Annotated in this window: 62 protein-coding genes and 2 pseudogenes (2 of these 64 only partly in view); 7 read left to right on the plus strand and 57 right to left on the minus strand. The window is 44.2% G+C overall.

All coding sequences use genetic code 11. The features are described from left to right. From FYJ57_RS01135 to FYJ57_RS01150, 4 genes are all read right to left on the minus strand, one after another. Positions 1-811: the 5' portion of a tyrosine-type recombinase/integrase gene (locus FYJ57_RS01135; protein WP_154431217.1), read on the minus strand. 254 nt of this gene lie to the left of the window's left edge; the window shows 811 of its 1065 coding nt (coding positions 1-811); the start codon lies at positions 809-811; its stop codon lies beyond the left edge, outside the window. A 128-nt stretch (positions 812-939) separates the two neighbouring features. Then, positions 940-1473 (minus strand): prolyl-tRNA synthetase associated domain-containing protein, encoded by a 534-nt coding sequence (locus FYJ57_RS01140; protein WP_154431321.1) that lies wholly within the window; start codon positions 1471-1473, stop codon positions 940-942. Positions 1474-1724: 251 nt separating this feature from the next. After that, complete coding sequence (locus FYJ57_RS01145) at positions 1725-3077, minus strand: uracil-xanthine permease family protein (protein ID WP_154431218.1); 1353 nt, start codon at positions 3075-3077, stop codon at positions 1725-1727. 151 nt (positions 3078-3228) lie between these two features. Continuing rightward, a complete protein-coding gene (locus FYJ57_RS01150) occupies positions 3229-3615 on the minus strand; it encodes a hypothetical protein (RefSeq protein ID WP_154431219.1) in 387 nt (128 codons plus the stop codon). A gap of 275 nt (positions 3616-3890) precedes the next feature. Between FYJ57_RS01150 and lexA the strand changes: the two genes are divergently transcribed. Continuing rightward, positions 3891-4511 (plus strand): transcriptional repressor LexA, encoded by a 621-nt coding sequence (gene lexA, locus FYJ57_RS01155; protein WP_022172502.1) that lies wholly within the window; start codon positions 3891-3893, stop codon positions 4509-4511. Positions 4512-4667: 156 nt separating this feature from the next. Here the strand turns inward: lexA and rsfS are convergent, their stop codons facing one another. The 27 genes from rsfS to FYJ57_RS01290 all read right to left on the minus strand — a co-directional run bounded on the left by rsfS (position 4668) and on the right by FYJ57_RS01290 (position 26831). Then, a complete protein-coding gene (rsfS, locus tag FYJ57_RS01160; RefSeq protein WP_022172501.1) occupies positions 4668-5030 on the minus strand; it encodes a ribosome silencing factor in 363 nt (120 codons plus the stop codon). Positions 5031-5042: 12 nt separating this feature from the next. Next, on the minus strand, positions 5043-5633 hold the full coding sequence (gene yqeK, locus FYJ57_RS01165) for a bis(5'-nucleosyl)-tetraphosphatase (symmetrical) YqeK (RefSeq protein WP_022172500.1): 591 nt from the start codon (positions 5631-5633) through the stop codon (positions 5043-5045). Positions 5634-5687: 54 nt separating this feature from the next. After that, a complete protein-coding gene (gene nadD, locus FYJ57_RS01170) occupies positions 5688-6299 on the minus strand; it encodes a nicotinate-nucleotide adenylyltransferase (RefSeq protein ID WP_118316548.1) in 612 nt (203 codons plus the stop codon). Between the two features lie 10 nt (positions 6300-6309). Further along, positions 6310-6600: a ribosome assembly RNA-binding protein YhbY gene (yhbY, locus tag FYJ57_RS01175; RefSeq protein WP_022172498.1), complete on the minus strand. Its 291-nt coding sequence runs from the start codon at positions 6598-6600 to the stop codon at positions 6310-6312. 10 nt (positions 6601-6610) lie between these two features. Next, positions 6611-7900, minus strand: coding sequence for a GTPase ObgE (gene obgE, locus FYJ57_RS01180; RefSeq protein WP_022172497.1), 1290 nt, complete (start codon positions 7898-7900; stop codon positions 6611-6613). Positions 7901-8026: 126 nt separating this feature from the next. After that, positions 8027-8311 (minus strand): 50S ribosomal protein L27, encoded by a 285-nt coding sequence (gene rpmA, locus FYJ57_RS01185; protein WP_022172496.1) that lies wholly within the window; start codon positions 8309-8311, stop codon positions 8027-8029. 5 nt (positions 8312-8316) lie between these two features. Next, a complete protein-coding gene (locus FYJ57_RS01190) occupies positions 8317-8646 on the minus strand; it encodes a ribosomal-processing cysteine protease Prp (protein WP_022172495.1) in 330 nt (109 codons plus the stop codon). 12 nt (positions 8647-8658) lie between these two features. Then, the gene (gene rplU, locus FYJ57_RS01195; protein WP_022172494.1) at positions 8659-8964 is read right to left on the minus strand and encodes a 50S ribosomal protein L21; all 306 of its coding nucleotides are present in this window, start codon (positions 8962-8964) and stop codon (positions 8659-8661) included. 161 nt (positions 8965-9125) lie between these two features. Further along, on the minus strand, positions 9126-10004 hold the full coding sequence (locus tag FYJ57_RS01200) for a DegV family protein (RefSeq protein WP_154431220.1): 879 nt from the start codon (positions 10002-10004) through the stop codon (positions 9126-9128). A 71-nt stretch (positions 10005-10075) separates the two neighbouring features. Next, complete coding sequence (locus FYJ57_RS01205) at positions 10076-11008, minus strand: CPBP family intramembrane glutamic endopeptidase (protein ID WP_154431221.1); 933 nt, start codon at positions 11006-11008, stop codon at positions 10076-10078. 3 nt (positions 11009-11011) lie between these two features. Beyond that, the gene (locus FYJ57_RS01210) at positions 11012-12223 is read right to left on the minus strand and encodes a ribonuclease E/G (RefSeq protein WP_154431222.1); all 1212 of its coding nucleotides are present in this window, start codon (positions 12221-12223) and stop codon (positions 11012-11014) included. 1 nt (position 12224) lies between these two features. After that, positions 12225-12941 (minus strand): TIGR03936 family radical SAM-associated protein, encoded by a 717-nt coding sequence (locus FYJ57_RS01215; RefSeq protein ID WP_022172490.1) that lies wholly within the window; start codon positions 12939-12941, stop codon positions 12225-12227. Further along, positions 12922-14787 carry a TIGR03960 family B12-binding radical SAM protein gene (locus FYJ57_RS01220; protein ID WP_154431223.1) on the minus strand — a complete coding sequence of 622 codons (1866 nt, stop codon included), beginning with the start codon at positions 14785-14787 and terminating at the stop codon, positions 12922-12924. Before FYJ57_RS01220 ends, FYJ57_RS01215 begins: the two co-directional genes overlap by 20 nt. A 460-nt stretch (positions 14788-15247) precedes the next feature. Next, positions 15248-15880 carry a methylated-DNA--[protein]-cysteine S-methyltransferase gene (locus FYJ57_RS01225; RefSeq protein WP_154431224.1) on the minus strand — a complete coding sequence of 211 codons (633 nt, stop codon included), beginning with the start codon at positions 15878-15880 and terminating at the stop codon, positions 15248-15250. A gap of 119 nt (positions 15881-15999) precedes the next feature. Continuing rightward, complete coding sequence (locus tag FYJ57_RS01230) at positions 16000-16785, minus strand: alkaline phosphatase family protein (protein WP_154431225.1); 786 nt, start codon at positions 16783-16785, stop codon at positions 16000-16002. A gap of 138 nt (positions 16786-16923) precedes the next feature. Beyond that, positions 16924-17853 (minus strand): M14 family zinc carboxypeptidase, encoded by a 930-nt coding sequence (locus FYJ57_RS01235; protein ID WP_154431226.1) that lies wholly within the window; start codon positions 17851-17853, stop codon positions 16924-16926. Positions 17854-18189: 336 nt separating this feature from the next. Then, positions 18190-19437: a glutamate-5-semialdehyde dehydrogenase gene (locus FYJ57_RS01240; RefSeq protein WP_154431227.1), complete on the minus strand. Its 1248-nt coding sequence runs from the start codon at positions 19435-19437 to the stop codon at positions 18190-18192. 38 nt (positions 19438-19475) lie between these two features. Then, positions 19476-20027: a 5-formyltetrahydrofolate cyclo-ligase gene (locus tag FYJ57_RS01245; protein ID WP_154431228.1), complete on the minus strand. Its 552-nt coding sequence runs from the start codon at positions 20025-20027 to the stop codon at positions 19476-19478. Then, positions 20005-20226 carry a DUF896 domain-containing protein gene (locus tag FYJ57_RS01250; RefSeq protein ID WP_154431229.1) on the minus strand — a complete coding sequence of 74 codons (222 nt, stop codon included), beginning with the start codon at positions 20224-20226 and terminating at the stop codon, positions 20005-20007. Before FYJ57_RS01250 ends, FYJ57_RS01245 begins: the two co-directional genes overlap by 23 nt. 15 nt (positions 20227-20241) lie before the next feature. Further along, positions 20242-21093 (minus strand): glutamate 5-kinase, encoded by an 852-nt coding sequence (proB, locus tag FYJ57_RS01255; protein WP_022172475.1) that lies wholly within the window; start codon positions 21091-21093, stop codon positions 20242-20244. 105 nt (positions 21094-21198) lie between these two features. Continuing rightward, the gene (locus tag FYJ57_RS01260; protein WP_154431230.1) at positions 21199-21528 is read right to left on the minus strand and encodes a hypothetical protein; all 330 of its coding nucleotides are present in this window, start codon (positions 21526-21528) and stop codon (positions 21199-21201) included. An 87-nt stretch (positions 21529-21615) separates the two neighbouring features. Further along, positions 21616-22830, minus strand: a complete 1215-nt coding sequence (locus FYJ57_RS01265) for a DUF3048 domain-containing protein (protein ID WP_235904318.1) — start codon at positions 22828-22830, stop codon at positions 21616-21618. A 96-nt stretch (positions 22831-22926) separates the two neighbouring features. Continuing rightward, positions 22927-23436: an rRNA maturation RNase YbeY gene (gene ybeY, locus FYJ57_RS01270; protein WP_154431231.1), complete on the minus strand. Its 510-nt coding sequence runs from the start codon at positions 23434-23436 to the stop codon at positions 22927-22929. Continuing rightward, entirely contained in the window at positions 23426-24448 is a 1023-nt protein-coding gene (locus tag FYJ57_RS01275; RefSeq protein WP_106493006.1) for a PhoH family protein, read from the minus strand. The genes ybeY and FYJ57_RS01275 overlap by 11 nt, the downstream gene beginning before the upstream one ends. 250 nt (positions 24449-24698) lie before the next feature. After that, positions 24699-25937 (minus strand): sporulation protein YqfD, encoded by a 1239-nt coding sequence (locus FYJ57_RS01280; RefSeq protein WP_205839883.1) that lies wholly within the window; start codon positions 25935-25937, stop codon positions 24699-24701. Between the two features lie 24 nt (positions 25938-25961). After that, entirely contained in the window at positions 25962-26243 is a 282-nt protein-coding gene (locus tag FYJ57_RS15225) for a YabP/YqfC family sporulation protein (RefSeq protein WP_022172469.1), read from the minus strand. A 48-nt stretch (positions 26244-26291) separates the two neighbouring features. After that, entirely contained in the window at positions 26292-26831 is a 540-nt protein-coding gene (locus tag FYJ57_RS01290) for a DUF2284 domain-containing protein (protein ID WP_022172468.1), read from the minus strand. 125 nt (positions 26832-26956) lie between these two features. Between FYJ57_RS01290 and FYJ57_RS01295 the strand changes: the two genes are divergently transcribed. After that, positions 26957-27820 carry a delta-lactam-biosynthetic de-N-acetylase gene (locus tag FYJ57_RS01295; RefSeq protein WP_154431233.1) on the plus strand — a complete coding sequence of 288 codons (864 nt, stop codon included), beginning with the start codon at positions 26957-26959 and terminating at the stop codon, positions 27818-27820. A 130-nt stretch (positions 27821-27950) separates the two neighbouring features. Here the strand turns inward: FYJ57_RS01295 and rlmH are convergent, their stop codons facing one another. The 15 genes from rlmH to FYJ57_RS01370 all read right to left on the minus strand — a co-directional run bounded on the left by rlmH (position 27951) and on the right by FYJ57_RS01370 (position 43851). Beyond that, positions 27951-28430 carry a 23S rRNA (pseudouridine(1915)-N(3))-methyltransferase RlmH gene (rlmH, locus tag FYJ57_RS01300; RefSeq protein WP_154431234.1) on the minus strand — a complete coding sequence of 160 codons (480 nt, stop codon included), beginning with the start codon at positions 28428-28430 and terminating at the stop codon, positions 27951-27953. Between the two features lie 18 nt (positions 28431-28448). After that, entirely contained in the window at positions 28449-29234 is a 786-nt protein-coding gene (locus tag FYJ57_RS01305; protein ID WP_235904320.1) for a DUF975 family protein, read from the minus strand. 266 nt (positions 29235-29500) lie between these two features. Then, positions 29501-30895, minus strand: coding sequence for an NADPH-dependent glutamate synthase (gltA, locus tag FYJ57_RS01310; protein WP_106492999.1), 1395 nt, complete (start codon positions 30893-30895; stop codon positions 29501-29503). Then, entirely contained in the window at positions 30895-31782 is an 888-nt protein-coding gene (locus tag FYJ57_RS01315; protein ID WP_022172463.1) for a sulfide/dihydroorotate dehydrogenase-like FAD/NAD-binding protein, read from the minus strand. The genes gltA and FYJ57_RS01315 overlap by 1 nt, the downstream gene beginning before the upstream one ends. Before the next feature lie 106 nt (positions 31783-31888). Further along, the gene (locus FYJ57_RS01320; RefSeq protein ID WP_154431235.1) at positions 31889-33037 is read right to left on the minus strand and encodes a chitobiase/beta-hexosaminidase C-terminal domain-containing protein; all 1149 of its coding nucleotides are present in this window, start codon (positions 33035-33037) and stop codon (positions 31889-31891) included. A 27-nt stretch (positions 33038-33064) separates the two neighbouring features. Continuing rightward, positions 33065-35611, minus strand: coding sequence for an FtsK/SpoIIIE family DNA translocase (locus FYJ57_RS01325; protein WP_154431236.1), 2547 nt, complete (start codon positions 35609-35611; stop codon positions 33065-33067). A 32-nt stretch (positions 35612-35643) separates the two neighbouring features. Continuing rightward, on the minus strand, positions 35644-36519 hold the full coding sequence (locus FYJ57_RS01330) for an undecaprenyl-diphosphate phosphatase (RefSeq protein ID WP_154431237.1): 876 nt from the start codon (positions 36517-36519) through the stop codon (positions 35644-35646). Positions 36520-36642: 123 nt separating this feature from the next. Next, on the minus strand, positions 36643-36825 hold the full coding sequence (locus tag FYJ57_RS01335) for a hypothetical protein (RefSeq protein ID WP_022172459.1): 183 nt from the start codon (positions 36823-36825) through the stop codon (positions 36643-36645). Between the two features lie 69 nt (positions 36826-36894). Continuing rightward, complete coding sequence (locus FYJ57_RS01340; protein WP_022172458.1) at positions 36895-37560, minus strand: ClpP family protease; 666 nt, start codon at positions 37558-37560, stop codon at positions 36895-36897. Positions 37561-37680: 120 nt separating this feature from the next. Then, entirely contained in the window at positions 37681-38409 is a 729-nt protein-coding gene (locus FYJ57_RS01345) for a YebC/PmpR family DNA-binding transcriptional regulator (protein WP_154431239.1), read from the minus strand. A 17-nt stretch (positions 38410-38426) separates the two neighbouring features. Continuing rightward, the gene (locus FYJ57_RS01350; protein ID WP_154431240.1) at positions 38427-39755 is read right to left on the minus strand and encodes a hemolysin family protein; all 1329 of its coding nucleotides are present in this window, start codon (positions 39753-39755) and stop codon (positions 38427-38429) included. A 107-nt stretch (positions 39756-39862) separates the two neighbouring features. Continuing rightward, on the minus strand, positions 39863-40210 hold the full coding sequence (locus FYJ57_RS01355) for a type II toxin-antitoxin system PemK/MazF family toxin (RefSeq protein WP_022172455.1): 348 nt from the start codon (positions 40208-40210) through the stop codon (positions 39863-39865). Positions 40211-40393: 183 nt separating this feature from the next. After that, positions 40394-41524, minus strand: coding sequence for an alanine racemase (gene alr, locus FYJ57_RS01360; RefSeq protein ID WP_022172454.1), 1131 nt, complete (start codon positions 41522-41524; stop codon positions 40394-40396). 21 nt (positions 41525-41545) lie between these two features. After that, on the minus strand, positions 41546-43042 hold the full coding sequence (locus FYJ57_RS01365) for an NAD(P)H-hydrate dehydratase (protein WP_154431242.1): 1497 nt from the start codon (positions 43040-43042) through the stop codon (positions 41546-41548). Positions 43043-43185: 143 nt separating this feature from the next. Next, on the minus strand, positions 43186-43851 hold the full coding sequence (locus tag FYJ57_RS01370) for a redox-sensing transcriptional repressor Rex (protein ID WP_022172452.1): 666 nt from the start codon (positions 43849-43851) through the stop codon (positions 43186-43188). 150 nt (positions 43852-44001) lie between these two features. On the opposite strand from FYJ57_RS01370, the gene abc-f reads away from it, so the two are divergent. Further along, positions 44002-45909 carry a ribosomal protection-like ABC-F family protein gene (abc-f, locus tag FYJ57_RS01375; protein WP_154431243.1) on the plus strand — a complete coding sequence of 636 codons (1908 nt, stop codon included), beginning with the start codon at positions 44002-44004 and terminating at the stop codon, positions 45907-45909. 147 nt (positions 45910-46056) lie between these two features. Here abc-f and FYJ57_RS01380 read toward each other — a convergent pair whose 3' ends face one another. Continuing rightward, positions 46057-46890, minus strand: a complete 834-nt coding sequence (locus tag FYJ57_RS01380) for a S8 family peptidase (protein ID WP_022172450.1) — start codon at positions 46888-46890, stop codon at positions 46057-46059. Between the two features lie 94 nt (positions 46891-46984). Here FYJ57_RS01380 and FYJ57_RS01385 point away from each other — a divergent pair, with 94 nt between their 5' ends. Beyond that, complete coding sequence (locus tag FYJ57_RS01385) at positions 46985-48685, plus strand: S8 family peptidase (protein WP_205839884.1); 1701 nt, start codon at positions 46985-46987, stop codon at positions 48683-48685. 80 nt (positions 48686-48765) lie between these two features. Here the strand turns inward: FYJ57_RS01385 and FYJ57_RS16475 are convergent. After that, a pseudogene (locus FYJ57_RS16475) lies at positions 48766-49077 on the minus strand (hypothetical protein); the annotation flags it as partial. Between FYJ57_RS16475 and FYJ57_RS16160 the strand changes: the two are divergent. Then, positions 49048-49186 (plus strand): annotated as a pseudogene (locus FYJ57_RS16160) (DUF6783 domain-containing protein). The pseudogenes FYJ57_RS16475 and FYJ57_RS16160 sit on opposite strands and share 30 nt — an antisense overlap. A 235-nt stretch (positions 49187-49421) precedes the next feature. Here FYJ57_RS16160 and FYJ57_RS01395 read toward each other — a convergent pair. The 3 genes from FYJ57_RS01395 to FYJ57_RS01405 are packed head-to-tail and all read right to left on the minus strand — an operon-like array spanning position 49422 to position 52309. Then, positions 49422-50738, minus strand: coding sequence for a M18 family aminopeptidase (locus FYJ57_RS01395; protein WP_154431325.1), 1317 nt, complete (start codon positions 50736-50738; stop codon positions 49422-49424). Continuing rightward, positions 50731-52137 carry a uracil-xanthine permease family protein gene (locus tag FYJ57_RS01400; RefSeq protein WP_154431245.1) on the minus strand — a complete coding sequence of 469 codons (1407 nt, stop codon included), beginning with the start codon at positions 52135-52137 and terminating at the stop codon, positions 50731-50733. The genes FYJ57_RS01395 and FYJ57_RS01400 overlap by 8 nt, the downstream gene beginning before the upstream one ends. Further along, a complete protein-coding gene (locus FYJ57_RS01405; protein WP_022172440.1) occupies positions 52118-52309 on the minus strand; it encodes a hypothetical protein in 192 nt (63 codons plus the stop codon). The genes FYJ57_RS01400 and FYJ57_RS01405 overlap by 20 nt, the downstream gene beginning before the upstream one ends. Positions 52310-52415: 106 nt before the next feature. On the opposite strand from FYJ57_RS01405, the gene FYJ57_RS01410 reads away from it, so the two are divergent. Beyond that, positions 52416-52769, plus strand: coding sequence for a hypothetical protein (locus FYJ57_RS01410; protein ID WP_154431246.1), 354 nt, complete (start codon positions 52416-52418; stop codon positions 52767-52769). 15 nt (positions 52770-52784) lie between these two features. Next, entirely contained in the window at positions 52785-53063 is a 279-nt protein-coding gene (locus FYJ57_RS01415; protein WP_117523707.1) for a hypothetical protein, read from the plus strand. A gap of 97 nt (positions 53064-53160) precedes the next feature. Here the strand turns inward: FYJ57_RS01415 and pgsA are convergent, their stop codons facing one another. The 6 genes from pgsA to FYJ57_RS01445 form a co-directional block, all read right to left on the minus strand. Further along, positions 53161-53697, minus strand: coding sequence for a CDP-diacylglycerol--glycerol-3-phosphate 3-phosphatidyltransferase (pgsA, locus tag FYJ57_RS01420; RefSeq protein WP_022172437.1), 537 nt, complete (start codon positions 53695-53697; stop codon positions 53161-53163). After that, positions 53681-55018 (minus strand): 30S ribosomal protein S12 methylthiotransferase RimO, encoded by a 1338-nt coding sequence (gene rimO, locus FYJ57_RS01425; RefSeq protein WP_154431247.1) that lies wholly within the window; start codon positions 55016-55018, stop codon positions 53681-53683. The genes pgsA and rimO overlap by 17 nt, the downstream gene beginning before the upstream one ends. 76 nt (positions 55019-55094) lie before the next feature. After that, the gene (gene rpoZ / locus FYJ57_RS01430; protein WP_154431248.1) at positions 55095-55400 is read right to left on the minus strand and encodes a DNA-directed RNA polymerase subunit omega; all 306 of its coding nucleotides are present in this window, start codon (positions 55398-55400) and stop codon (positions 55095-55097) included. A 3-nt stretch (positions 55401-55403) separates the two neighbouring features. Beyond that, entirely contained in the window at positions 55404-56033 is a 630-nt protein-coding gene (gene gmk / locus FYJ57_RS01435; protein WP_154431249.1) for a guanylate kinase, read from the minus strand. Next, on the minus strand, positions 56026-56298 hold the full coding sequence (locus FYJ57_RS01440) for a DUF370 domain-containing protein (protein WP_106492982.1): 273 nt from the start codon (positions 56296-56298) through the stop codon (positions 56026-56028). Before FYJ57_RS01440 ends, gmk begins: the two co-directional genes overlap by 8 nt. 21 nt (positions 56299-56319) lie before the next feature. Next, positions 56320-56644, minus strand: partial view of a YicC/YloC family endoribonuclease gene (locus FYJ57_RS01445; RefSeq protein ID WP_154431250.1) — the 3' end only. Its footprint extends 554 nt past the window's final position; the window shows 325 of its 879 coding nt (coding positions 555-879); its start codon lies beyond the right edge, outside the window — the gene reads right to left on this strand; the stop codon is at positions 56320-56322.

A 56644-nucleotide genomic window follows, 5' to 3' on the forward strand; every position in this document is an offset into this window, starting at 1 on the left:
TCATACGTTTTCTCTGAATGGAATAGAAGAGAGCGTGTTCGTGTCCGGCAATCGGCGTAATAGTCGCTCGTACTTCGAGATAGTCGAGAAGCGCTTTTTCTACCTCTTCACCAAAATACACAAACATTTCATTACCACCTTTTCGTGTAACTTTTATCGCATCATTTTTAAAATCCACATCCTCAACATCCAGCCCAACACATTCAGATACACGAATACCGGTTCCTAAAAGGAGTGTGATCAATGCAAGATCCCGGACTTTTGTTTTTTCATAGTAAGCTTTTCGCTGACCGGAAAGCTGATCCCCGGCATGTTCGATATAATCCAGCAGCATGGCAACTTCATCGACATCCAGGCGGATAATAGCCTTTTCATGAATTTTAGGAATGTCAATTAAAGCCGGAGGATTTGTCTTGATCAGTTCAAGACGAAAATAATAATTATAAAAGCTCCGTAGCGTTGAAATTTTGCGTTTTACGCCGGTTTCTCCATTGGTGATAAAAGTGTCCCGTTCATCCTTATAAACCTTTAAATATTCCTTATATTCCTCGATATCAAGAGCCTGAACCTGATCTAGTACATCAATTGTCAGATCCGTTAGCTTATAACCTTTAAATAAGGGGTTTTCCTGTACCAGAAACTGGAAAAAAATCCGTATATCGTATGCGTATGAAATCCTGGTTTTTGTCGTTGTAGTTGCATCAATCGCCCGAAAATAATCCCTGCAGAATTCCGGAAGAGTACGGAGAACTTCACGGAGTTTTAAAACATTCTGCATGTCGGTCTGATCATGATAAGTGACTCGATCCATAATAAAAAGTCCTTTCAGAATAAGTTGATATATGGATTGTATCATAGAAAAAGAGACCTGTCAATCTATACGACAAACCGCAGTTTTTCAAATAGATTAACGAGGGAAACGTAATTAGGTTTAGATATTTATAAATGAACTTCTGTCATATTGTGATCTACGGCATTCAGAAATGTGTTAAATATATCTTTTGTTTTTAAACGTAAACTGGATGTATTGATGCATGGATGACATCCCAGGTATTCTTCTTTCAGTACATCGCTGTCGACTAACAGACGAACCCGATGATCAGTGTCATTCATTAATCCTAGGATGCTCACAGAGCCGGGAGTCACATCCAGAAATTCTTCCATATAGTCCGCAGTTCCAAAGGATAACCGGGAACTACCAATCTGCGCAGATAAATCCTTTGTTTTGAATATTTTCTCTCTCGGAATCAATAACAGATAAAAATCGGTTTTTTGACGGTTGCATAAAAACAGGTTTTTACATGTTGCGGCTTTCAGGACCTTATCGATTTCTTCACACACATCCATATGCATCGCCGGTTCGTGATCCACTCGGTCATATTCGATATGTAATAGATCCAGTAATTCATATACTTTTTGCTCTTTTTTCAGACGTTCTGTCATATTTTCCGGACGTCCATGCTGCAATGTCAGACTCATAAACAGTATAAAATCTCCTTATCGTTTTTATCATCCGATATAAATCGTTCTAACAAATTGTACATTAGTTTGGAACAGCTAATATCAGATATATTTTTATTATAGAATCATATGTGTAGAAATACCAGAGATTTACCCAATCTAATCTATAGAAAAAACGCTGGTGTCAATTAAAAAAGATGTATAGAAATATAATTAGTATAACTTATTTTTTCCTATACATCTTTTCAAATATTAGTCTGTTTTTATTTTGTTTTCGGATCGAGCTGCTTTGGAAGAATCAAATTCAAGACAATCGCAGAAATTGTAGCAAGAACAACCGGGGATTTTCCGAAAATTGTAGTTACCCAGTCAGGGAACTGTGCAAGAGATGCGCTTGCCTGCGTAACACCCATACCAACAGCGATTGCCAGACCTACGATAGTGGTGTTTCGGAAATTCAGCTCTTCCGAAGCAATTAGTTTCATACCGGTCATGGCTATGGATGCAAATACAGAGATGGTTGCACCTCCAAGTACACAATAAGGTATGGTAGTAAGTAAAGATGAAAATTTCGGGATCAGACCGGCTGCAAGTAAGATGACTGCAGCTGTACCCATTACTCTCCTGCTTGTTACCTTTGTCGTGGAAACAATACCGACGTTCTGACTGTAGGTTGCGGTAGGCAGTCCACCGAAAAATGCACTGATAATATTGCTGATACCATATCCTACAATTCCACCGGTTAATTCTTTATCAGTAGGCATACGGTCCATAGCACCGGTTGTTGTGGCAGAAAAATCACCGATCGCCTGTACAGCATTGATTGCAAATAAAATGGCGATAGCTACACAGGATGAAGGTTCAAAGGTAATTCCAAAATGCATTGGCTTTGGAAGTTGGAAAAATGATGCATTGGATACAGAAGAAAAATCAATCATGCCAAAACAAAGTGCTACAATATAGCCTCCCATGATACCAATTAGAATAGATGCCAGTTTCCAGATTCCTTTACCATAATGATTCAGGAAAGTTACAATAATCAGCGTGATAACGGCCACCAGCCAGTTCTGCCAGGAACCGTAATTCTCACTGCTCGCACCGCCGGCCATGTAATTGATGGCAGTTGGATATAAAGATAATCCGATAGCAAAAACTACCGTTCCGGTAATCAATGGTGGGAAAAACTTGCGGATTCGCTTGATGTTTAATCCAACCAGTAAAGCAACAATACCGCCGACGATTTGTGCGCCGAGAATGGTGGCAATATCATACTCGCCTGCGATTGCCTGCATACTTGGCACGTAGGCAAAACTGATACCCATCATAACCGGAAGTCCGGCACCGATGGCGAACCACCTGGTTTTTATAAAGGGAAATAACTGTAATAACGTGGTAAGTGCTGACATTACCAGAGCAGCCTGGATCAGAATAACGGAATCCTTCTGGGAAAGTCCTGCTACACCGGCAACAATGATGGATGGGGTTACACATCCGACAATCATGGCAAGTACATGCTGGATCGCCAGTGGCATAACTTGTCCGAACGATGGCTTTCCGTAGAAATCAAATAACGCTTTGTCCATCTGTCTGGAATGACCTGTTTCTTTGGTACTCATACTATCTTTTTCCTCCTTGGTGTTATTTATTTATTATATATGGAGATAAGATATTTGAACACCCTTTTTTGTAATAAATAACAAACTAATTATTAATTTTTCTAATCAATAATTATTCCGGGACTTCACGAGTTAAAGTAAACTATATTTATTACCTGTATTCATCGGAGTAATACGGTACACAGATGGTAGTTCCATAGATCAGCTGATCATCCGGAAGATGGTTAATGCTTTTCACTTCTTCCATGTAAGCGCGGATATTTGTATATTCATCACTGATGTATTTCTGGGAAACACCCCACAAAGTGGTATCACGGTCTACATAAACGTTAGTATAGTATTTATAACGTTTCTGCACATCTGCATTTGCATCGACGCTGGTAAAACGGAGTATGGCAACTGTTGCCAGACAGATCAAAAACATACTGGCAAAAGGGAGATGTCTGCATTTTGTTTTTCTGGTACGACATTTTCCGGGGTGTACATTTCTGCGAGTGCTTCGTGTAACAGTTGTCTTTCCTTTGTATTCTTTCATCATAGTAAATTCCTCCCATACTTTTAAAACATATGTTTGCGAACATTTGTTCTTTAACTGTGAATTTATTATAGATCTCGAACATCCGTTTGTCAATATGATTTTGGAGAAAATCCGAACAGATTTTCGGAATATGTGTTTGCATTTTAAGTGTGTATATGTTATCATTATAATTAAATAATTACAGAATTTGTAATGAAGTCAGAAAAATACAATTACAGATGCAAATAGATATATAATAAAGAAAAAGAGAATCAGATGTTCGGGAGGATTCGGCTATGGCATACGGGAAAATTACAGATAAACAACGGGAAATTTTGGAATATATCAAAAACGAAATTCTGAACAGGGGATTTCCACCTGCGGTACGTGAAATTTGTGAAGCGGTAAACCTGAAGTCCACGTCTTCTGTTCATGCACACCTGGAGAGTCTGGAAAAGAATGGCTATATCCGACGTGATCCTACCAAACCGAGAGCAATTGAAATCGTGGATGACAACTTTAACCTGGTGCGCAGAGAGATGGTGAATGTTCCGGTATTAGGCCGTGTGGCAGCCGGTGAACCACTGCTGGCGATCGAGAATGTGGAAAGTTATTTTCCTATTCCGGCGGAATTTATGCCGAACGCACAGACCTTTATTCTGAATGTTGTTGGGGAAAGTATGATCAATGCAGGGATTCTTGATGGTGATAAAGTAATTGTAGAGCAGACTGCAGATGCACAGAATGGTGATATTGTAGTAGCTCTGGTAGATGATTCTGCTACAGTAAAAAGATTTTACAAAGAAAAAGACTGTTATCGTCTCCAGCCGGAAAACGATTACATGGATCCGATCATCGTATATGATCAGTTGCAAATTCTTGGCAAGGTCATCGGTGTATATCGGTTTATGGAATAATCTCTTTAAAATAAATGTAAAATGAGATTCGATGGTCTGTTATGAGTAATCGAAAAAAAGAGTACAGAAAATCCTAATCAGTTTCTGTACTCTTTTTCTTTATCTGCGATATATCGTAACTGTTCAGTACCTTCACAGTTACGAGCAAAAATGCATTTACTGTTCTTCTTTCAGCTCTTTCGCATCCATCACTTTTCCGTCTCGCCAGATACGTTCAAGATCATAGAACAGTCTGTTCTCTTCGTCGAAAAGATGAATTACGATGTCACCGTAGTCCAGCAGGATCCAGTTCGCACTGGAATAGCCTTCCGTCTGTTTGAGCTGATAACCGGCTTTTCCCAGTACTTCGTCTACATTATCCGCCATTGCCTGTACCTGGTTACGATTACTTCCGCTTGCGATGATAAAATAATCAGCCAGAGTGGTAATCTGTTCGATATCAATTACTTTAATATCAGAAGCTTTTTTATCTTCCAAAGCTTCACATGCCAGCAGTGCCATTTTTTTTGCATCTGTCATTTTATGTTCTCCTTATTTTGTATTAATCAAGTCGCTATAGTAATTATAGGCCTGTATTGTTGCCTGATCGATGTCCTGTGGGTCATCGTCCAGATACTCCAGGGTGTCATGCAGAATCTCATACATGCAGAGATCCAGATTCTCAAAAGCAATCTTACGAATCTCAGCAAGTCTTGGAGCTTTATTCCTTGCCGGCTCGATATAGTCCGCAATATATACAATCTTTTCCAGAAGTGTCATGTTTTCTTTTCCGGTAGTATGCCAGGTGATTGCACTTAAGATTTCAGGATCTGTTACACCATATTTTTCCCGGGCTACCCAGGCACCTACTTTGGCATGGAGTAAAAAGGTATGCTCTCTCTCAAAGTCTGTGACCGGAATCTTATTATCTTTACAGATTTTCAGCTTTTTCTTTGCCGGAATACATTTGGCACAGTCATGAAGAAGACCTGCCAGCTGTGCGCGTTCCATAGGATAATCATAGCGGATTGCCAGGGATGCACTCATCTGCATCACACCGAGAGTATGCCAGAGACGGTCTTCGTCCAGATATTTTTTCAGCTTTCCGGCAATCTTCATCAGATTGAACTTCTGTTCTTCCATAACATTCCTCCTGCATTCTTCATCTTTTGTAATTTCCAAGAGAGGAATCCGGGACTATGCCCGGTAGATTCCTTCTTCGCGAATATAAGTATATACCTCATCCACAAGATAATACCGTACGCTTTTTCCCTGACGGATCCAGTCACGGAGTGTCTGTGAGGAAATTTCTAGGTTGGGAGTGTGCAGCTGGATAAAATTCCCCTTGTATTTTTCTTCCAGATATAACATTTGTTCTTTCAGGGATTCTTCCGGAACAGCATTTCTTGTAGCTACCAGCAGACTGGCTGCCTTACAGATCCGATCCGGTCTGCACCACGTGTCAAAATCATACAGAGAATCTGCACCGATGATAAAATAATACGTTTGATCCGGATATTTCTTATGCAGCCGCTCCAGTGTCTCATAAGTATACGTATATCCGTCCGGATGCATCTCTTCTGTGGAAAGACGGAAATGTGGATTGTCAGCGATAGATTTTCGCACCATCTCCACCCGCTGCTGATCACTTGCACGTCCCTCACGGTTCTGTTTGTGGGGAGGATTTCCGGAAGGCATAAACCAGACCTCATCGAGAGCCAGTTCCTCATAAGCCTTTTCTGCCAGAATCAGATGTCCTATATGAATCGGATCAAAGGTTCCCCCCATAATTCCAATTCGTTTTTTCATGATGTTCTCCTTACGGAAGCTGAATCTTTTTCTTCTCTTTTTTTCCTTCTTTATAAAGAACGATTTTCTTACCGATAACCTGAACAACCTGGGAACCGGTCCGTTCAGCCAGAACACGGGCGATTTCTTTTGGATCGTCCATACAGTTCTGTAATACGCTGATCTTAATCAGTTCTCTTGCTTCCAGGGCTTCCTTTGCGGACTGGGTAAATTCCGGCGTCAGACTGGATTTGCCGATCTGCAGGATTGGTTCTGTTGTCATGGCAATACTTTTCAGATATGCTCTTTGTTTGCTTGTCATAAACTCTCCTTTATTTGTAATAATCAAATTCAAATCCGTACATACGGACAGTGTCTCCCTCTTCAATACCTGCCTGTTCCAGTTCTTCAAGAATACCGCCGTCTTTCAGGAACTTCTGGAAGAAAGCGAATCCTTTTTCAGAATCCAGGTTGGTATATCCAAGCATCTTCTCAATCTTTGGTCCTTCTACCACATAAGTATGACCATCGTCGAGTTTTTCTACGGTATATGGCAGATTTTCCGCAATAAGAACGTCTTCCGGGAAGAATTCCTGCTCGAAAATAATCTGTTTTTTCTCAATGGAATCCAAAAGAGATTTTACATGGTATAAAAGTTCTTTCACACCTTTGCCGGTAACGGCAGAAATAGGAAATACTTTTACGCCCTGTGGCTCAAATTCGTCCTTCAGACGCTGAATCGGATCTTCTCCGTCAGGATAGATCACATCCACTTTATTGGCTGCGATTACCTGTGGTCTGGAAGCAATATCGGCGTTATATGCCTTTAATTCTGCATTGATCTTATAGACATCATCTACCGGATCTCTGCCCTCCGTGGAAGCGGCATCCACAATATGGATCATGACACGGGTTCTCTCGATGTGACGCAGGAACTGATGTCCCAGTCCCACACCTTCCGATGCACCTTCGATGAGTCCCGGAATATCCGCGATAACAAAACCGTCAGCACCATCGAGATCTACCACACCAAGATTTGGTGTAAGGGTAGTAAAATGATAGTTGGCGATCTTTGGCTGTGCATTAGTTACACGGGAAAGAAATGTAGATTTTCCTACATTTGGATATCCAACCAGTCCCACATCTGCGATGACTTTCAGTTCCAGACGTACTTCCAGCTCCTGGGCCGGCTGGCCTGGCTGCGCGTACTTCGGAACCTGCATGGTGGCAGTTGCATAGTGCATGTTTCCTTTACCGCCGCGACCGCCTTTTAAGATCACCTGCCGGCGATTTTCACCGGACATATCTGCGATTACTTTACCGCTTTCTGCTTCGTAGACAACGGTTCCTTCCGGAACACGCAGTGTGATATCTTTTCCATCGGCTCCATGGCATCGTTTTTTTCCGCCCTGTTCGCCATTTTGTGCTGCATATTTTCTTTTGTGACGAAATTCATTCAACGTATTCAGACCTTCGTCCACTTCAAAAATCACATCACCTCCGCGACCGCCATCACCGCCATCCGGACCACCGTTTGGCACAAACAACTCTCTACGGAAGCTTACATGCCCGTCCCCGCCTTTACCGGAACGGATCACGATCTTTGCTCTGTCTGCAAACATATTTTTCTCCTATCTGTCAATATTAGATGGAAACAGTGAACTAAAATTATGATGTCGCTGTTCCTGTTATCGAATATATAAAAAGAAGGCTCCAAACCATTCTGATTTGAAGCCCGCTGCATATGCTTATTCAGCTACCGGAACGATAGAAACCTGTTTCTTATCTCTTCCTTTTCTTTCAAAACGAACAACACCGTCTACTAATGCAAACAGAGTATCGTCTTTACCACGTCCAACGTTTACACCCGGATGAATCTTGGTTCCACGCTGTCTGTAAAGGATATTACCAGCTTTTACAAACTGTCCGTCAGCTCTTTTTGCTCCCAATCTTTTGGATTCGGAATCTCTACCGTTCTTAGTAGAACCAACTCCTTTTTTATGAGCAAAAAATTGAAGGTTCATATTTAACATGGTTTTTACACCTCCTCGAAGATTATATCAATAAATTCTGTGTACTGTTCATCTTCCATTCTCTGTAATCCGAGAATCAACGAATTCAGCAGCAGGAGACTTTCTTTGGAAGGCTTGTTCTTTATCATAAAATGAATACGTGCAGATGATTCATCCACATCAATCGTAAACTCATCTTCTGTAAAGGCCTCAATAGAATTCACCGTATTGATCACCAGTGCAGAGATACCGGCGCAGACAATATCTTCACCTTCCTGAGCATATCCTGCATGATCCTCACTGGTAAAGCCTACACACTGATTTTCTGAATTCTGATAAAACGTAACTTTTGTCATCAGACCACCTGATTAAGCGTTGATCTTTTCGATTTTCACTTTTGTGAACTGCTGTCTATGTCCGTTTTTCTTGTGATAACCAGTTTTTCTCTTATACTTGTAAACGATTACTTTTTTAGCTTTTCCGTTTTCAACTACAGATGCAGTAACGCTGGCATTAGCTACGTCAGCTCCTACTTTTAAACCGTCGTTGTTTACAGCAAGTACCTGGTCAAATGTAACAGTCTCTCCAGCTTCTACACCAAGCTTTTCTACTCTAATGATATCGCCTTCGGCTACTTTGTACTGTTTACCACCTGTTGCAATAATTGCGTACATATGGCACACCTCCTATTATCATTACTCGCCAAATATGGTGGCTCTTTCGAGCTCTTCTACCTCTTTGTGCGGCATACTTCGTAATATTACCATGCTTTTTTGGATTCGTCAACTGCTTTTTGAAAATTTTCTTGAAATATTATTATAATAGAATACGACAGTTATTCAACACCATCCAGTCCATGTGATGCCGCAATTGCTAGTACACCCGGACCGGTATGGCAGGTGACACTGAAAGATAATGGATCCATTCGTGAGATGGTAATATCCGGGAACACGCTCTGCACTTCTTCCTTCCATTGTCTTGCAGTTTCTTCATCGGTGGTATAGGCTACATGAAGTTTTAACTGTCCTTTTGTGACATAATCGGAAAAACGGCCTTCCACATCTTTTTTCATGGCTTCCAGCATGTTCTTTTTGGCAGCTTTGACACCACGGACTTTTTTGTAGGCATCGAGTTTGTCTCCCTGAATCTGCAAAATCGGTTTCAGGTTCAAAGCAGAGCCAAGAAGTGCTGCTGACGGTGTAATACGACCACCTTTTTTCAGATATTTTAAGGTGTCTACCATCAGATAAATGCTGGATTCCAGTGCCTCTTTTTCCAGAATTTCTTTAATCTGTGCAGCCGACTTTCCGGCAGCAACAAGATGTTTCGCATCCATTACAGACTGCTGCATGGTAACGGAGATCCTCTGGTTATCGACTACCTGTACCTTCCCATCATAATCCCGGGCAAGTCCCATAGCGGTAGAGCAGGATGCACTAAGTCCGCTGGACATCGGAATGTGCACGATTTCATCATATTCTTTTAAAAGTTTATCCCACAGATCCATCACATCACCGGGTGACGGCTGAGAAGTAGATAAGTCTGCATCGTTTTCAAGAAAATGATAGAACTGTTCTTTGTTCATATCCACATCTTCAAAATATAATTTTCCATCTACTAAGAAAGGCATCGGGATCACATAGATTCCAAGTTCTTTTCCTTCTGCCTGTGAGATACCACTGTTACTGTCGGTGACGATGGCAACATTGCCCATACTTTTGTTCCTCCTTTTACACTGCTGTAACGGTTTTCAATAATATACGTCATTTTAGCTCAATAATATAATTATAACATGGACTCAAAATAAATTCCACATCCAAAACAAATGATTCCTGCAATGAAGAAAACTGCGGATGGAATTGCAATTTTGAGTACTGTGCGATTCATCTGTTCTTTCGGGAAAAACGGTTGTTTTACATTATCTCGTCTGTGTAACAGATAATTGCCCAGGTACATTCCGAAAGGAACAGCTGCTCCAAGGATCAGATAAACACCGATGGAAATCAGAGGAACCGTCATGGTTCCATCAGTACCGGTAAGCTGATTTTGCGCCTGCTGTAGCTGAGACGTTTTCAGAAGAAATTCCTGCAGCACCATGGGAACCAGATTATTTATCATATGAAATGCGGAGGAATATACCATATTTTCTGTCTCCAACATAATATAGGACATAACTGCTCCCAGGATCGCAGTAGGCAGGAAACGAAGTGGGTTTGCATGAAAGAGACCAAAATAGATACCCATGATCAGAACGACCAGCCATTCTTTTCGGATACGATACATGGTATGAATGATTACACCGCGGTGAACCGCTTCCTCACAGATTGCCGGAAGCAGCGCAACTACGATCACAGATACCCAGAAAGGTACGCTGTAGATCACATCATTCAGTCCCTCGTTGATTGTCTCCATTTCTCCGGGAAATAAGCGATACTGGATCAGTGATACGACCATTGCAAGGATATAGGACGAAATCCACATCAGAATAGTTCCTAACATTGGCAGTCCTTCCGGAGAATGCACCGGAAACAGAGAGCGCAGGGAATACCCCATCACTTTTGCAAATAGCAGTGCCAGAATTAATAAAATAATTTCCGTAGCGGCCACACCATACAGTCCGAAATGAGACTGCAGCGGTACACAGACTACAAAAAACACAATCATAATTAACAGAAAAAATGCGGCTCCGTGCCACGGTTTTAAAGTTTTCTCTCGCATAGTTTATTCTCCCTTCTTCAGCTGGAGCAGCTGTTCTGCAAGGGTTTTGGCGGACTTTTTCCGGGTGATCTCCATGATGCCGAGAGCGGTTACATCCACAACTACAGTCTGCATCGGGTCTGATCTGACCAGTGAACCCATGTATTGGAGCAATTCAGACTGATCATTGGTATTTTTCATATTAATAAAGTCAACCAGAATCATACCAGACAGATTACGAAGCCGGAGCTGCCTTGCAATTTCCAGGGCCGCTTCCCGGTTGATCTGTTTATAATTTTCTTCTGCATCTTTTTTACTGCTATGTTTACCGGTGTTGACATCGATGGCAACAAAGGCTTCTGTCTGCTGAATTATCAGAAATCCACCGGATTTTAACCAGATTTTCTCCTGAAGTGCCTGATCGAGCTCCCGTTCAAGATTATAGAGCCTTGCAAGCGGCAACAGGGAATCTTCGTAATATTCAATTGCACACATCGATGCAACCGGAATATCCTGACGGGAAACACATAGTTCTTCATACAGCGTCTTCTGGTCCGTGATGATTTTTTCTGTTTCTTTCCAGTGCACATCTTTCAGAATGGATGCGGTGATCGATTCTCCTTTGGAAAGCTTCGTATAGCAGGGTGTGTGCAGTGCTTTCTGATACAGCTGTGTAAACTGCGTTTCCAGTGACCGCAGTTCTTCCTTCAACTCTTCCGCGGAAGCCAGCGCACCATTTGTTCGAAGAATGATGCCGTACGAGCAGTCTTCCGGCATCAGCTCTTCGAGAAACTCTTTTAACTTTTCCCGCTTTCCGGATGGAATCTTCGCGGAAATACCGATTGTGCGGTTTCCGGTCGTGAGCACCAGATATTTTCCGGTAAAATTCAGGTTCGAAGACACGCAGGGGGCTTTGGTTTTTATCGCTTCTCGGGTAACCTGCACCAGAAGTTCGTCGCCGGCTCGTAATTCTGATGCTTTCTTCGGCATTGTGTAGAGAAAATTAGATTCCTTCGTATAAGGGAAATAACAGCTGGTGCGGTTTTCAATTTCCACAAAAGCTCCTTTGATATCCGGGAGAATTTTCTGGACTTTTCCCACATGGATACTTCCGAGCAGACGTTCTCCCCTGGGGTCTTCCAGACAGATTCGGCTGATTTTTCCGTTTGACTGCCAGGCAGCTACCCGGCAGTCTGTTCCGTGATAACAGAGAGTGGTAATGATAACACGTTCCATTTTATACAATCACATCTCCCAACGCTTCCAGGGATACCAGCTGTGGGATCTCCTCTTCACCGCGGTCGGCATAGACTTCTTCCCGGTGGATCATCAGTGCAAATGGTTCCAGTTCGATTCCGAGGAATTTTGCGAATGCTTCCATCACTAATTCCGGTTTCAGGTTGTGAACACTTCCCTGGGAAAGCTGCATCCAGACTTTGTCACCGCGCAGTTCCAGTTTGTAGATCCACGGTTTGATATCGGTGATTTTCTCGCTTCGTTTTGTCTTTCTGAGGATCTCGATGCTATCCTGTGCAAAAAATGCTTCCAGCTGTCCTTTTTTCCACTCGACAGAGGGTTCTTTTCCCTCGCGGAATGCTACGGTATAATCAGCTGCTGCCACCAATGACATGCAGGCACTTGCTTTTCCGTCCGGGATCTGGCGGACACTGATCACTTTCATTCCCTCTGCCATTGTTGCATTTAACCGGTTCTCCATCTCTTTGGAAGACAGGGAATCGTCCGTCAGTTCCATATCAAAGTATTCCCCGGCACTGGTGACACCAACGCCGAGAGGGGCCGCAAACGACATGATCATATGTGGAGAAAATCCGCCTGAGAAAGCGATCGGAATATTGGCTCTTCGGATGGCTTTCTGAAAATAACGCATGATATCCAGATGTCCGATGAATTTCATGGCACCTTCTTTGGAAAATTTAACTCTTACTTTCAACACATACACCTCCCTGATATTTTGCTGCACCACAGCCGGAACACTGCATACGGCAGTTCGGCGTTACGGTTTCTTCATGGGCACGTTTCCATTCACGTAACAGGAATTTCTTTGTGACACCGATATGAATGAAATCCCATGGGAAGATCTCATCATCACTTCGTTCTCTGATGGTATAAAAATCAGTATCGATACCACACTCGGCAAATGCCTCTTTCCAGTATTCCGGATGGTAATACTCTGACCAGGCATCAAAGAGCGCACCGTGTTCGTAAGCTTTCAGTATCGCATCCCCGACCTTACGGTCACCACGAGCCAGGATACCCTCCAGAACAGTAACATCGGCTTCGTGCCAGTTGTAGCGGATACTTTTCTGATTCAGCTGTGCATGGATCTCTTCACGGACGATTCTTGCACGATCAAGGAATTCTTCTTCCCGGCACATTGGAGCCCACTGGAATGGGGTAAATGGCTTTGGAACAAAGAAAGAAGTACTTGCTGTGATCTGACATTTTCCGTTTCGCTGATCTTTTGGGATCTCGTAGTAACGTTCCGCGATTTCTTCACAAAGATGAGCGATACCTTTCATATCATCCTCGGTTTCGGTAGGAAGTCCGAGCATAAAATACAGTTTCACTTTATTCCAGCCGCCCTCAAAAGCTTTTCCGGCACCTTCCAGAATCACTTCCCGGGTCAGACCTTTGTTGATCACATCACGCAGTCTCTGGGAACCGGCTTCCGGTGCAAATGTCAGGCTGCTCTTTTTGATATCCTGTACTTTCTTCATAACATCCAGGGAGAACGCATCAATTCGAAGAGATGGAAGGGAAATATTTACGCCTCGTCTGTCACATTCTTCCATCAGGAAATTCACCAGTTCCGGGAGCTGTGAATAGTCACTGGAACTTAAAGAACTCAGAGAAATCTCTTCGTGTCCGGTGGCATCCAGCATCTCAACGGCTTTCTGTTTTAAGAAATCCACATCACGCTCTCTGGTCGGACGGTAGAGCATACCTGCCTGACAGAAACGGCATCCGCGGATACAGCCACGCTGGATCTCCAGAACCACACGATCCTGTGTGGCCTTGATAAATGGAACAACCGGAGCTTTTGGATAATACGTGTCTGTAATATCCATAACAATCTGTTTTTCAACAGATGCAGGAACGGATGCATCTGTTGGGGTGAAAGAAGCGATGGTTCCGTCTTCTTTATAACAGACCTCATACAATGCCGGTACATACAGTCCCGGAATCTGTGCCGCTTTCTTTAAAAATTCCATACGGCTGCTGCCTTTCGCCCGTTCTTCTTTATACAGATCCATCAGCTGGAAATATACCGTCTCACCTTCTCCGATATAGAAAATATCAAAGAACTGCGCCAGCGGCTCCGGATTGTAGGTACAAGGACCGCCACCGATCACGATCGGATCATCCCAGGTCCTCTTTTCGGCCAGCAGGGGAATTCCGGACAGATCCAGAATCTGTAAAATATTGGTATAACACATCTCATACTGGATCGTGATACCAAGGAAATCAAAATCCTTCACCGGATCCTGAGATTCCAGTGCGAACAACGGGATTTTTTTGTCGCGCATCACTTTGTCCATATCCGGCCACGGGGAATACACTCTTTCACACCAGATATCGTCACGCTGGTTAAACATATCATATAAGATCTGTATTCCGAGATGGGACATCCCTATTTCGTAGACATCCGGGAAACACATGGCAAACCGGACCGCAACTTCCGATTTGTCTTTCATCACTGCATTGATCTCATTGCCGATATATCGGGCCGGCTTCTCGATGGTCAGCAGGATTTCATCGTCTAAAGCTAATTTTCTCATATCTATTTGCTTTTCCTCTTTTCAATATAAATAGAATTTTCTGTATGCCATCACCGAAGGTGATTTTAAACGCATTTTGCCTCGTAACTATGAAGGTACGGAATAGTTACGTTTTTGTAACATAAGAACGACACGGCATAAAAACCGCATCATAAATAAAGATATACTATCCGGGAGGAGTTTGCAAGAGAAATGTTTGAATATTTTATGATTACGACCCCAAAGTACTGCTCACTCTGTTCTCAGTAACTAAAAAAGGTCCACCGGACCTTTTTGTCGTATGCTTGGCAACGCAAAAAGCAGAACATCGTGTTCGGACATTCTGCTTCCGGCATATCTTCATATTGCATGGTATATTTATATTTGGCTGCTCCGGCAACAGACTTCCCATGGTTCTGTATCGAAAATATACCTTTGCTATTTCATATATTCTTTTTTTATATAAACTTTAATATGATCTTCAAGGATTGATCTGTATTCCATATTTATCCAGATCGACCTTCCTGTCAACCACTTCCACCCCATCTTCTTCCAGAAGCTGAGCCTGTACCTGCTCACCGCCAAAAGCGAATGCTCCGGCGAGTTCTCCTTTGGCGTTGACGACACGGAAACAGGGAATGTGTTCCGGATCCGGGTTCTTGTGCAGGGCATTTCCCACAGCTCTTGCCATCTTCGGTTCACCTGCCATGGCTGCAACCTGACCATAGGTTGCCACATGACCTTTCGGAATCTGCTTAACCGCTTCGTAGATTCGTTTGGTCGGACTGTCTGTGATCAGATCATAACTTTCGGCGATCATCCGGCGGATCTCTTTTTCCGGGATCGTTCCGTCCAGAATGATCGTGTTCCAGTGCTCTTTGTTCTGATGATAGCCGGCGATTACCGAATCATAGGCAGAGCGCCAGAAATCTCTCCATTCAGGCGCAACCTTCACATTCAGATTGATAAAACCATTGCGCTCATAGATCCAGAGAAATGCTTTTTTACTTCCACGAACCCGGACAAGCTGCCAGTTGGGATCGTGAAAAGGTTTTTCTTCGTACACGTTGTCAAATGATAAACCGTATGCAAGTGCTTCTTCTCGTGTTGTCATAGTATCTGTTCTCCTAATATTTTTATAAGATATCAAAAGTAATATCGGACAGGAAATGCAAAATTCTTTACACTTCTATTACTTCTTTACCGCACATAAGTAAATTTTCAGGGTATATATCAACCCAATTTTTCCAATACCGATGTTCCTTCCCACTCTCTCACCTTCGGAATATCCATAAGATCTGCAATCGTCGGGGCGAGGTCAAGCAGGGTAAGTCCGTGCAGCTGTACAGCTTTCGGGAATTCTTTTCCGATGAAAAACATCGGGATCGTCATATCTTCCGGGATATTTTCGCCGTGTCCCCGGTCGTGGCCACCGTGGTCAGCGGTGATCACGATGGTGTATCGGTCATGGACAGCTTCGTAGACCTGCTGGACGCAGGAAAATGCATTATTTACCCGGTGCATATATTCCGATGTCATCCAGCCGTGGTCGTGACCGCCTTTGTCGTCCGTTTCCACCAGATATAGATATACAAAATCCGGCTCTTTCCGTTCAATCAGGGAAAGGGCTTCCTGCGTGAGCAGCAGATCTGAATTATCCTCTTCGTATTCATTGACAAAGAGAGAGTATTTCATATTTCCGGATGTCCATACATGACGCATTGGTTCCCAGCCATAGAAAGCAGCGCAGGTTTTATCCGCACGCTCCAGCTGTTCTGCCAGTCCGCGGATCGGTCGTACCGGCGGCATGTAGTCGTTGGTGATAATCCCGTGGCGGGTGGGCGGGACACTGTAAAAGATCGAGGTGTGCGCCGGAAGGGTAACCGGTGGCACAACAGAACTTGCATCCGGAGAATAGCATCCGTTTTCTCTCAGTGTGTTTACAAAAGGATGTCCGCAGGTTTCCACGGCATCCGGTCTGAGTCCGTCGATGGAGATCAGAATTACTTTTTTATCCATATGTGAAATTCCCCCGTATATACAAAGATTTTGATACCGGCTGATTCTGTACTAGAGCCTTTTTCAGACACGCTCTAGAAAGCCGGATATCATCATATACTCAGTATAGAATTCCATTCACATCATGTAAAGAGATTATTATCTGATTTTCTGTGGATTTTTCAACGGTTCGGAATTACCGGCTGATTGCGCGATGATCTCAAGCGGCAGCATACGGATTTCCTCGTATGTCCTTTCCTGGCAGGACGGATCCATGGGGAAATCTGCATTTTCTTCTACAGTCTCTACGGTGATCGCAGGCTTATGCAGCAGTTCGGAATAATAATTGACTGGACTTCCGCCGTTTAAGCGGGACAGGTATTCCTCTTCCTGTTTACCAAGAGAATAATTGGATAATTTCTGCATATAACGCGCCAGCTTGTGGTTACGCTGATTATAGGAAAATGGCATTGCCTGCCTGTAATAATAGATAATGCGCCCTCTGGAATGAAAATCGAGGTAGCCGATGGTATCCCACTGTTCGAAGACACGGATCAACGTTTGCGTTTCCTGCTCGCTGGCGGGATATTCGCCGAACTGCTGCTGGATATAGGATTTACATGGAAAATTCCGGTTAATATCGACTGCTCTGGCATTGTATTTCCAGTAGGGCCAGTCCACACCGCGCATCTTACATGCCTGACGGAGAATGGGATTGCGGATGGCACTGAAACTTTCGGTGGCAATGACATAACCGTCCGGGTTGACAACGGGAAGAAAACAGATGGAACAGTGGTTGAGCAATTCCCGCACCGGATAATTCCCCATATATGAGTTATCCTGATATGCCTGACAATATTCCTGTGCCATCCGGGTCAGAAGTACCGGATTGATGGATTCTTTTCCATGGATACCGGCTGTCAGGATCAGTGTATCCAGTCCCGATCCGACACGGAGCATCGGAATTGGTCGTTCATCATGGCTCTCCCCTACTTTTTTGTAAATCGTGGATTCCGGGTACTGCGTTCCGGATTCCTGCAGATTGCGGAGGAGTTCTTCATAAGTATAGGATTGATTTAACGTAATCATACAGACCTCCCTGTGTCAATAATAAAGCAGCTAATCAGTAGGTAGTATTCCGCGAGGTGTTTTGGCATGTTTTTGACAAAATCCCGAGACGTACAAGGCAAAAATCCATTACCGAAGGTGATTAGAAATGCATTTTGACTCGTAACTGTGAGGGTACTGAATAGTTGCATGATACATAAGAACTTCGGGAAATATAGTCCCTTTTATGTATATATGCGGAAGATCGTATTTTAGAACCAGAGAGAAAAACAGATAAGACAAAAAATGCACAAATAAAGCTGTCGTTCAAAAAAGCAAATTTGAACGACAGCTTTATTTGTGCTTTACGTGGAATTCTTATGGACGAACCTGACCGTTTCCATAGATAATATATTTTGTGGTTGTCAGGGCAAGCAGACCCATCGGCCCTCTTGCATGAAGTTTTTGTGTGCTGATTCCGATTTCCGCACCGAAACCAAATTCAAATCCATCTGTGAATCTGGTGGATGCGTTAACGTATACACAGGCGGCGTCTACTTCATCGAGAAATTTCTGTGAGTTCGTGTAGCTTTCTGTGATAATTGCTTCTGAATGACCTGTGTTGTAACGGTTGATATGGGCGATTGCCTCGTCCACGGAATCTACGGTTTTCATGGAAATCACATAATCCAGATATTCTTTTCCCCAATCCTCTTCTGTTGCGGTGACAGCATCGGGAACCAGTTCGCAGACTTCCTGATCGCCGCGGATCTCCACGTGTTTTTCCTGTAAGCGTGCAGCAAGAACCGGAAGCAGTTTATCCTTTACCTCTCTGTGGATCAGAAGAGACTCACAGGCGTTACATACACCTACCCTCTGCGTTTTGGCGTTGATAATGATATCCACAGCCATAGACAGATCTGCGGAGGCATCGACAAAGATATGGCAGTTGCCTGTACCGGTTTCAATGACCGGGATCGTGCTGTTTTCCACAACGGCGCGGATCAGACCGGCGCCTCCTCGCGGGATCAGAACATCCACATACTGGTTCAGTTTCATGAATGCAGCGGTAGTCTCTCTGGAGGTATCTTCGATGAGAAGCAGAGCATCCGGGTTCACGTTTGCTTCCGACAGTGTGCGGCGGATGCAGGTTACGATCGCCTGGATAGAATGAAACGCATCACTTCCACCCTTTAAGATCACAACATTGCCGGTCTTAAAACAAAGACCGAATGCATCGGCAGTCACATTTGGACGGGCCTCATAGATAATACCGACAACACCGAGGGGTACACGTTTCTGACCGATACGAAGACCGTTGGGACGCTGTTTCATGCCGAGCACTTCGCCGATGGGATCATCGAGAGCGGCAATCTGATACAGACCTTCTGCGATCTGTGCGATGCGATCTTCCGTTAATAAAAGCCGGTCCAGAAGTCCCTGGGACATGCCATTTATCCGGCCTTTTTCCATATCCTTTTCATTGGCAGCCAGGATCTCAGCTGCATGGAGCTTCAGATCGTCGGCAGATTTTCTTAGAATCTGATTTTTTTCTTCACTTTTGAGATGTTGCAGATCCGGTTTTGCGGCCTGCGCCCGTTTCCCGATATTATCCAGGTATTCCATATGTATTCTCCCTTCTGTAAGTTCCTGCCTGGCAGTACTTACCGGTAAATTGTTTTCTCTGTGATTACCACATCCGGCAGCAGATCAGTCGGTTCGGTGGGAACTTCCTCCATCATCTGGAATTCGAATGCCAGTGCTGCGGTAAAATGACTGGTGTGTTTGCTCAGATACCGGTCATAAAAGCCGCCGCCGTATCCTACCCGGTGGCGCTGATTGTCGAAGGCGACTCCTGGCATTATCATCAGTCCATCCTCTCCGTCTGCAACCGGAAGACTTGTTTTCGGTTCGCGGATACCAAAATACCCCGGTTCCAGATCCTCTGGCTGTGAGATCTGATAAAAGATCATATCTTCTCCGACAACTTTCGGAGCAGCCACTTTTTTCCCAAGACGGAACGCTTCTTTGATAATTCCGTCTGTCATAACTTCGTTTTTACAGTCTATGTACAGATAGATCCAGTCGCTTTCCTGGAAAGCAGGAAGTGAGAAAAGTTTCTGCCAGATCTTTGCACTGTTTTTACAGATAGATGCCGGATCCGTTTCTTTTCTGCGTCGGAAAATTTCTTTTCTAATGGTTTTCTTTGCTTCCATATTTTTCTCCCAGATTGGTGATGCTTCCGTCTTTTTCCTGGATGTTGATGTTATCCAGCTGAGAACGGAGGTTCATACGTACGCTTGCGATGAATTCTTTTCGAAGTTTATGCTGTTCTTTTTTTTCTTCCGGTGTCAGTTCCTGTGTTTTTGCCTTTCTGGCAAGTTCGTTGATACGGTCAATTCCTTTTTGATCCATGTTTCTGTTCTCCTTTTACAGTATCCGTTCCAGAAAATCCAGAACGTAAAAATCATTTTTCTTATGGGACAGGAATAGGGTTCCATAAGGGCGTCCCTGTATGATCTTATGGATGACATGAAAGTCGGCACCGTTGGCGATGATCATATCAGTTCCGGCGGCACTCGCGATTTCGGCAGCAGTCAGTTTGGTCGCCATTCCACCGGTTCCTACGTTGCTTCCGGTACTTCCCTTTCCCATGGACAGCAGATGCTCATCCAGTTCTTCTACCACATCGATGAAAGTTGCTTCTGGATTTTTATGTGGATCATCGGTAAACAGCCCGTCAATATCTGAGAGAAGAATCAGAAGATCGGCACCTACCATAGCGGAAACCACTGCTGATAACGTGTCATTATCACCGAATTCAATTTCATAGGTAGATATGGTATCATTTTCATTTACGATGGGGATCGCTCCCATACGTAAGAGTTCTTCGAATGTATTTTTTGCATTTAATCGGTTCAGATTATTCAGAATCGTATGTTTGGTCATCAGAATCTGGCTGGCAACCTGGTTATATTCTGCGAATAATTTCTGATAGATCATCATGAGCTTTGCCTGCCCGATGGCTGCACATGCCTGCTTTTGTGCCATGCGCGATGGTTTTCTGTCATAACCCATAGTTTTACTTCCTACCATGATGGCACCGGAAGAAACCAGGATTACGTCTTTTCCCTGATTCCTCAGATCGCTGATTTCCCGAACCAGAACTTCCAGTTTGATCAGATCCAGATAGCCGGTATCCGGGTGAGTCAGGGAAGAAGAACCGATCTTGATGACGATACGTTTTTTATTTTTCAGTTTTTCACGAAATGTTGTGTTCATTCGTTTTTATCTCCTGCCTGTTTTACTGACATATTGGGATTGCTGGTGCAACCGCAATAATCTATATCATTGTACCGCACCAACGGAGAAAGTTCCAGTATTTTTTTAGCTGGAATAATTTTCGAGAAAACTGTAGAGTTCCTGACGTGAGTTCAGCCGATATTCCTTCTGGATTTTTTCACGGACAGACATCGGAAGACTCTCTTCGGAAATCTCCGTGGCCTCGTAGACAGAACCGTCCGGATGCTGGATAACAACCTTTCCGTCTACGATACGAACCAGATAAGATGGCTGCAGGATCTGTTCTGTTTCCCGCAGCTGAGATGGCTGTATCTCTGAGGTACCGGAGCTTCCAAGCTGGTAGCTGAAATAGTATCCTGCAGTCAAAAGAAAAAGACAGGAACAGACGATTAATACGTAAGAGAATCGGCGCATATAGAACACTCCTTTTTCTTACAGTATCAGCGAATGATTCCTGTCTTATTCATAAATTTCAGCGTTTATTCAGTAAAAATAATCATTTTAATATTCAGTATCCGATGCTGCAGCTTCTTCTGCTGCTGCCTGTGCTTCACTGTCTTGTGTATCTGTGGAGGAAGCAGAGCTGTCATCGGAACCAAGAATCTCCACACGGTCTGCGTAAGTATCCTGAATAATACATACCCAGGTCTTGCCGGTATCCATAGTGATCTGATTACCGTTGGTATCATAGTAGAAGGTAGCTCCCCATGGAGTGTGTTTTTTCCAGGTGATATCGATGGCCTTTCCGTTTACAATATATTTTCCTACATTTGGTTCATCAACGTCGATGTTCAGATAACCGTGTTCATCGTATTTTCTCCAGGAAGAATATTGCAGAATGATGTTTTTATAGGCGATCTGTTCTCCGGTCAGCTGATCAATCTGTTTGTCACCGTACTGGAAACGATAGTACAGTTTGTCTTCCGGATTGTATTCAAACCATGGCTCATTCAGAAAATATCCCGGTTTTACGACATTTGCTTCTGTCTCACCCGGAAGTTCCACTTCATCATCTACGCCGCAGAATGCATAACCAGGCTGGAAGTCCTCAGCGTATTCCTGACTGTAGCCGTTGATCTCGATACCTTTCTGGATACCTTCAAAACTTGTATAAGCGTTGTGCGGAGATTTTCTGTCAGTGGTACGATAAAATACCTGATCACCGTATCCGGCCAGTCCACTGATATTATTTACCTCCGGTAATTCCAGGAAAGGAAGGGCATAAGCAGACTGTCCATAATGCGTATAGATCGCATCAAATCCTGAAGCGTAGAAAATATAATAATCACGACAGCTTCGTACGGAACCGATCTTTTCCAGATTATCATAATCTTCAAAGACACCCATCAGACGGGTGATTCCACCTTCCACAGGTGCTTCGTATACTACCCCGGCATTGGCAATACCGGCCTGTGGGCAGGCAGGTCTCAGGTTGTTGAGCATAACAGCAACCGGGCGACGTCTTCCGATGGCTTCCGGTACATATTCTCCGGTCAGATAACTTACAACATAGCCATCCGGAATCGGATCTTCTGTGGGTTCCGGTTCTTCAGCAGCCATGGCAGTTGGTTCCGGTGTTACTTCTTCTGTTGCTTCTTCTGCTGGTTCCGGCGTTGCAGTCGGTTCGGCGGAACCAGACTCGTTTTTCTGGCATCCGGTCAGCATGATGCCACCTGCCAGCCCAAGGGCTATGATCAGTTTTGCATATTTTTTCATATGTGATCTCCTTTTCGTTGATAAAATGTAGCCATTCAGCAGGTAATATCCCGTGAGGGTACTGAACAGCTGTTATAAAACTATAATGATACATCCTCACGAGATACATGAATCTCTTCCAATCTGCAGGTGCTGCAGTGCTTTCTCCTGTTTCTGTTCCATGACAATGCGTTCCTCATCAACCATATGGTCATACCCCAGAAGATGCAGCATACTGTGAGCAACTAAAAATGCGTATTCTCTTTTTACACTGTGTCCGTATGCTTCTGCCTGTTCCACCGCCTTCGGTATGGAGATCATGATGTCTCCCAGAAGAAGCTCCCCACTTTCCGGATCAAAGCAGCTGTCATCGTCTTCCAGCACAGAATAATCTGCAGGTGCCGGAAAATCAATCATAGGGAAAGACAGCACATCCGTTGCCCGGTCGATCTGACGATATTCCAGATTGGTTTTATGAATCGTTTCGTTATCTGTGAGAACCAGGCAGACCTGTGATTCATAGGGACATCCTTCCTGATCCAGAACGGTTTCCATGACATCTTCTGCGACCTTCAGAAAATCAAAATCAAAGGTCTGTTCCTGTTCATTGGAAAAATCAATACTCATAACTGTTTCCCCTCCGTCGTTGATTTTTCGGTGATGCCGGTTTTTCCGGGTGTTTCTTTTCGTAGGCTTCATAGGCCTGTACAATCTTTTGTACCAGCGGGTGACGGACAACGTCTTTGCTGGTCAGCTGACAGATGGAGATCCCTTCTACTTTCTTCAGCACCTGAAGAGCCATCTCCAGACCGGATTTCTGACCGGAAGGAAGATCTTTCTGAGAAGAATCTCCGGTAATGATCACTTTGGATCCGAATCCGATACGGGTCAGGAACATCTTCATCTGTGCCGGAGTTGTATTCTGCGCCTCATCCAGAATAATAAATGCATTGTCCAGTGTACGACCGCGCATATAAGCGAGGGGGGCAACCTCAATCAGCCCTTTCTCCATATTTTTTGCAAAGCTTTCCGGTCCCATGATCTGATACAGTGCATCATAGAGTGGGCGCAGGTAGGGATCCACCTTACTTTGCAGGTCGCCGGGAAGAAATCCCAGTTTTTCTCCTGCTTCGATGGCAGGACGGGTCAGGATGATTCTTCCCACTTCGTCATTTCGGAATGCTGTGATCGCCATTGCCATGGCAAGGTAGGTTTTACCGGTACCGGCAGGCCCTACGCCGAAAACGATCATATCTTCCCGGATCTTATCCACATATGCTTTCTGTCCCAGCGTTTTTGGCTTGACCGGTCTTCCGTTGATCGTGTGACAGATACAGTCTTTATCCATCTCCACAAGCGGAGCTTCTTTCTCTTCCATGGTCAGTGACAGTGCATAATCCACATTCTGACTCTGAATGGTATTTCCTCTGACAGAAAGCCCCAGCAATTCCCGGATGATCTTTTCCGCTTTCTGCACATTTGGTGCAGGCCCTACGATCTTTAATATGCCGTCACGGGAAATCAGTGTTACCTGTAAGGTGCGTTCGATCTTTTTTATATGTTCGTCAAACTGTCCGAAGATATTTCTTTCATGTTCTGCCGGAATTTCTATCAGCTGTTCGATGATTCTTGCCGCCATTCATCTTGTCCTTTCGTAACTGTTTTTCTTTTAAAATGTCAATATGGACATCCTATCCTTTTATTTTACCACCTTTTTAGTGGAATTGAAGCCCTTTTTATGATTTTTCTGTATTTTCTGTATGTATATTGTTAATGTTCAATGGTAATATCCCGCGAAGCGTGTTACCGGGAACGGAGTGAACAGTAACTGTATATCGCTCCTGTACCGTGAAATATCTCACCGAACACAGCGTGGACAACAGGAAAAATCAGTTTGTTTCGGAAACAGAAGACGTGGAATCCGGAAGTGCTTTCCGGACTATCGGAGTTTTTTCGCTTCCGGGAATCTGTATGATCACATAGCCCTGTGAACGGCATCTGTTTGCAGTGAGTCTGGTACGGATATTCCGGGAAAGAATCAAGGCATCTTCGCGTACGAGATTTTTCAAGAAATTTTGCAGATGTTTTTGTGAAAGTTCCAGAGATTCTTTCGGTGTATAGCAGTAGGATTTTTTTTCATAGGGAACGGTTATGATTTTTCCCACGGTGACTGGCAGGTAAAAACTTGGGGTAAGGGTCAGCCGGCGTTCGATGCGATAAATTTCAGAATTATTTTTTGGGGCATGATACCAGGAGATATCGGTTCCGAAGAATGTAAAAAAAGGATAGCTTTCTTGCTCTCCGGGATAAGATTTTACAGTGACCGTCCGGGAAAATTCATCATAATAAGGAAATTGAGTTTTTATAACGATATCTGCATCCGCACGCACATATTCGTAACGTTGTATCTGACTGTCATTATCCAGGATTGCAACCGAACCAGATACAAGAATATCTCCTTTTTTACAGACATCTCCCGGCTTTACCTGTGGCATTCCCATACGGGTGATGATACTTACTACGGTGCCATTCCACGGAGCGGTAAGATCCCAGCTGGTGAGGGTGTCCGCTAAGGCATCCGTTGGCTGCGGGATTTCGTCATTTTCTCTGATATCAATAATCAGACAGGTTCCCTCAAGCTTTGCAGATACCCAGACAACACCGGGAAAGGCCTGCCGGATTTTCTGCATCAGCTTCTGGCAGTCTACATTTCTCTTTGCCATACCACAGCGGATATCCCATTCGGATAATGTGTCCAGGAGAACAGGTGTGGTATAATAACGGTTTCCTGTGATCTGAATATCCCAGATACGAAGGGAACACACAAATAACAAAATAAAGCCAAGAAATATTCCGAGAAAAAAAGCCTTTCTTTTTCGTGCATGAAGTAAAAAGAAAGGCAGACCGTTTTTAGATAAGATATGGATCCGGGCATCTGTTTTCCGGCGAAACCGGCCAAGACGCAGGAAATCTCTGGCAGAGAGTTCCATTTCATAGAAGGAAGCTTCCTGGGTAAGATTTCGAAGTGGAATCCGATTATGTACACAGAGACTGAAAAACCGATCCGGTGCAGGGCTTTCCAGACGAATGCGAACGTAGCCGCGGATATATTTTTTTATAGAATCCAAGAACGTACCTCCCGATCGTCGCAGTCAGATTTCATACAAAACAGATGTGATCTGTCCTGTTACTTTCATCTCAAGTTCTGTGTAGTAAAGAACGCTGAGGGAAACTCCCTGAATGCGTATTCTTCCATTTGCGGTCAGTACTAAAAGATGATCGGAACGGTATTCCAGGATACTTCGGTAATTTTCCAGAAGAATCTCCCGTTCACCAATCAGTGTGATGATACATCCATGATATGCCAGATCGCCGGGAAGTTCCAGCAGATCAGCCAGACACTCTCTCACTGTTGTTATTTTTATTTTTTTCACAGAATGCTCCCGGTGTTTATTATTCAGTTTATGAGAATTCGCCGATCTTTATGCTTCCCGGAGAAAAATCAGTGAGAACCAGAGAACCATCTGTTCTCCCATATAATAATCCATGTGATTTTCTTCGATATTTTTGGTCAACAGGATCCCATGACTTTCAATACAAGGATGCATCAGATCCGGGTGGTTACAGGATTTTTTTGGATATGTGCATTTCTCACAGATGGAACAGGAATCCGTGGACAGTGTATAGCATCGCCAGGCATCCTGTTTTAAAAATGCTTCAATTTTTGCAGTGATCTCCTCATGCTCCTGTTTGGTAGCAAGCAGAGCATCCATATTGGAATAATCCGGCACTTCTGCCACAGAAGAAAATAAAAGGGCATGTGTGTACTGCTGGCATCGTTCTCTGCATTTGTCCACAGTTCCTACTGCCGGTGGACATGACCAGGATTTTCCATATCTTGGACATTCCCTCTTACAGATGGTGCGTACTTTGTCATTGAATTCAATATCATCAATGGAAAGAAAGGTATACTGATAAATGGGAAATTGTGTAATATAGTTTTCTATTGATTGAAAGTTCATAAATACTCCTTTTTTACTTAAATCATTACGTTCTATTATACCGTCTGTACCGCCAGAATACAAGTGGTGAATACCGGACCGCTCTCTGGCATATACAGTAAAGACAGAAAAAGAAAAGAGTACCTATGAAATATTTAAATTGTATCAAACAATGGCTGCACACAGGAAAAATAATCCGGGAAACAGACTTTCTTACCTGTTGTGTGGTACTGATTGCCTGTTTTTTTGTCGGCGCGGCGATACACTGTCACACAGAACAGGAGCATCTGGAGACTTCCGGACAGATTCTGCATCCTGAGACAGAGAACTGGGGACTTGGTTTTGGGCAGACCGGAGAAAAACCGACAGGAAATGTATCAGCAGAAGAATTGAAAAAGTATCATGCCGCCTATATGGATCCAACGGATGAAAAAGTCATCTATCTTACTTTTGATGCCGGATATGAAAATGGTAATACACCGGCGATTCTCGAGGCATTGAAAAAGCATGATGTAAGCGCAACTTTTTTTGTGGTGGGAAATTATCTCGAAACCAGTCCGGAACTCGTTAAGCAAATGGTGGCTGAAGGCCACACTGTAGGAAATCATACCTTCCACCATCCGGAAATGTCAAAAATTTCTGATGCAGCTTCTTTTGAAAAAGAACTGAAGGACGTGGAAACACTCTATCAGAAAATTACAGGAGAAGAACTTACCCGCTTCTACCGTCCACCGCAGGGGAAATATAACACACAAAATCTGCAGATGGCCGACGATCTTGGATATAAGACATTTTTCTGGAGCCTTGCCTATGTGGACTGGATCCAGGATCAGCAGCCCACAAAAGAAGCTGCCTTTGATAAATTATTAAAACGGATCCATCCGGGAGCGGTCGTACTGCTTCACAGTACTTCTTCTACGAACGCGCAGATTCTGGATGAACTTCTGACAAAATGGGAAGAAATGGGCTATCATTTTGCACCACTGTCGGAACTGGCAGAGAAGATTTAAAGGAAACTGCAAAGATGTTTCAGAGACGGAAGAAGTTGACAGGAGGTATTTTCCCGAACGGAAAAAAGATCAGCCGGTTGCTGTCTGCAAAACAACCGGCTGATCTTAGAACTACCCGTTAGATTTCGGTTTACTTGTGATAAGGCTGATTGGTCATGATCCGGTAAGAACGATAGATCTGTTCTAACAGAATTACCCGCATCAGCTGGTGGGGAAAAGTCATTTTTGAAAAACTCAGGGCATAATCGGAACGTTTCACAAGTGCATCACCAAGTCCGATCGAACCACCGATTACAAAACAGATATGGCTCTGTCCCCGGATACCCAGATTTTCCAGCTGACGGGAAAATGCAACAGAATCCAGCATCTTTCCGCCTATTTCAAGGGTGATCACATAATCATCATCCCGGATATATCGCATCAGACGTTCCCCTTCTTTATCCCGGATACTTTTTTCCACTACTTCACTGGCATGGTCCGGTGTTTTTTCATCAGACACTTCGATAATCTCCAGTTTGCAGTACTTGCTGAGACGTTTCGAGTATTCGGCAATGGCATCGCGGAGAAATTTTTCTTTGATCTTTCCTACAGTCAACAATGTAATTTTCATAGATGAATTATATTTCCTTTACATACTCGGATACGCATTCTGACGGCTTGCAAAATATTCACGTTTCAGTTCCAGAAACAGCTCTGCATTTGTCGCCTGAACATATGGGTTGACATAGAAAATTGCCAGCAGTCCACAGGTACACAGGGACAGCAGGGACCATCCGAGAAACGAAAGATCCAGCACAAAGGTATTCCACTTCTGTCCATACATCAGTTCTTTGCTGAGACGGAATGCATCCTGTCTTGTCATGTTCGGGTCGTCTGCCAGAAGGTAGGGAACCATACGGTATTCGTAAGATTTTACGATGCCCGGTACAATCAGAAGCAAAGACCACAGGCCAATAAAAAGTTTCCGTAAAAATAAAGTCAGTACGGTTTTTCCGTACATGCCCTTCTGAAAAGCAAATCCCAGTCGTCCGACCGTTGGCTGATATTCAGAATTTTCCATAAAGAAACGGCAGCCACCGACTTCGAGAGGATTTAGAAGGAAAATCCCAAGTAAGGCACCGACAATCATTGCACTTCCTACGACAACTGCAATGATTCCTTTAATCAGCATACCAGGAATAGAAGTACCGGAGTTGTAATAAAAGTGTCCGATGTCTCCTTCATCAAAGTATTCTGTATAATAAGAATCATCGGAAGTGTCGAAAGAAGTTACCTGATCCCAGCTGTTGGCTACAGCACTTCCGCCACCGCTGACAAATAACATCAGAATAAATGCAACAAGTACGCTGCGCCAGTAGTTTCTCTGAAAGGCTGCTTTGCCTCTCTCTTTCAATTCAAATCTTGTCCACATCATGTTGTTCTCCTTTTTCATGCAAAAGTATCTGTGTTTTGGTTTCATTATAACATGGAATCTATTGACTCACAAGCAGACTGGAAAATATTAAGAGAAAAGAAAGAGTTTACATAATAATATTATGGTAACTTAAAACGTGTTTTGGGAAACGTATCTGGCTGTGAGGATACTGAACAGTTGCAAGCGCATTTTCCTGTAAACTAAAACTGCCGGAAGACTTCTGTATAGAAAATTCTTCCGGCAGTTAAAATCAATCCTGCTTGATTTTATTTTGCTTTGTTTTTGATGAACTCATCGATTCCTTTTGCGGCTGCTTTACCGGCACCCATAGCCAGGATAACAGTAGCTGCACCGGTAACTGCATCACCACCGGCATATACACCTGCTTTGGATGTAGCACCTGTCTCGTCATCAGCAATGATACATTTTCTCTTGTTAATGTCCAGACCAATGGTAGTAGAAGAAATCAGCGGGTTCGGAGAAGTTCCAAGGGACATAATAACAGTATCTACGTCCATCTCAAACTCGGAACCTTCGATGACAACCGGACGTCTTCTTCCGGAAGCATCCGGCTCACCCAGTTCCATACGAACACATTTGATTGCTTTTACCCAGCCTTTTTCGTCTGCAACGATTTCTGTCGGGTTGGTCAGCAGATCGAAAATAACGCCTTCTTCTTTTGCGTGATGTACTTCTTCACGTCTTGCAGGCAGTTCTTCTTCACTTCTTCTGTATACGATATGTACCTCAGCACCAAGACGAAGAGCAGTTCTTGCAGCATCCATAGCTACGTTACCACCGCCGACAACAACAACTTTCTTTCCGGTTACGATCGGTGTGTCGTGGTCATCGCGGAAAGCTTTCATCAGGTTACTTCTTGTCAGGTATTCATTTGCGGAGAAGACACCGTTGGATACTTCACCCGGGATACCCATGAACATCGGCAGACCCGCACCGGATCCGATAAATACTGCTTCGAATCCTTCATTTTCCATCAGTTCATCTACAGTAGTGGATTTACCGATGATAACGTTGGTGTTGATCTTAACACCGAGAGATTTTACATTTTCAACTTCTGCTTTTACAACTTTATCTTTTGGCAGACGGAATTCCGGAATACCATAAACCAGAACACCACCAGCCTGATGCAGTGCTTCAAAGATAGTTACATCGTAACCAAGTTTTGCCAGATCTCCTGCACAGGTCAGACCGGAAGGACCGGAACCGATAACTGCAACTTTATGACCGTTTTTCTCTGCCGGAGCTTCCGGTTTGATACCGTTTTCTTTGGCCCAGTCAGCTACGAAACGCTCCAGTTTACCGATGGATACCGCTTCGCCTTTGATACCACGGATACATTTTCCTTCACACTGTGTTTCCTGTGGACATACACGACCACAGACTGCAGGCAATGCACTGGACTGTCCGATTACTTTGTATGCTTCTGCAAAGTTACCTTCCTTTACTTCTTTAATGAACGCAGGAATATTGATACTTACCGGACATCCCTGAACACATTTGGCATTTTTACAGGTCAGACATCTGGAAGCCTCTTCCATAGCTTCTTCTTTGTTATATCCAAGACATACTTCATCAAAGTTTGTTGCTCTTACTTTCGGTGCCTGCTCTCTTACAGGTACTTTTTTTAATACGTCACCCATTATTTGTCACCTCCGCACTGTCCGCATCCGCCGTGATGAGTATCACCCTCACGCAGTTTTAATAACGCTCTTCCTTCTTCTGTTTTGTACATCTGCTGTCTCTGCATAGCAAGATTCCAGTCAACCAGATGTCCGTCAAATTCAGGACCGTCTACGCATGCGAATTTTACTTCGTCACCAACGATGACACGACAGGCACCGCACATACCGGTACCGTCTACCATGATCGGGTTCATGGAAACGATAGTAGGAATATTATATTTCTGAGTGGTCAGGCAGCAGAATTTCATCATGATCATCGGTCCGATAGCTACACATTTTGTATAAGTTTTTCCTTCGGCGATCAGATCATCGATTACTTTTGTTACCATGCCACTTCTTCCATAAGATCCGTCATCTGTTGTAATATACAGGTTGCCTGCTACAGCTTCCATCTCTTTTTCCAGAATGATCAGGTCTTTGGTCTTTGCACCAACGATAACATCGGCATCAATACCATGTTCATGCAGCCATTTTACCTGTGGGTAAACCGGCGCAGTACCAACTCCACCTGCTACAAACAAGATTTTTTCCTTTTTCAGTTCTTCTGGATCTTCGTTCACGAATTCGGACGGACATCCCAGAGGTCCTACAAAATCTTCAAATGAATCTCCTGCCTGGAGTTTTGCAAATTTCTCTGTAGATGCTCCGATTGGCTGGAATACAATTGTTACAGTACCAGCTTCTCTGTCGTAATCACAGATTGTCAGAGGAATACGCTCTCCTGCATCGTCCTCTTTTACAATGATAAACTGACCTGGCTGACAGTGTTTTGCTACCATCGGTGCTTCTACAACCATGAGATATACAATCTCATTCAGTTTTTCCGCTTTGATAATTTTGTACATAACATCCTCCTAGTTATTTTTATTTTAACACGGCACAATTTCATAGGGTAACGTGTTATAATCCTCTGTCTATTTTGCCATAAAAATGTAGAAAAATCAATAGCTTCTATTTGGCTTCTGTAAGTTTGTAGATTGCGCTGCCCGGACTGCTGACTTTATTGTGTTCGTCGACAAGAATCGCATAGAAAGTATGTGTTCCTTTTAACATCTTTACAGGCTGATCTTCCTGATACAGTTCGTCGGCAATCGTTGGTTTTTTGTCAAATGCATAATATGCTCTGCATCCTTTTGGAACAATGATATAGATATTGGTATCCATGTCCGTGGTAAAGCTTCCTGATGACGGAGAAATTTGTGGCGGGTCAGGAGCTTCGTAAGCAATCGTGTATGTTTTGCTGACAATATCGCTTGTAATTCCCTTTTTGTTCACTGTAACCGCTTTGATAATGGTCTGACCTTCTTTGAGTGCAATACTGTCGGTATACAGATTACTTGAGGAAGTCGGATCTGTTCCGTCGGTGGTATAATAAATCTGATCTTCGTCCTCTTTGGAATATAAAGAAAGAGTTTTCGGCTCGTCATAGCTGCCCTCTGGAAGGCTGAATACCGGATTCTTACTGATATAAGCAGAAAATTTATTCAGTATGTCATCATTATCACAGCTGTCCAGCAGATTTTTCACTTCATCGGGCTGATCATTTTCCATATATATTTTGATGAGCTGATTATAAGCGGATTGGTTATCCGGTTCCAGACGAATAGCATCCTGAAGCGTTTTGATTGCCTGATCCGTCTTTTCCAGCTTAACCTGTACCTGTGCCAGAAGAAGTTTTGCATCAACGTCCGAATCATCCAGACTGACAGCACGCTCTACAAATTTATAGCTTTCTTCGTATTTGTGATTGGAAAATGCAGTATCTGCCATGCGGATCTGGTAATCAAAATCGTTGTAATTTTTTTTGTCCATACCAAGTTTGAAAAACAGACCGGCAGCAACCAGAACAAGAACACCGGCGACAGATACCAGGATCATCCGTTTCTTCTTCGCTTTTTTTCGACGGCGGTTCTCAGCTGCGATCGCTGCACGCTTTCTGGCAGCGGCGGCTTCTGCCTGTTCTTTTTCTTTTTTCAGTTTTTCCTGAACCATATAATCGCCAAAGGAATCATAATCAGGAACCCATTGTACTTCCTGACCGCAATTCAAACAGAAAAGTCGTCCTTCTTCAATCGGCTCTCCACAATTTGAACATCTCATTTTTATTCTCCTTTAAAAAAATATATGTTATAAACATTCTTCAATATAAGTATCAAATTCTTCCATCGACATCAGAACCTTTCGTGGCTTCGTCCCCTCTTCCGGACCTACGACACCGGCTTCACATAACTGATCCATTATGCGGGCAGCCCGGTTAAAGCCGATCTTGAACATACGCTGTAACATTCCAATAGAAGCTTTGTCTTTATCAATGATAAATTTTCCTGCATCTACGAAATAAGCATCCAGATCCTGTCCGGAACCTGATCCGGAAGTGCTGCTTTGAGAAGCATTCATCATATCAGTGATCTTACTGTCATATACCTGATCCGTCTGATGATTGTCTGTGAGAAATTCCACAACTTTTCCCACTTCTTTATCTGATACAAAAGCTCCCTGCAATCGTACCGGCTTCTGATATCCCTGTGGATAATAAAGCATATCTCCTTTTCCCAGAAGTTTTTCTGCTCCATTCATATCCAAAATCGTTCTCGAATCCACACCCGAAGATACAGAAAAAGCAATACGGGATGGCATGTTTGCCTTGATCAGTCCTGTGATGACATTGACGGATGGTCGCTGTGTAGCAATGATCAGATGAATACCGGCTGCTCTGGCCAGCTGAGCCAGACGGCAGATCGCATCTTCTACTTCGCCAGGAGCTACCATCATAAGATCTGCCAGCTCGTCTACAATGATCACGATCTTTGGAAGTTTCTGAGGTTTGTTTTCGTCTTCTATATCAGCCAGCTGCTCCACTTTCGCATTATATCCTTTCAGGTCACGAACGTTGTATTCTGCGAATTTGTTATAGCGGTCAGTCATTTCTGCCACAGCCCAGTTCAATGCGCCGGCAGCTTTTTTCGGGTCAGTGACTACCGGAATGAACAGATGTGGAATACCATTATAGACACTTAACTCCACTACTTTCGGGTCAATCATGATCAGCTTTACTTCATCGGGTCTGGCTTTATAGATGATGCTCATGATCAGAGTATTGATACACACGGATTTACCGGATCCGGTAGCACCGGCAATCAGCAGATGGGGCATCTTACCTATATCTGCGACAACTGTTTTTCCTCCAATATCTTTACCGACGGCAAATGCAAGTTCAGATGAAAATTCTCGGAATTCCTTTGTCTCTAACAGATCCCGAAGCATAACCGGACTGTTGGTAGCGTTTGGAACTTCTATTCCGACAGCTGCTTTTCCGGGGATCGGTGCTTCGATTCGAATATCGGCAGCTGCAAGATTCAACTTGATATCATCTGCCAGTCCTACAATTCTACTGACTTTGACACCCTGTTCCGGTTGCAATTCATATCGGGTCACAGTTGGCCCGCAGCTTACATTGGTGATGGTTACGTTTACACCAAAATTGTGCAAAGTTGTCTGCAATTTCATGGCAGTTTCACGCAGATGGTCGTCAGAATCTCCGGATGCATTTCGATCGCCTCGTTTCAGAAAATCAACCGACGGAAAAACATATTCTTTTTTTGCAGGTTCTCTGGCGATTTCCTGCTGAATATTTTCTATCCCATTTGCTATCTCTTCCTGCGAGGAACGCGGCTTTCTGTTACGGGTGGCTTTTTCCGTATGAGATTCTGTAACAGTATCCTGCTCTTTTGATATATCCGGGTCTGCCTGTACTTCGTCGCTTGTAACAGGTTTTAATTCCTGTACATCAAACGGAAGCTCCTGCCGGATGGCATTGACAGGTTCTTCAGGGACAGGGGCAGGTGCAGGACGTTCGATATGAATCTCCGGCATGGCGGGAGAAGTCGCGTTTGCTTTTGCGGCTTCACGGGCCAGTCTGCGTTCTTCCCGTTGCTTTTGTTTTTCTTTTTTTATATTTTCTTTCGCGTTTTCTTTTTCCGGAACAGTATTGTTTTCTTTTGGCAGCTTCGTCTCTTCCAGTGCAAACACCCCACGTTCTTCTACTCGACGGGCGTGATTTTCAAGTGCTTCCTGATATACCTTTTCACCGGTTTTCTTTAATGGCGCAAGAACCGTATGCTGCGTGATAATGATCACAGAGATGATCAGAAAAATAAACATCAGCACATAAGCACCTGCAGTACCAAAGGAAACACATAAAAACTTTGCTGTTGCACCACCGATGATTCCACCGCCGGTTTTGTGCTGTGAACAATAAGTATAATATCCGCTTACCGTATCTCCCTTCAGACAGCCGAGAGTAAACAGGTGAATCAGTGTAGTAAGACACCAGAATGCCAGTGCGACACCCCAGAGTTTCCGAGACATCAGGTCATTGTCATAATTTGCGATAGCAAATGCAGTTCCCATAAACAGAACTACCGGAAACAGATAGGCCATCCAGCCGAACAGTCCGAAAAAAAACTGACTGATAACAGTTCCTACTTTTCCACCGATATCAAAATTGCTGATCACCAGCAGTACGGAAACAGCCAGTGTGATCAAGATCGTGATTTCTGTAACCAGCTCCCGGTTATACGCCTGTTTCTGGCGCTTTTTAGCGGAAGGTGTTTTTTTACGGGTTGTTTTCCTTCCGGCAGTACTCTTTTTTTTTCGTGTCCCCGTTGACGGCATAGATGTTATCTCCTCCCCTTATCTGATATGCTCTACACAAAATAACAGACGATCGCAAGAATCCCCATGATAAAACAATAGATGGAAAAAATGCGAAGTTTTTTCTTCTTTATAAAAGCCAGCATAAATCGAATGGAAAAATATCCGACGACAGCTGCGGTGAGCATACCTGCTGTATAACTGAATCCAAGAGACCAGGTGACAGATTTTGATTCCAGTTTTCCACATTCAAGAATCATAGCACCCAGGATTGCCGGAATCGATACAAGATAAGAATATCGAATGGCGAAACCGCGGCGGAAACCGCATAAAAATCCGGCGATTATAGTGATACCGGAACGGGAAATTCCGGGAATCACACTGATTCCCTGACATACGCCGATAGCGAGAGCCTGAGGAACTGTAATATGTTTTGGCAGCTTATTCCCCAATTGCCAGTTGTCAACTACGAGCAGTACAACTGCAGTGATAAGCAGACCAAGTCCGGTGACCGAAAGGGAAGAACTACACCGGTCAACAAGATTCTGCAGCAGATATCCAAGAATACCGGTTGGTATTGTAGAAATCAGGATCATCGCAACCATGGTGCGGTAATTGTTACAAAGAATCTTGCGATAGGGTGTTGTCTGTGCACTATGCATTTTATTATCAATATATATTTTAAAATTGGCAGTCAGATCCTGAAAAATATGTATGGTTTCCACCAACATACGGAACAGATCGTTTTTAAAAACCAGACAAATAGCGATCAGTGTACCAAAGTGCAGCAACACATGAAAAAGTACATCGGTATCTGTTCGGATATTTAATAAATTTTCTAAGATGACCAGATGGCCGGAACTGCTCACCGGCAAAAATTCCGTAAGCCCCTGGACAATTCCCAGAATCATGGCGTCAAAAAAACTCATGGTTATCCTCATTTATTGTTTATTTGTATGCTTCTCTTACATCAAAATATTATTATATCATAAAAATACGGGAGATACAATCTCCCGTCGCTCTTTTCGGATGAAAATCTGAACTTTTAGAAATTAAGCAGCCATGATTGGAGAAAAAGAAATCAGAACTCCGCAAAGTATTGCCAGGGTAATGGCAAGTACGGTAATTACAAAAAAGCGGGGACTTTTTTTATCTTTGACAAGAAGTCGTCCGCACTGTGGACAGTGAGTCAGGCTGTTTTCAAATAACAGCGCACACTCTGTACAACGTTTCATAGCCTTGTTCCTCCGAATACATAAACTTATCTGTCTCCTCATTTTAACACGAATCGATCGGCAGAACAACTATATGTTTTTCTTCATCAGTTCTTTTAGCTTATTCAGTGCTTCCCGGATACCACCGATCTCGTTGATCAGGCCTTCTCTGACAGCATCCTCTCCTTCTAACATGGTTCCGACATCTTTGACCAGCATAGAGGTATCAAGCATCAGTTCTTCCAGACGTGGCTGAGTGATATCGGAATGCGCGGCGATAAAACCGGTGATTCTGTCCTGGGTTTTTTCCATGTTACGATAGGTTTGCATAACACCAATGAACATACCATTTGTGCGCACGGGATGAAGAACCATGGTCGCGCTTGGGACGATGAAACTGTAATCAGCAGAGACGGCAAGAGGAACACCGATGGAATGCCCGCCTCCCAGAACCAGTGATACGGTTGGCTTGCTGAGTGATGCGATCATCTCTGCGATAGCAAGTCCGGCTTCCACGTCACCGCCTACCGTGTGCAGAAGAATCAGGATTCCTTCAATTTGTTCATCATCTTCAATCAGAGCAAGCCGCGGAAGAATTTCTTCATATTTGGTGGATTTGGTACGATCTCCCAGAGATTCATGCCCTTCCACTTCTCCGATGATGGTGAGCAGATGAATCCGGCTTTCCAGGGGTACAGCGTTATCTATCGGTTCTGCTTTTGGCTGTAGCTTTTGTTTCGTTTCCTGTTTGTCCATATTCGGCATCTCCTTTTACTTTCTGTGAACTGTCAGTGTTCCCAATCAGTATGGACAGTTATGGACAAAAAAATACGCCGGAGACATGGGAAACCATGCCCGGCGTAAAATATTGTTGTTTTATTCGTCCCAGTTATGATATACAGCCTGTACATCATCATCATCTTCCAGAAGATCCAGAGTTCTCTGCAGATTTTTAACAGCAGTTTCATCTGTTAGTTCCACATAATTCTGCGGAATCATGGTAACTTCTGCCTCTGCCATTATCACGCCTTCTTTTTCCAGAGTTTCACGGACAGTGGAGAAATCGTCCGGATCGGTGATGATCTCATAACAGTCATCCTCTTCGGAAAAGTCTTCTGCACCGGCATCCAGAGCCATCATCATCAGGTCATCAGCTTCCATCTCGCAGTCTTCCTTTGCAACAATGATCTGACCCTTTTTATCGAACATGAAAGATACACATCCAGGAGTACCAACGTTTCCGCTTCCCTTTGTGAAGGCACTTCTTACGTTTGCAGCAGTACGGTTTTTGTTGTCGGTCAGGGTATCTACGATGATCGCGATACCGTTCGGACCATAGCCTTCATAGGTGATCATTTCGTAGTTATCGGCGTTGGCATCACCGGCTGCTTTCTTGATACCGCGTTCGATGGTATCGTTCGGCATGTTGTTTGCTTTTGCTTTTGCGATGACATCACGCAGCTTGCTGTTGTTTTCAGGATCCGGACCGCCCTCTTTTACGGCAATTACGATCTCACGGCCGATAATTGTAAAGATTTTTCCTTTTTTTGCATCATTCTTTTCTTTCTTGTGTTTGATATTGGCAAACTTAGAATGTCCTGACATAATATAAACTCCTTTTTCTATTGTATTTTTTCTACTCTTATTTTTTGAATAATATTGTCCTCAACAGAAAGAATCTGGAAACAATATCCATTCGCATTTATCTCTTTATCTTCAGCTGTCGGAATGTGCCCCAGCAGTGAAGTAAGATATCCGTTTAAGGTTTCAAAAGCATGATCACCAAGGTCGATACCCAGGACTTCTTCCACATCATCCAGTGGTGTCAGACCATCCATCAGAATACTTTCGTCGAACTGTGGCTGGATAAATTCTTCGGATTCGTCATACTCATCGAAGATGTTTCCTACAATCTCTTCCAGAATATCTTCCATCGTTACCAGCCCGGCGGTCTGCCCGTATTCATCGACAACAATTGCAATATGGATTTTTTTCGTCTGCATTGCCTGAAAGAGAGAATCTATTCCACGGGTTTCCGGGATATAAGCGACGGAACGAACCAGCTTTGGAATCTGCATCAGGCTTTTGGCTTCATATTCTGCCCGATTCTGATGTTCCATGGCATCTTTGATATGGATAAATCCAACAATATTATCGATATCTTCATGGTATACCGGATAACGGGAATTACTGTGTTCCGACATATATACAATGGCATCCTTCAGCAGGGTAGTATCGTCCAGCGCATTGATATTTTTCCGGTGAGTCATAATATCTTTTGCTGATTTATCATGGAATTCCATGATATTCTGGATCATCTCCGCTTCGCTCTCCTGAATGATACCCTGTTCATGGGCTTCATCTACAAGATCAATGATTTCATCTTCTGTTACATCATCTTCTGTGTGATTCGGATCAATACCAAACAGGCGTACGGTGAGATTGGTTAAAAGTTCCATCAATTTTGTAATCGGCCAGGCCAGAATAATTCCTGCCTGCACCATATGTACCATCCGATAAGCGGAAGCTGCTGCATGACGAGAGCAGATTCTTTTTGGTACCAGAATGCCGAAAGTGGACAGTAAAATCAGATCCACAAAAAGTACCAGTATACACAGTATGATCTTTCCGGGGTTTTCTGTGAAAAAGGCACCTGCAGTGGTAGCAGAAAGACTGATAGATACTGTCTTCATAATGCTTTTCAATTGTACATAACCTACCAGAAAGCTTAACAACATATGGTAAAACTGTACGGTTTGAATCAGTGATCCAGGGGCATTCATAATGTGAAGGAGAAGTTTGCTTTTTCTGTCTCCCTGTTCCGCTTTGTCTTCTATCTCATTTTCATTGAGGTTCTGGATCGCGGAACCGAATCCGTAAAAAATACTGTTGATTACTATAAACAGCAGAAATAACATCCACCCGGCGACCGGATTATCACTACTATCCATATACACTCCTTTTTTCTGTGCGTATTATTAAGATCATAAGGCATAAGCACACAGTTATGCCCGAAAAAGTATATCACCTTACTATTTATTCGTCAAGCAACTCCATGTTATGTAGGAAGTTCCAGACTGATTTTCAGTGCTTTGTTTACTTTTGCAAGGGCTTCCGGATCCAGATGACAGATCTTGTCTTTCAGCCTTTTTTTATCAATGGTGCGCAGCTGTTCGAGAAGAATGACGGAATCCCTGACAATGTCGTAAGCAGATGCGTTGATCTCGATGTGCGTAGGCAGTTTGGCTTTATTCATCTTGGAAGTAATGGCAGCACAGATCACTGTCGGGCTGTGTTTGTTCCCGATATCGTTCTGGATGATGAGTACCGGACGGATCCCTCCCTGCTCACTTCCCACCACCGGACGAAGATCCGCATAATAAATATCTCCTCTTCTTATATTCACATTCTCCACACTCCGATTCCTATGTTCTGTCAGAAATTTCTGACATCTATAGTATTTCCTTGTTTATCCGGTGTATGCAGGTATATAAGAAATTTATCGATGGATGTTCGCTATTCGGCAGGTAGTAATCCGTAAAGTATTTCTATAACAGTGAAGGTACTGAATCATTACACATGGATGATTTTACAGATAGATTCTCGGTACACGCTTTGTGATACAGCAGATCAGTTCGTAGGAAAAACGACCGGACAGATCACCCAGTTCTTCTGCGGTGATCGTGCTGCCGTGGTCAGTTCCGAGTAATGTTACTTCTGTTCCGCGAACTGCTTCCGGAATGTCAGACACATCAACCATGAACTGATCCATACAGACTCTGCCGATAATCGGTGCTTTCTTTCCGTTGATCAGTAAGTATCCCTTATTGGAGAGGGATCGTGGATAACCGTCCGCGTAACCGACCGGAATGGTTGCGATCCTTGTAGAATCTCTGGTTGTGACAAAGGTTCCGCCATAACTTACTGCTACTCCTGCTTCCACTTCTTTTACGAAAGAAATATGACTTTTCAGTTCCATTACCGGTTGCAGTGCCACGCCCGGATTAACGACTTCGTCAGACGGTGCGATACCATAAAGTGTAATTCCCGGACGTACGGCATCGAGATCACCCTCACGGTGCCAGAGGATTCCTGCACTGTTGTTACAGTGACGGATCGGAATCCGAATACCGGCTTCTTCCAGCAAAGTCAGAAATTCCTGATAGTTTGCGAATTGCTGATGGGCAGAGGTCAGATCCTGTTCGTCTGCTCTTGCAAAATGAGTAAACGCACCTTCGATCGTAATTCCCGGAAGTTTGCTGATCCGCAGGATCTCAGGAAGGCTTTCTTTGGGATGACGAAAACCGATTCGTGTCATACCGGTATCAAATGCCAGATGGATCGGATGTACTTTACCTGCTTTCTGAGCCTCCTGAGATATCTTTTCAGCTGTTTCATAATCAAACACTGCCGGACGGATATCCAGTTTCACCAGTGTCTGATAATCTTCCGGAAAGACATAACCGAGGATCAGTATAGGTTTTTTTAAACCGGCATCGCGGAGTTCTTCGGCTTCCGGTACATTGGCTACCGCATATCCCCAGATGTAGTCTTTTCCTTCCATAAGATGTGCCACAGGAACTGCTCCATGACCGTAAGCATTGGCTTTGATCACACCAATCATCCTGGTTCCTGGTGTAAGATTTTTTTTCATGTTTTCCAGGTTTTGTTCCAGCGCATCCAGATGGATGGCGGCATAGACCCGACTGTTTTTTTTCATAATTTATTTTCTCCTGTATGTTCAATTCTGACTGTCCATTTTCTGCAGCTGTGCTTCAAGACCGGAAAGAATATCTGTAGCTTTCATGGAACGGGCTCCTTTGGCAGAGGCGGCCTGATCGCCGGCAAGCCCGTGAAGCCATACCGCAAATGGTGCCGCCTTGGAAGGGTTCATTCCCTGTCCAAGCAATCCTGCAACTACCCCACACAAAACATCACCCGAACCTGCGGTGGCCATCCCATCGTTGCCGGTCAGATTCAGGAAAAAGCTTCCGTCTGCGGTTCGAATCCAGGTTCGCGCATCCTTCATGATCAGAGTACAGGAGCAGTTGTTATAAAATACATCCATAAACTTCTGCGGATGTACTTTCAGATCACTGATCGTACACTCTGCCAGCCGGCTCATTTCTCCGAGATGAGGGGTCAGGATGCAGGCAGCATCGCACTGTGCCTGCAGATCTTTTCGTTTTGCCAGAAGATTTAAAGCATCTGCATCAATGACTATAGGCTTGCTTTGACGGAATGTCAATACTGTTTGCAACAAGTTCTCCGCTGTTTTGGAAGTAGAAAGCCCCGGACCAACAGCAACCACATCTGCCCAGTCCATAGCTTTTCTAACAATTTCTGACAGTTCATCCGGTGTCATGGAAGGTTCATAAACCGAAAGCATGGCTTCCGGAAACTGCTGCTGCAGGATGATACGGTTGCTTTCATCCGTCAGGATACGGACCATCCCGGCACCGCTTAAAAGTGCCGCTTTCGAAGAAAAGTAAGCTGCCCCGCTCATATTACGGCTTCCGGCTATCAGCAGGATTTTTCCGAAAGTTCCTTTGTTGCCGGCAGGATCCCGCGCAGGAAGCCAGGAAACATCTTTGTTATCCAGTGAAAAAACGCCTTCGGATGCACCGTAGATGCCAACATCTTTCACCTGAATATGTCCGGCATAGACGGATCCAGGGTACAGACTGATCCCAAGCTTACGGTATGCAAAGGTGACCGTTTCGGTTGCCCGGATGGCAGTGCCCATAACCTGTCCCGTGCCTGCATGGATGCCGGATGGAATATCCACCGCAAGAACCGGAATGCCGGAAGCATTGATTTTCTCTGCCAGAGCCTGGTATTTTCCGGACAATTCTCTGGATAATCCGACACCAAAAAGTGCATCTACAATAGTAGTATATTCAGAAAACCGGCAGTTGTTGACTATCGATACCTGATAATTTTTAGCTGCCTGCCACTGAATGTGCATTTCTTCGGTGAAGGATGTGTGATTTCCGGCGAGATAAAGATCTACCGGATATCCTGCCAGATGCAGAAGTCTTGCAACTGCAACGCCATCTGCTCCGTTATTGCCGGAACCGCATACAACCAATGTTTTTTTCAGTGGAAAATGTTGCTTCAGACAGTCAAATACCGCCATTGCTGCCCGTTCCATCAAAACCAGAGAAGGAATGCCCATCTGCTTAATCGTAGACTGGTCAAGCTGCTTCATCTGTTTTCCTGTTACTAAAATCTGCATAGCTATGATCTCACTTTCTGTAAAACTATGAGAAACACGCTCTGCGAGTTTCTCATGGTTATCGCGGCCTCTACACTCCGTTTCGGTCGTTGCTCACGTAAATAAAAGGCTGCTGCCCTCTGTTGGCAGCAGCCTTGCTGTTGTTAAATTTTGCCTTGTTCCTGTTTATGATCTTTTTCAAAACGGCTCAGATTGTAGGAAAGTCGCATCAGGCTTTCAGAAAGGTGCACATTTTCCACGATCACATCCTCCGGCATAAAAAGATTCAGATCTGTGTGGGCAAAATTCCAGATGGCTTTTACTCCCACATCCACCAGCAGTTTTGCCATATCAAGGGCTTTGGCTTTCGGCAGGGTCAGAGTAGCAATCTCTACATGATTATCCTTCACGAACTCAGGAAGTTCGTCAATCATACGGATTTCGATGCCGCGCACGGAAACTCCCTGCATGACCGGATTCACATCGAAAATCCCGACAATTTTAAATCCCTGTTTTTCAAACTGTGTATAATTGGCAAGTGCCTGACCGAGATTACCGGCACCTACGATAATCATATTGTGTGTGCGATCCAGCCCCAGGATTTTTGCAATTTCCGAATGGAGATATTTAACGTTATATCCGTATCCCTGCTGTCCGAATCCACCAAAATTATTAAGATCCTGTCGGATCTGAGAAGCTGTCACTTTCATCCGCCCACTCAACTCATTGGACGAGATTCTTTCTACCCCATCTTCCATCAGTTCTCCCAGATATCGATAATATCGGGGAAGACGTTTGATGACTGCTCTTGATATGTCTTTTTCCTCCACGCTGCTTTCCTCCTGCATCATACTAATATTATTATAGTTAAGTGTGAAAAGTTTGTCAAATAAACTTCTGATTTTGTTGTGATTTTCTTGCGAATTTTCTTCATTCATGTATAATATTCGATAGACTTGTGAAATTTAAGGAGGTTTTTCATGATTTTATCATGTCAGAATATTAATAAATCATTCGTAACAGATGATGTTTTAAAGGATGTGTCTTTTCATCTGGAGGAAAGGGAAAAGGCTGCACTGATCGGACCGAATGGTGCCGGAAAGTCCACACTGTTAAAAATCATTATGCAGGAGATGCCGGCAGATTCCGGTGAGGTGATAGTTGCCAAAGGGAAGACACTCGGTTATCTGGCACAGCATCAGGAAGTCAGTGGCGACAATACGATCTACGGGGAGCTGCTTTCTGTCAAACAGTATCTGTTAGACATGGAAGAAAAGATCCGCACCATGGAACAGCAGATGAAGACGTTGACCGGACGGGAACTGGATGAACTGCTCGCTTCCTACTCCCGTCTCACTCATCAGTTTGAACTGGAAGGTGGTTATGCCTGCCGCAGTGAAGTTGTAGGTGTATTAAAAGGTCTGGGATTTGAGGAAGAGGATTTTTCAAGAAAGATCGGCACATTATCCGGCGGACAGAAAACCCGTGTGGCGCTCGGACGTCTGCTGTTGTCCAACCCGGATATAATTCTTCTTGATGAGCCGACCAATCACCTGGATATGGAATCTATTGCATGGCTGGAGACATATCTGATCAACTATAAAGGCGCGGTATTTATCGTCTCCCATGACCGTTATTTTCTGGATCGCGTCGTGACAAAAGTAGTCGAAATCGATCGCGGACATGTTCGTACTTTTATGGGGAATTATTCTGCGTATGCAGAGAAAAAGGCAATGATCCGAGATGCGGAATATAAGGCATGGCTGAATCAGCAACAGGAAATTAAGCATCAGGAAGAAGTCATTGCAAAATTAAAATCTTTCAACCGGGAAAAATCCATCAAACGTGCAGAGAGCCGGGAGAAAATGCTGGATAAGATCGATGTGCTGGATAAACCGGTGGAAGAAAATGTCGAAATGCATCTGGAACTGAAGCCGCGCGTAGTCAGCGGAAACGATGTATTAACAGTAAAAAATCTGGCGAAAGCATTTCCTCAGCAGGAGCTGTTCTCCAACGTGGATTTTTCTGTGAAACGGGGAGAACGTGTTGCGATTATCGGCGCCAATGGAACCGGTAAGACAACCATTCTTAAGATTTTAAATGGTCTGGTGGAGCCGGATGCAGGGGAAATCGAACTGGGTAGTAAAGTACAGATCGGTTATTATGATCAGGAACATCACGTACTCCATATGGAGAAAACAATCTTTGAAGAAATCTCCGATGAGTATCCTTATCTGACAAATACAGAAATCCGCAATGTACTGGCTGCGTTCTTATTTACCGGAGATGATGTCTTTAAACTGATCAGTGCTCTTAGCGGTGGCGAGCGTGGTCGTGTTTCTCTGGCAAAGCTGATGCTTTCCGAAGCGAACTTCCTGATTCTCGATGAGCCGACCAACCACCTGGATATCGTATCCAAAGAAATTCTGGAACAGGCGCTGAAACACTATACCGGAACTGTACTGTATGTGTCTCACGATCGTTATTTCATTAATCAGACCGCGACCCGGATCCTGGAGCTTACAAATCAGGCAATGGTCAATTATATCGGTAATTATGACTACTATCTGGAGAAAAAAGAAGAACTGACACAGATTTATGCACCGAAGGAGGAAGAAGCTGTTGCGGATGTTTCAGCATCTGCAACCAAACTTGACTGGAAACAGCAGAAAGAAGAACAGGCGAGACTTCGAAAACGGGAGAATGATCTAAAAAAGACAGAAGCAGAAATCGAAAAGCTGGAAACCAGAGACGGTGAGATTGATGAAGAGATGGCACAGCCGGAGGTTGCTGTCAATGTGGCGGAATGTGTGCGGCTTTCAAAAGAAAAGGTAGCAATTGCAGAAAAACTGGAAGAACTGTATGCAAAATGGGAGGAACTGGCGTAAACTATGAGAAACACGCTCTGCGAGTTTCTCATAGTTATCGCGGCAGTCGCCAAGGTCTCGTGCAACCACGGACTTTTTATGTCAAGGTGGTTCGATGGTTATAACTGCTTGAATCCCTGCACCTTCTGTTTTTGGTGCCATGTCTGTTTAGAGTGCAAGAAGTTTTTGAATGTCCAGTTTTCCCCATCCCTGGCGGTTTCTTGGATATCCGAGATCCAAACAGGATTCCCGCAGCAGCATTTTTACTTCCACATTTGTAAGAAAAGGATCTTTCTGTAACAACAAAGCAATAGCTCCCGAAACTCTTGGTGTGGACATCGATGTTCCGCTTTTGATGGCATAGCTGTTTCTTTTGTTGGCACAGGAGATCACATCTGCCCCGGGGGCCACCAGATCCGGTTTGCAGACACATTCTGCTGTGGGACCGGCACCGGAGACAGAACTGATCCGGTCCAGCATATCACTTGCTCCCACAGTGATCACTTTCTTACTGCTGCCCGGGGCTGTGACACTTCCATATGCAGGTCCCATATTACCGGCTGCGGTCACCACAACAAAGCCCTGATCCCATGCCTGTTCCACTGCTTTTATCAGTCGTGCGGCAGCTTTTGAATCCATTGCGGCAGCGCCCACAGAAATATTGATGATTCGTATTCCATAGAGGTTCTGATTGAAAGAGATCCACTGGAGTGCCCGTAAAACATCCTGTAAGCGTCCGTTTCCACGCCTGTCGAGTACTTTTGCAGCAACCAGGTGACACCCGGGTGCAACACCCTGATAGCGTCTGTCACTGGCTGTTCCGTCGCCTGCAAGAATTCCTGCCACATGTGTTCCGTGTCCGGAGTCATCATAAGGGTAAGGACGGTGTCCGAGAAAATCCTGAAATCCCCGGATCCGTTCACCAAAATCGATATGGGGATACAGTCCGGTATCTAAAATGGCAACGCCAATACCGGTTCCTGTCCATGTATTTGTGTACATAGAAAATCCGGCCTTTTTTCTATGGTATGATATAAAAGGTGAAAGGGAAAGTGGAAACGGTGCATATAGTAAAAAAAAGACCAACAGGTATGATATGAGTCAGCACCAGGATGCTATCTATGCAAATGACAGAATAGATCTGATCCTTCCTTACGGAAAAATTGACGAGGAATTCTATCAGCAGATCATTGCTCCGTATGAACCTACTGTGATCAACGATCAGTTTGTAGTGATCCATATACCGATTCGGCCGAATGGACTTCTTGAAAATATACGGTTTGTGTACAGTCTGGTTCCGAATCTGTATGTTCCTCTGGATACAACCAGTCTGGAAGTCAGCGGAATCCTACAGACACAAAATCAACCAGGGCTGAATCTTCATGGAAAAAATGTGTTACTGGGATTTGTGGATACGGGAATCAATTATACGCATCCGGCTTTTTTATCAGCAGATGGACAGACGCGGATCGTGGAAATCTGGGATCAGACAGTGCCCTCTTCCACCGGGGACGGACCTTTCGGGTATGGGACCGTCTATACGGCAGAACAGATCCAAGAGGCAGTAAATCTGGAAAATCCTCTTTCCCTTGTGCCGGTGACAGATCCGGAAGGACATGGAACCTTTATAGCGGGGGTAGCTGCCGGAAGTGAAAACCGGCAGCAGGAATTCATCGGAGCAGCCAATGAGGCTCAGATTGCGGCAGTGAAGCTAAAGGAAGCAAAACAGCCGCTTCAAAATTTTTATTTTTATTCCGGAGAGAAACCGGTATATCAGGAAAATGATATTATGACGGGAATTCAGTATCTTGTGGAACTGGCAGAACGCCTGCAGCTGCCGTTGGTGTTGTGTCTGGCACTGGGGAGTAACCAGGGAGATCATATGGGATATACCCCCCTTGATCTCACTTTACGGAGACTGGATACGGTTCCGGGAATTGTCTGCGTTACTGCAGCGGGAAATGAAGCAGGAAAGGCACATCATTATTTGGGTAATGTTACAGGATATACCCAGCCCACATCTGTGGAAATTCTGGTTCCCGAGGGCTGTCCTGGATTCTTTGCAGAACTGTGGGGCTTTCCACCGGAACTGTTCTCGGTAGGCTTTCGCTCTCCTTCCGGGGAGATAATTCCGCGGATACCGGCAAGGCTTGGACAGATGCAGAATATTCCGCTTTTTCTTGATCGTACCCACATTGAACTATATTATGAAGTAATACAGAGTACTTCCGGCAGTCAGCTTATTTTTCTTCGTTTTGTTATGCCCACACCGGGAATTTGGACGATACAGGTATATGCATCCGGTAATACCAGAAGTGAATTCCATCTGTGGCTTCCCATAAGTGGATTTGTGTCTTCGAATATCATCTTTCTTATGCCGGATCCTTATACAACCATCACAGCACCGGGAAATTCCCCATATGTGATTACCGCAGGGGCTTACGATGCTTACAGCAAAAGTATCTATCTCAATTCCGGCCGTGGCTATACAAGAAATCAACAGGTCAAGCCGGACCTTTGTGCCCCGGGGGTGAAGGTGTCCGGACCGGGAATCAGGGACAGTTATGTACAGCGGGACGGAACGAGTGTTGCTGCTGCCCTGACAGCGGGAAGCTGTGCTCTTTTGATGGAATGGGGACAGAAATTGCCGGTTCCCCGCTATCTGTCAACCTATGAGATGAAGAATCTTTTGATTCGCGGAGCAATCAGGAATCCGGATCTTTTTTATCCCAACCGGGAATGGGGATATGGAACTCTGGACGTTTATCAGGTGTTTCGTGCGATTTCCACAACTTAAAAACTTTTTGGTGAATCCGTAACCATCTGTATGTCCATTCCATAAGATGAAGTGTAATCAATCCTAAACGGAGGAATACTTCAATGAGTGATATCACTGCTACAAACTGCGGATGCGAACGGGACTGTGGATGTAACAATGGATGTAACGGCGGATGCAACAATGGATGCAATGGAAACGGACTGTTTAATTTCTGGGGCGGAAACGGAAACTGTAGCTGCATTCTCTGGATCTTGATCCTTCTGGCTTGCTGCGGAAACAATGATGGCTGTGGCTGCGGAAACAATGACAACAACTGCTGCCTGATTCTGCTGATCCTTCTGTGCTGCGGCGGATGCGGAAACGGCTGCTTCTAAGCGTGTCTGAAAAAGGTTTTTCGTGAGCTGCGAGTCCCACTTTGTGGGAAATTTTATCCGAATGAGGGTAAAATATACCGCAAAGTGGGGCTTGCAGATTGCGGAAATGATTTTTCAGACACGCTCTAGTACATCGTTTCGTTAATAATTGTATTATTCCCTGCGCCTGCGGTGTCTGTTCCCTGCCGCAGGCGTATATCTACATAATAGTGTGATGTGAATTAAGTCAAAGGATGACACGTGACAGTTATTGCCGGGAGTCCGGGGAAAAGAGATCGGAAATCCTGGTATGCAATGTACTAAAAGGCAGGTACGTTCAATGGTTACGCACCTGCCTTTTGACAATATAGAATAGTTATATCAGCATGTCGCATGCATGATTATATGTGTTTGATTGTATAGCTTCCATAACCACTCTCGCAGATCGAACTCTCAAAGAAGTAGGCAGCAGCACGGATCAGATATCCGGTATCTTCACTTCCTGCGGTTTCATAAGGTGAATGCATGGCCAGCTGTGGAAGGCCGATATCTACGGTATTTAACGCTACCTGTGTGTTGGAGATATTACCAAGGGTAGAGCCACCTGCCATATCAGAACGGTTTAAAAAGGTCTGATATGGTACATCTGCCCGTTTGCAGATTTCCTGGAAGATACCTGCGGCCATGCCGTCTGTAGTATATTTCTGATTGGCACTGTATTTGATCACAATACCTCCATTCATATACGGACGGTTGGTCGGACACGCCTTATCTGTATAGTTTGGATGTACGGCATGAGCATTATCTGCGGAGATCATAAAGCTGTTTGCCAGATATTTTCGGTAAGCGGACTGGTTTTTTCCCATTGCTTCACAGATGCGGATCAACGTATCGCGAAGTAATGTAGAAGCAGCCCCCTGCTTGCTGGAACTTCCCACTTCTTCATTGTCAAAGACACAGTGAAGCGGAATACTTTCTCCGTCCTGTGCCTGTAAGAAACCTTCCAGTGACGAGAATGCACACTGCAGATCGTCCAGACGACCGCAGGAAATATATTCTCCCGAAGCACCCCATACAGTACCGGGAGTCCGGCTGTATACATAAAGATCGTGTGCCAGAATATCTTTCCGGGCAACACCGGCAAGTGCTGCCATTTGTTCCATAAAGGTTCCTTTTGCGTTTTCATCTCCATACAGAGGAAGGAGCTCTTTCTGCGGATTAAACGGAACGCCGTTGTTGGCATCACGGTTCATGTGGATCGCGAGGCTTGGTATCATCACCAGGTCCTTTTTAACATCCACCAGTTTTGTGACAATCTGCTCTCCGTCTTTCACTACCAGGCGGCCAGCTACGGACAGCGGACGGTCAAACCACGGAGCGCAGAGCATACCGCCATATTTCTCTACGTTCAGTTTTACATAATGTCCTTCTGCCTCTATCTCCGGGTTCTCTTTAATCTTGAACATCGGGGAATCGCTGTGGCTTGCCATGATCTGAAAGCCTTTCCACTCCTTTGCCGGGATACGGAAGGCAATAATGGATGAGCCGTTGCGGATCACATAGTATTTTCCACCTGCCTGCAAGTTCCAGTCAGATCCCTCAAGAAGTGGCTGGTAGCCTTCTGCCTTCAGTCTGCATCGCATCGCTTCGATCGCATGAAATGCAGTCGGACTGTTTTCAATGAAAGAAAATAATTTTTCTGTTGTCATATTATGCATTTTTTTTACCTGTACTTGCATGAATTCCACGGTTTTCATCTCCGGTTTCATTGACACCGAATTCGTAGTCGTTGCCCGGCAGAATGATGTTCAGCAGAATACCTGCGATTGCTGCGATAGCAAGTGCTGTCAGGGTAATTGGAGTGCCTGCGATGGTAAAAGTGATACCATTGCTGAATCCAAGACCGCAGACAAAGATGACACCTGCGATGATCAGGTTTCTTGATTTGGTCAGGTCTACTTTGTTTTCCACCACGTTACGCACACCGATTGCAGAAATCATACCATACAGCATAAAGCTGACACCACCGATGATTGAAGATGGCATGGTACTGATGATGGCGGATACTTTCGGGATAAAGCTGATGATGATCGCAAAGCATGCAGCGATACGGATAACCAGCGGATCATGTACACGGCTCAGTTCCAGAACGCCGGTATTTTCTCCGTAGGTGGTATTGGCCGGTCCGCCGAGAAGGCCTGCCAGAGCTGTAGCAAGACCATCTCCAAGCAGTGTTCTGTGAAGTCCGGGTTCTGCCAGAAAGTTTTTCCCAACCGTCGCAGAGATGGCAGACATATCACCTACGTGTTCCATCATAGTTGCGATAGCGATCGGAGCCATAACGAGGATGGCAGTCACGTCAAATTTTGCGAACTGCATCGGCGGAAGACCTATCCAGTTTGCAGTACTTACAGAAGAAAAGTTCAGGATGGCAGAGCCGTCCGGATTGGTAATTCCCATCGCGTTCATGATCAGTGCAACCACGTATGAGATCACAACCCCCATCAGTATCGGGATAATTTTAAACATACCTTTTCCCCAGATGTTAAAGATGATAATTACGGCCAGAGCAACAAGTGCGAGAAACCAGTTGGTGGAAGCATTATTGATCGCAGAACCGGCAAGAGTCAGTCCGATACAGATGATGACCGGTCCGGTTACTACCGGAGGAAGGAACCTCATCACACGTTTTACGCCCACCAGACGAATGATCAGAGCAAGCACCAGATACATCAAACCGGCTACAACCACACCACCGCAGGCGTATGCAGCTTTGTCATTAACACTCATGGTTGCATACATACCGGTGTTCAGGTTGGCTACTGTTGAAAATCCCCCAAGGAAAGCAAAGGATGATCCAAGAAATGCAGGAACCTGGAACCTGGAGCACACATGGAATAACAAAGTGCCGAAACCTGCACAGAACAGCGTTACGGCGACGGTCAGTCCGTGTGTCGGACCTTCGCCACAGGCATCTGTAAAATAGCTGTTTACCAGAATCGGAACCAGAATGGTTGCACCGAACATGGCAAACATATGCTGCAGACCAAGGATCAACATTTTGGGGATTCCGAGTTGTTTGGCATCGCGAATCACATCATTTGTTTGATTTGTCATAACGTCTCCTTTTTCTTATTGTATTATTTTTTGCCTGTTCTATTATAGGGGTATTTCTGGTGGATTGCAAGGGAATTCCTTTCGGTTTTCGCTCCAGACATTCGATATCCAGTTCGTAGAGTGCGTTTCCGTCAATAACAAGTTTTTGCGTCTTTCTTTTTCGATTTTCCATACCGGATACTTCCTTTCAAAAGTCACATTCCTGCTTATATCTTATGCAGCCGGCTTCTCTTTTTCCGATGTGAAGCATAAGATAGTAGAAAAAACGGGGAAATTATATGAATGAAGACCGTATAGCTCCGATGACACCTCTGGATCAGATGCTGGCTCAGGATTCTTTACAGATGCTGAAAGCCGCCGTCCCTTATTTTCCGGCAGATGCACAGCGGGTTTTTGCTTTGTATGCAAAAATGATGGAACTTTCCCATACAATTGCAATGTTTTCCGGAGGTCCTGCAGAACTGATGATGATGTCCGAAGAGTCCGGAACTTCACAGCCACTGGATATTCTGCAGCAGCTTCGAACGTATGCAGGTGAAAGCCAGAAAGAAATGATTGATCAGATCTTATTTGCCTTTCACGCACTGGAGATTTTGCAGATGCCTAAGGAACCTGCAGATCCGCTTGGATAAGGAGGTAAAAGTTTTATGACTCAGGAATGGATGAAGGATTCGACACTGGAAGGAATTGATCCGGCTAAGATGGCACTGTTACAGTCTCTGATACAACAGGGAAGTAAAAAAAATCAGAACGAAATGCTTGCATTTTTAATGTCCGCAGCAGCCAATTCAAAGAAAAACGGACTGCAGTTCAGCCCCGGAGAGATGGATATGATTACAAAGGTGTTAAAAAAAGGAAAATCATCACAGGAAATTGCAAAAATGGATCGGATCTTGTCGATGATGAAAATGCTTCGGAGGGGATAAAACGATAAAATTATCGGAAGATTCAAAAAGAAGAGATATCTGTAATTACTCCACAAATATCTCTTCTTTATATTTTATAATTTTCAGTTGTTGTATTCTATTCCTGCATGGAAAGAACACTGCGGTTCTGCCACAGGTATGTGATCAGAGAAATTACGGTCAGGATCAAAGAAGCATAGATCAGAATCTGCTCCACAATCACAAAACCACCACCCAGGTTTGCAATCAGAATGATGATCATAAACATCTGGCAGACAGTTTTACATTTGCCCCAGTAATTAGCTGCGATAACTACGCCATTGTCAGAAGCGATCAGTCGGAAACCACTGATAACAAATTCGCGTCCGATGATGATGATAACGATCCAGCTCGGGATCCGGGACATATCAACCAGGCAGATCATGGCAGAACAAACCAGCAGTTTGTCTGCCAGTGGATCCATGAACTTTCCAAAATTAGTTACCAGATTATCCCGTCGCGCCAGATAGCCATCCAGCATATCAGTCAGACTTGCTATAACAAAGATAGCAAGTGCCATCCATTTGGACCAGGTGCTAAAATTTCCAAGAAGAAATACTACAAAAAACGGAATCAAAATAATACGAAGCATCGTAAGTTTATTCGGTGTATTCATCTGCAATCTCTCCTATCAAATCATATTCCAGGGATCCTGTTACGTGTGCTTTTACAAAATCACCAGACATCAGAAGTTCTCCGGTATTGATAAACATATAACCATCAATGCCCGGTGCATCTGCGTACGTACGTCCCACATAAGCATTTTCATCTGCTACTTTTCCCTCTATCATCACCAGATAGTCTTTTCCCACACAGCTTTCTCCTCGTTCCAGAGAAATTTCCTGCTGCAGTTCCATAAGTTCTGCCTGGCGATCCTGTTTGACTTCTTCCGGAATCTGGTCCTCCATAGTTGCTGCCGGTGTATCTTCTTCCGGAGAATACGTAAATACACCAAGACGGTCAAATTCCATCTGATCCACAAATTCCATCAGTTCCTCATGATCTTCCTGAGTTTCTCCCGGAAAACCGGTAATCAGCGTGGTTCGAAGGACAATATCCGGGATCTCTCTGCGAAGAGTAGAAACCATGTCGATCAGCTGCTGTTTTGAAGTACGTCTTCCCATTCGTTTCAGGATTTTATCACTGGCGTGCTGGATTGGCAGATCCAGATAATGACAGATTTTTTTCTCATCACGAATCGTCTCGATCAGCTCCGGATAGATTTCTTCCGGATAACAGTACAGAAGACGGATCCAGACAATTCCGGGAATCTTACAGAGCTCTTTTAATAACAGGTGCAGTGATTTCTTACCATAAAGATCTGTTCCGTAGATGGTGGTTTCCTGGGCTACCAGAATCAGTTCCCTGACGCCTTGTTCTGCCAGCTGTTTTGCATGCTCAATCAGAGTTTCCATGGGAACGCTGCGATAGTTTCCTCTGATTTTCGGAATGATACAGTAAGTACAGTGTTTGTTACATCCTTCGGCTATCTTCAGATACTCATAAAAACCGCCGGTTGTGATCATACGCTTGCCGGGCATCTGCGGTATGCCCTCCAGTGGTGTAAATACATGACTTACTTTTCCTTTCAGGGCTTCATCAACGGCATCTAAAAGAGCTGCCTGACTGTTAGTACCTAGAACGGCATCTACTTCCGGGATCTCTTTTGTGATCTCTTCTTTGTAACGCTGAGCAAGACAGCCGGTCACAATCAATGCTTTCAGATTGCCTTTGGTTTTATAGTCAGCCATCTCAAGAATCGCCTGAATACTTTCTTCTTTTGCATCATGGATGAAACAACAGGTATTGACGACAATCACATCTGCCTGCGATTCATCATCGGTCACTTCGAATCCATGGCTTACCAGCGCCCCCAGCATCTCTTCTGAATCAACCAGATTCTTGTCACATCCGAGAGACATGAAAAATATATACATAGATTAATAAATCCTTTCCATTGGTTAAAAAAGAGATGCCAGCACGCTCATGCAGCATCCCCTCTTATTGACCTGATTATTCTTCTGCGTTTTTGTCTTCCGCTTCCAGTTCTTTTTCAAGAGCTGCTTCTGCCTCAGCTTCTTCTACATCTTCAGTGTCCGGGATGATAGTTACTTTTCCTTTATAAACCTCATCTACGGCGATAGAAAGTGGCTTATTCAGCGAATAACTTACCATCGGTTCCGCACCTGCGATCAGCTGTCTAGCACGTTTGCTGGTAGCAAGAACGATGGAATATCTGCTGTTGCATACAGGAGTATCGATCTCCTCAACGTCTTTGTTTACTGCCTGGATTAATTCTGTATAAGATGGATGTATCATAATTTATTCTCCTTTCATTTCTTTGAGTTCTTTTTGTATATCAGCAACCAGATCAAGATTCTCAGAGACCTTCAGGTGCTGGCTCTGAATCAGCTGGTGAACTTCCTTTACACAAGTATCCAGATCATCGTTGATGACCAGATACTGATAATGATCCATGATCTCGGATTCTTCCGCAGCACGGCGCATACGGTCGTTGATCACGTCCATGGTTTCCGTTCCACGATCTATCAGACGGTGTTTGAGCTCTTCCGCAGATGGCGGGGTTACGAATAATAACAGAGCCTGCGGATTCTTTTCTTTTACTTTCAAGGCACCTTGCACTTCAATTTCCAGAATGACATCTTTACCGGCAGCCAGCTGTTCTTCTACATAAGCTTTCGGTGTGCCGTAATAATTATCTACATATTGTGCATATTCATACAGCGCATCCTGACGGATCAGTTCTTCAAACTCTTCTTTTGTCTTAAAAAAATATTCCCGTTCGTTTTCTTCTCCCGGCCGCGGATTCCTTGTAGTCGCCGAGATGGACAGTGCATAACATTCATAGTTCTTCATTAGTTCTTTGACTACTGTTCCTTTTCCGGCACCTGAGAAACCGGAAATAATTACCAGACTTCCTTTTTTACTCATCCAGATCACCTTTTTCTTCTATAATTTTTTCTGCATGAAGACGCTTTCCGATAGTATCCGGCTGTAATGCCGATAACACCAGAAATCCTTCCTGGGTGACAAGTACTGCTTTTGTTCGCCTCCCCTGGGTAGCGTCGATCACTATCTTCTCTTCTTTTCCTTGCTGCACCATTCGTTTGACCGGAGCAGCATCCGGACTGACTACGGCAACTATTTTGTCACGGTTGACTATATTACCGAATCCGATATTAATAAAACCGGCCATTGCGTGCCCTCATTCTGCGGATTATTCAATATTCTGAATCTGCTCCCGCACTTTCTCAATCTCTGTTTTCAGGTCAATTGCCAGATTGGATGTTTCCAGATCATTTGCCTTGGACAGTATGGTGTTCGCCTCCCGGTTCATCTCCTGTGCAATAAAATCCAGTTTTCGGCCAATGCCTTCACCATCGGCGAGTACTTCCTTCATATGACGGATGTGACTTTTCAGACGAACTGTTTCTTCATCTGTGCAGATCTTGTCTGCATAGATGATAACCTCTGACGCGATTCGGCTTTCCTCAATCTGTGTATCGCTTAACAGTTCTTTCATCTTATCTTCCAGTTTCTGC

The organism is Oliverpabstia intestinalis, from assembly GCF_009696065.1.
Lineage (GTDB): Bacteria > Bacillota > Clostridia > Lachnospirales > Lachnospiraceae > Oliverpabstia > Oliverpabstia intestinalis.

What these genes read in the sequence shown, in the direction of transcription:
- FYJ57_RS01145 (WP_154431218.1), bottom strand. Translation starts at nt 3,077, where the DNA reads ATGAGTACCAAAGAAACAGGTCATTCCAGACAGATGGACAAAGCGTTA.
- FYJ57_RS01150 (WP_154431219.1), bottom strand. Translation starts at nt 3,615, where the DNA reads ATGATGAAAGAATACAAAGGAAAGACAACTGTTACACGAAGCACTCGC.
- lexA (WP_022172502.1), top strand. Translation starts at nt 3,891, where the DNA reads ATGGCATACGGGAAAATTACAGATAAACAACGGGAAATTTTGGAATAT.
- rsfS (WP_022172501.1), bottom strand. Translation starts at nt 5,030, where the DNA reads ATGACAGATGCAAAAAAAATGGCACTGCTGGCATGTGAAGCTTTGGAA.
- yqeK (WP_022172500.1), bottom strand. Translation starts at nt 5,633, where the DNA reads ATGGAAGAACAGAAGTTCAATCTGATGAAGATTGCCGGAAAGCTGAAA.
- nadD (WP_118316548.1), bottom strand. Translation starts at nt 6,299, where the DNA reads ATGAAAAAACGAATTGGAATTATGGGGGGAACCTTTGATCCGATTCAT.
- yhbY (WP_022172498.1), bottom strand. Translation starts at nt 6,600, where the DNA reads ATGACAAGCAAACAAAGAGCATATCTGAAAAGTATTGCCATGACAACA.
- obgE (WP_022172497.1), bottom strand. Translation starts at nt 7,900, where the DNA reads ATGTTTGCAGACAGAGCAAAGATCGTGATCCGTTCCGGTAAAGGCGGG.
- rpmA (WP_022172496.1), bottom strand. Translation starts at nt 8,311, where the DNA reads ATGTTAAATATGAACCTTCAATTTTTTGCTCATAAAAAAGGAGTTGGT.
- FYJ57_RS01190 (WP_022172495.1), bottom strand. Translation starts at nt 8,646, where the DNA reads ATGACAAAAGTTACGTTTTATCAGAATTCAGAAAATCAGTGTGTAGGC.
- rplU (WP_022172494.1), bottom strand. Translation starts at nt 8,964, where the DNA reads ATGTACGCAATTATTGCAACAGGTGGTAAACAGTACAAAGTAGCCGAA.
- FYJ57_RS01200 (WP_154431220.1), bottom strand. Translation starts at nt 10,004, where the DNA reads ATGGGCAATGTTGCCATCGTCACCGACAGTAACAGTGGTATCTCACAG.
- FYJ57_RS01205 (WP_154431221.1), bottom strand. Translation starts at nt 11,008, where the DNA reads ATGCGAGAGAAAACTTTAAAACCGTGGCACGGAGCCGCATTTTTTCTG.
- FYJ57_RS01210 (WP_154431222.1), bottom strand. Translation starts at nt 12,223, where the DNA reads ATGGAACGTGTTATCATTACCACTCTCTGTTATCACGGAACAGACTGC.
- FYJ57_RS01220 (WP_154431223.1), bottom strand. Translation starts at nt 14,787, where the DNA reads ATGAGAAAATTAGCTTTAGACGATGAAATCCTGCTGACCATCGAGAAG.
- FYJ57_RS01225 (WP_154431224.1), bottom strand. Translation starts at nt 15,880, where the DNA reads ATGACAACACGAGAAGAAGCACTTGCATACGGTTTATCATTTGACAAC.
- FYJ57_RS01230 (WP_154431225.1), bottom strand. Translation starts at nt 16,785, where the DNA reads ATGGATAAAAAAGTAATTCTGATCTCCATCGACGGACTCAGACCGGAT.
- FYJ57_RS01235 (WP_154431226.1), bottom strand. Translation starts at nt 17,853, where the DNA reads ATGATTACGTTAAATCAATCCTATACTTATGAAGAACTCCTCCGCAAT.
- FYJ57_RS01240 (WP_154431227.1), bottom strand. Translation starts at nt 19,437, where the DNA reads ATGGAATACCTGGATAATATCGGGAAACGGGCGCAGGCCGCAAAACCG.
- FYJ57_RS01245 (WP_154431228.1), bottom strand. Translation starts at nt 20,027, where the DNA reads ATGGAAGCAAAGAAAACCATTAGAAAAGAAATTTTCCGACGCAGAAAA.
- FYJ57_RS01250 (WP_154431229.1), bottom strand. Translation starts at nt 20,226, where the DNA reads ATGGATCAAAAAGGAATTGACCGTATCAACGAACTTGCCAGAAAGGCA.
- proB (WP_022172475.1), bottom strand. Translation starts at nt 21,093, where the DNA reads ATGAACACAACATTTCGTGAAAAACTGAAAAATAAAAAACGTATCGTC.
- FYJ57_RS01260 (WP_154431230.1), bottom strand. Translation starts at nt 21,528, where the DNA reads ATGCGCCGATTCTCTTACGTATTAATCGTCTGTTCCTGTCTTTTTCTT.
- FYJ57_RS01265 (WP_235904318.1), bottom strand. Translation starts at nt 22,830, where the DNA reads ATGAAAAAATATGCAAAACTGATCATAGCCCTTGGGCTGGCAGGTGGC.
- ybeY (WP_154431231.1), bottom strand. Translation starts at nt 23,436, where the DNA reads ATGAGTATTGATTTTTCCAATGAACAGGAACAGACCTTTGATTTTGAT.
- FYJ57_RS01275 (WP_106493006.1), bottom strand. Translation starts at nt 24,448, where the DNA reads ATGGCGGCAAGAATCATCGAACAGCTGATAGAAATTCCGGCAGAACAT.
- FYJ57_RS01290 (WP_022172468.1), bottom strand. Translation starts at nt 26,831, where the DNA reads ATGAACTTTCAATCAATAGAAAACTATATTACACAATTTCCCATTTAT.
- FYJ57_RS01295 (WP_154431233.1), top strand. Translation starts at nt 26,957, where the DNA reads ATGAAATATTTAAATTGTATCAAACAATGGCTGCACACAGGAAAAATA.
- rlmH (WP_154431234.1), bottom strand. Translation starts at nt 28,430, where the DNA reads ATGAAAATTACATTGTTGACTGTAGGAAAGATCAAAGAAAAATTTCTC.
- FYJ57_RS01305 (WP_235904320.1), bottom strand. Translation starts at nt 29,234, where the DNA reads ATGATGTGGACAAGATTTGAATTGAAAGAGAGAGGCAAAGCAGCCTTT.
- gltA (WP_106492999.1), bottom strand. Translation starts at nt 30,895, where the DNA reads ATGGGTGACGTATTAAAAAAAGTACCTGTAAGAGAGCAGGCACCGAAA.
- FYJ57_RS01315 (WP_022172463.1), bottom strand. Translation starts at nt 31,782, where the DNA reads ATGTACAAAATTATCAAAGCGGAAAAACTGAATGAGATTGTATATCTC.
- FYJ57_RS01320 (WP_154431235.1), bottom strand. Translation starts at nt 33,037, where the DNA reads ATGAGATGTTCAAATTGTGGAGAGCCGATTGAAGAAGGACGACTTTTC.
- FYJ57_RS01325 (WP_154431236.1), bottom strand. Translation starts at nt 35,611, where the DNA reads ATGCCGTCAACGGGGACACGAAAAAAAAAGAGTACTGCCGGAAGGAAA.
- FYJ57_RS01330 (WP_154431237.1), bottom strand. Translation starts at nt 36,519, where the DNA reads ATGAGTTTTTTTGACGCCATGATTCTGGGAATTGTCCAGGGGCTTACG.
- FYJ57_RS01335 (WP_022172459.1), bottom strand. Translation starts at nt 36,825, where the DNA reads ATGAAACGTTGTACAGAGTGTGCGCTGTTATTTGAAAACAGCCTGACT.
- FYJ57_RS01340 (WP_022172458.1), bottom strand. Translation starts at nt 37,560, where the DNA reads ATGGACAAACAGGAAACGAAACAAAAGCTACAGCCAAAAGCAGAACCG.
- FYJ57_RS01345 (WP_154431239.1), bottom strand. Translation starts at nt 38,409, where the DNA reads ATGTCAGGACATTCTAAGTTTGCCAATATCAAACACAAGAAAGAAAAG.
- FYJ57_RS01350 (WP_154431240.1), bottom strand. Translation starts at nt 39,755, where the DNA reads ATGGATAGTAGTGATAATCCGGTCGCCGGGTGGATGTTATTTCTGCTG.
- alr (WP_022172454.1), bottom strand. Translation starts at nt 41,524, where the DNA reads ATGAAAAAAAACAGTCGGGTCTATGCCGCCATCCATCTGGATGCGCTG.
- FYJ57_RS01365 (WP_154431242.1), bottom strand. Translation starts at nt 43,042, where the DNA reads ATGCAGATTTTAGTAACAGGAAAACAGATGAAGCAGCTTGACCAGTCT.
- abc-f (WP_154431243.1), top strand. Translation starts at nt 44,002, where the DNA reads ATGATTTTATCATGTCAGAATATTAATAAATCATTCGTAACAGATGAT.
- FYJ57_RS01380 (WP_022172450.1), bottom strand. Translation starts at nt 46,890, where the DNA reads ATGTACACAAATACATGGACAGGAACCGGTATTGGCGTTGCCATTTTA.
- FYJ57_RS01385 (WP_205839884.1), top strand. Translation starts at nt 46,985, where the DNA reads ATGAGTCAGCACCAGGATGCTATCTATGCAAATGACAGAATAGATCTG.
- FYJ57_RS01395 (WP_154431325.1), bottom strand. Translation starts at nt 50,738, where the DNA reads ATGCATAATATGACAACAGAAAAATTATTTTCTTTCATTGAAAACAGT.
- FYJ57_RS01400 (WP_154431245.1), bottom strand. Translation starts at nt 52,137, where the DNA reads ATGACAAATCAAACAAATGATGTGATTCGCGATGCCAAACAACTCGGA.
- FYJ57_RS01405 (WP_022172440.1), bottom strand. Translation starts at nt 52,309, where the DNA reads ATGGAAAATCGAAAAAGAAAGACGCAAAAACTTGTTATTGACGGAAAC.
- FYJ57_RS01410 (WP_154431246.1), top strand. Translation starts at nt 52,416, where the DNA reads ATGAATGAAGACCGTATAGCTCCGATGACACCTCTGGATCAGATGCTG.
- FYJ57_RS01415 (WP_117523707.1), top strand. Translation starts at nt 52,785, where the DNA reads ATGACTCAGGAATGGATGAAGGATTCGACACTGGAAGGAATTGATCCG.
- pgsA (WP_022172437.1), bottom strand. Translation starts at nt 53,697, where the DNA reads ATGAATACACCGAATAAACTTACGATGCTTCGTATTATTTTGATTCCG.
- rimO (WP_154431247.1), bottom strand. Translation starts at nt 55,018, where the DNA reads ATGTATATATTTTTCATGTCTCTCGGATGTGACAAGAATCTGGTTGAT.
- rpoZ (WP_154431248.1), bottom strand. Translation starts at nt 55,400, where the DNA reads ATGATACATCCATCTTATACAGAATTAATCCAGGCAGTAAACAAAGAC.
- gmk (WP_154431249.1), bottom strand. Translation starts at nt 56,033, where the DNA reads ATGAGTAAAAAAGGAAGTCTGGTAATTATTTCCGGTTTCTCAGGTGCC.
- FYJ57_RS01440 (WP_106492982.1), bottom strand. Translation starts at nt 56,298, where the DNA reads ATGGCCGGTTTTATTAATATCGGATTCGGTAATATAGTCAACCGTGAC.